At 71.6% G+C, this 53038-nt stretch carries 57 protein-coding genes; 50 read left to right on the top strand and 7 right to left on the bottom strand.

What is annotated here, in order from left to right; all coding sequences use genetic code 11:
• Positions 1-395 precede the first annotated feature (395 nt).
• The 24 genes from ABTZ99_RS32360 (at position 396) to ABTZ99_RS32245 (ending at position 21689) form a co-directional block, all read left to right on the top strand.
• Positions 396-1739, top strand: coding sequence for an ammonium transporter (locus ABTZ99_RS32360; protein ID WP_498784888.1), 1344 nt, complete (start codon positions 396-398; stop codon positions 1737-1739).
• Complete coding sequence (locus ABTZ99_RS32355; RefSeq protein ID WP_230567690.1) at positions 1736-2074, top strand: P-II family nitrogen regulator; 339 nt, start codon at positions 1736-1738, stop codon at positions 2072-2074. The genes ABTZ99_RS32360 and ABTZ99_RS32355 overlap by 4 nt, the downstream gene beginning before the upstream one ends.
• A gap of 30 nt (positions 2075-2104) precedes the next feature.
• Positions 2105-4459, top strand: a complete 2355-nt coding sequence (locus ABTZ99_RS32350) for a [protein-PII] uridylyltransferase (protein WP_498784886.1) — start codon at positions 2105-2107, stop codon at positions 4457-4459.
• 222 nt (positions 4460-4681) lie between these two features.
• Positions 4682-5224, top strand: a complete 543-nt coding sequence (locus ABTZ99_RS32345) for an AAA family ATPase (protein ID WP_498784884.1) — start codon at positions 4682-4684, stop codon at positions 5222-5224.
• 55 nt (positions 5225-5279) lie between these two features.
• Positions 5280-6815, top strand: a complete 1536-nt coding sequence (gene ffh, locus ABTZ99_RS32340; protein ID WP_498784882.1) for a signal recognition particle protein — start codon at positions 5280-5282, stop codon at positions 6813-6815.
• Positions 6812-7888 carry an amidohydrolase family protein gene (locus tag ABTZ99_RS32335; RefSeq protein ID WP_498784880.1) on the top strand — a complete coding sequence of 359 codons (1077 nt, stop codon included), beginning with the start codon at positions 6812-6814 and terminating at the stop codon, positions 7886-7888. The genes ffh and ABTZ99_RS32335 overlap by 4 nt, the downstream gene beginning before the upstream one ends.
• Before the next feature lie 155 nt (positions 7889-8043).
• Positions 8044-8754, top strand: coding sequence for a CPBP family intramembrane glutamic endopeptidase (locus ABTZ99_RS32330; protein WP_498784878.1), 711 nt, complete (start codon positions 8044-8046; stop codon positions 8752-8754).
• A 9-nt stretch (positions 8755-8763) separates the two neighbouring features.
• Entirely contained in the window at positions 8764-9546 is a 783-nt protein-coding gene (locus tag ABTZ99_RS32325; RefSeq protein WP_498784876.1) for a CPBP family intramembrane glutamic endopeptidase, read from the top strand.
• Positions 9543-10310, top strand: coding sequence for a LamB/YcsF family protein (locus tag ABTZ99_RS32320; protein ID WP_498784874.1), 768 nt, complete (start codon positions 9543-9545; stop codon positions 10308-10310). Before ABTZ99_RS32325 ends, ABTZ99_RS32320 begins: the two co-directional genes overlap by 4 nt.
• A gap of 153 nt (positions 10311-10463) precedes the next feature.
• Entirely contained in the window at positions 10464-10916 is a 453-nt protein-coding gene (gene rpsP / locus ABTZ99_RS32315) for a 30S ribosomal protein S16 (protein WP_123745950.1), read from the top strand.
• A complete protein-coding gene (locus ABTZ99_RS32310; RefSeq protein WP_015104447.1) occupies positions 10913-11152 on the top strand; it encodes an RNA-binding protein in 240 nt (79 codons plus the stop codon). Before rpsP ends, ABTZ99_RS32310 begins: the two co-directional genes overlap by 4 nt.
• Before the next feature lie 8 nt (positions 11153-11160).
• Positions 11161-11679: a ribosome maturation factor RimM gene (rimM, locus tag ABTZ99_RS32305; protein WP_499616653.1), complete on the top strand. Its 519-nt coding sequence runs from the start codon at positions 11161-11163 to the stop codon at positions 11677-11679.
• Complete coding sequence (gene trmD / locus ABTZ99_RS32300; RefSeq protein ID WP_499616650.1) at positions 11669-12415, top strand: tRNA (guanosine(37)-N1)-methyltransferase TrmD; 747 nt, start codon at positions 11669-11671, stop codon at positions 12413-12415. Before rimM ends, trmD begins: the two co-directional genes overlap by 11 nt.
• A gap of 165 nt (positions 12416-12580) precedes the next feature.
• Positions 12581-12940: a 50S ribosomal protein L19 gene (gene rplS, locus ABTZ99_RS32295; protein WP_498784868.1), complete on the top strand. Its 360-nt coding sequence runs from the start codon at positions 12581-12583 to the stop codon at positions 12938-12940.
• Between the two features lie 34 nt (positions 12941-12974).
• Complete coding sequence (gene lepB, locus ABTZ99_RS32290; protein ID WP_498784866.1) at positions 12975-13877, top strand: signal peptidase I; 903 nt, start codon at positions 12975-12977, stop codon at positions 13875-13877.
• 16 nt (positions 13878-13893) lie between these two features.
• The gene (lepB, locus tag ABTZ99_RS32285) at positions 13894-14796 is read left to right on the top strand and encodes a signal peptidase I (protein ID WP_498784864.1); all 903 of its coding nucleotides are present in this window, start codon (positions 13894-13896) and stop codon (positions 14794-14796) included.
• Between the two features lie 9 nt (positions 14797-14805).
• The gene (locus ABTZ99_RS32280; RefSeq protein ID WP_498784862.1) at positions 14806-15600 is read left to right on the top strand and encodes a ribonuclease HII; all 795 of its coding nucleotides are present in this window, start codon (positions 14806-14808) and stop codon (positions 15598-15600) included.
• Positions 15600-15923 carry a DUF2469 domain-containing protein gene (locus ABTZ99_RS32275; protein WP_015104440.1) on the top strand — a complete coding sequence of 108 codons (324 nt, stop codon included), beginning with the start codon at positions 15600-15602 and terminating at the stop codon, positions 15921-15923. The genes ABTZ99_RS32280 and ABTZ99_RS32275 overlap by 1 nt, the downstream gene beginning before the upstream one ends.
• Positions 15924-16117: 194 nt before the next feature.
• On the top strand, positions 16118-16471 hold the full coding sequence (locus tag ABTZ99_RS32270) for a YraN family protein (protein ID WP_498784860.1): 354 nt from the start codon (positions 16118-16120) through the stop codon (positions 16469-16471).
• Positions 16471-17982: a YifB family Mg chelatase-like AAA ATPase gene (locus tag ABTZ99_RS32265; RefSeq protein ID WP_499616644.1), complete on the top strand. Its 1512-nt coding sequence runs from the start codon at positions 16471-16473 to the stop codon at positions 17980-17982. The genes ABTZ99_RS32270 and ABTZ99_RS32265 overlap by 1 nt, the downstream gene beginning before the upstream one ends.
• A 299-nt stretch (positions 17983-18281) precedes the next feature.
• On the top strand, positions 18282-18557 hold the full coding sequence (locus tag ABTZ99_RS32260; RefSeq protein WP_499616641.1) for a hypothetical protein: 276 nt from the start codon (positions 18282-18284) through the stop codon (positions 18555-18557).
• Positions 18554-19702, top strand: coding sequence for a DNA-processing protein DprA (gene dprA / locus ABTZ99_RS32255; protein ID WP_499616638.1), 1149 nt, complete (start codon positions 18554-18556; stop codon positions 19700-19702). Before ABTZ99_RS32260 ends, dprA begins: the two co-directional genes overlap by 4 nt.
• Before the next feature lie 33 nt (positions 19703-19735).
• Positions 19736-20713: a tyrosine recombinase XerC gene (locus tag ABTZ99_RS32250; protein ID WP_499616635.1), complete on the top strand. Its 978-nt coding sequence runs from the start codon at positions 19736-19738 to the stop codon at positions 20711-20713.
• Positions 20688-21689 (top strand): FliA/WhiG family RNA polymerase sigma factor, encoded by a 1002-nt coding sequence (locus tag ABTZ99_RS32245; RefSeq protein ID WP_498784850.1) that lies wholly within the window; start codon positions 20688-20690, stop codon positions 21687-21689. The genes ABTZ99_RS32250 and ABTZ99_RS32245 overlap by 26 nt, the downstream gene beginning before the upstream one ends.
• Positions 21690-22368: 679 nt before the next feature.
• On the opposite strand, the gene ABTZ99_RS32240 is transcribed toward ABTZ99_RS32245, so the two are convergent.
• Positions 22369-22926: a M23 family metallopeptidase gene (locus ABTZ99_RS32240; RefSeq protein ID WP_499616632.1), complete on the bottom strand. Its 558-nt coding sequence runs from the start codon at positions 22924-22926 to the stop codon at positions 22369-22371.
• Between the two features lie 352 nt (positions 22927-23278).
• On the opposite strand from ABTZ99_RS32240, the gene rpsB reads away from it, so the two are divergent.
• The 5 genes from rpsB (at position 23279) to ABTZ99_RS32215 (ending at position 27500) form a co-directional block, all read left to right on the top strand.
• Entirely contained in the window at positions 23279-24142 is an 864-nt protein-coding gene (rpsB, locus tag ABTZ99_RS32235; RefSeq protein ID WP_498784846.1) for a 30S ribosomal protein S2, read from the top strand.
• Positions 24143-24296: 154 nt separating this feature from the next.
• A complete protein-coding gene (tsf, locus tag ABTZ99_RS32230) occupies positions 24297-25112 on the top strand; it encodes a translation elongation factor Ts (RefSeq protein ID WP_498784844.1) in 816 nt (271 codons plus the stop codon).
• A 139-nt stretch (positions 25113-25251) separates the two neighbouring features.
• On the top strand, positions 25252-25962 hold the full coding sequence (pyrH, locus tag ABTZ99_RS32225; protein WP_141984185.1) for a UMP kinase: 711 nt from the start codon (positions 25252-25254) through the stop codon (positions 25960-25962).
• Between the two features lie 46 nt (positions 25963-26008).
• Positions 26009-26566, top strand: coding sequence for a ribosome recycling factor (frr, locus tag ABTZ99_RS32220; protein WP_498784842.1), 558 nt, complete (start codon positions 26009-26011; stop codon positions 26564-26566).
• Positions 26567-26648: 82 nt separating this feature from the next.
• The gene (locus tag ABTZ99_RS32215; RefSeq protein WP_498784840.1) at positions 26649-27500 is read left to right on the top strand and encodes a phosphatidate cytidylyltransferase; all 852 of its coding nucleotides are present in this window, start codon (positions 26649-26651) and stop codon (positions 27498-27500) included.
• Between the two features lie 3 nt (positions 27501-27503).
• On the opposite strand, the gene ABTZ99_RS32210 is transcribed toward ABTZ99_RS32215, so the two are convergent.
• Positions 27504-28322 carry a VOC family protein gene (locus ABTZ99_RS32210; protein WP_498784838.1) on the bottom strand — a complete coding sequence of 273 codons (819 nt, stop codon included), beginning with the start codon at positions 28320-28322 and terminating at the stop codon, positions 27504-27506.
• Between the two features lie 55 nt (positions 28323-28377).
• Here ABTZ99_RS32210 and ABTZ99_RS32205 point away from each other — a divergent pair, with 55 nt between their 5' ends.
• Positions 28378-29124, top strand: a complete 747-nt coding sequence (locus tag ABTZ99_RS32205; protein WP_498784836.1) for a class I SAM-dependent methyltransferase — start codon at positions 28378-28380, stop codon at positions 29122-29124.
• 24 nt (positions 29125-29148) lie between these two features.
• On the top strand, positions 29149-30132 hold the full coding sequence (locus ABTZ99_RS32200) for an aldo/keto reductase (protein WP_498784834.1): 984 nt from the start codon (positions 29149-29151) through the stop codon (positions 30130-30132).
• A 1-nt stretch (position 30133) separates the two neighbouring features.
• On the opposite strand, the gene ABTZ99_RS32195 is transcribed toward ABTZ99_RS32200, so the two are convergent.
• On the bottom strand, positions 30134-30820 hold the full coding sequence (locus ABTZ99_RS32195) for a PadR family transcriptional regulator (RefSeq protein ID WP_499616626.1): 687 nt from the start codon (positions 30818-30820) through the stop codon (positions 30134-30136).
• A 132-nt stretch (positions 30821-30952) separates the two neighbouring features.
• Here ABTZ99_RS32195 and rlmN point away from each other — a divergent pair, with 132 nt between their 5' ends.
• The 4 genes from rlmN to ABTZ99_RS32175 all read left to right on the top strand — a co-directional run bounded on the left by rlmN (position 30953) and on the right by ABTZ99_RS32175 (position 33757).
• Complete coding sequence (rlmN, locus tag ABTZ99_RS32190) at positions 30953-32059, top strand: dual-specificity RNA methyltransferase RlmN (RefSeq protein WP_498784830.1); 1107 nt, start codon at positions 30953-30955, stop codon at positions 32057-32059.
• A 41-nt stretch (positions 32060-32100) separates the two neighbouring features.
• A complete protein-coding gene (locus ABTZ99_RS32185) occupies positions 32101-32373 on the top strand; it encodes a type II toxin-antitoxin system Phd/YefM family antitoxin (protein WP_498784828.1) in 273 nt (90 codons plus the stop codon).
• Positions 32370-32645 (top strand): type II toxin-antitoxin system RelE family toxin, encoded by a 276-nt coding sequence (locus tag ABTZ99_RS32180; protein ID WP_498784826.1) that lies wholly within the window; start codon positions 32370-32372, stop codon positions 32643-32645. Before ABTZ99_RS32185 ends, ABTZ99_RS32180 begins: the two co-directional genes overlap by 4 nt.
• A 164-nt stretch (positions 32646-32809) precedes the next feature.
• A complete protein-coding gene (locus ABTZ99_RS32175) occupies positions 32810-33757 on the top strand; it encodes a hypothetical protein (protein ID WP_499616622.1) in 948 nt (315 codons plus the stop codon).
• A gap of 132 nt (positions 33758-33889) precedes the next feature.
• Here ABTZ99_RS32175 and ABTZ99_RS32170 read toward each other — a convergent pair whose 3' ends face one another.
• Positions 33890-34147, bottom strand: a complete 258-nt coding sequence (locus tag ABTZ99_RS32170; RefSeq protein ID WP_498784822.1) for a DUF2631 domain-containing protein — start codon at positions 34145-34147, stop codon at positions 33890-33892.
• Positions 34148-34340: 193 nt separating this feature from the next.
• Between ABTZ99_RS32170 and ABTZ99_RS32165 the strand changes: the two genes are divergently transcribed.
• From ABTZ99_RS32165 to ABTZ99_RS32140, 6 genes are read left to right on the top strand one after another with little or no spacing between them, the layout of a single operon-like run.
• Positions 34341-35489, top strand: a complete 1149-nt coding sequence (locus ABTZ99_RS32165; protein ID WP_499616619.1) for an ABC transporter ATP-binding protein — start codon at positions 34341-34343, stop codon at positions 35487-35489.
• On the top strand, positions 35482-36633 hold the full coding sequence (locus tag ABTZ99_RS32160; protein ID WP_498784818.1) for a polyamine ABC transporter substrate-binding protein: 1152 nt from the start codon (positions 35482-35484) through the stop codon (positions 36631-36633). The genes ABTZ99_RS32165 and ABTZ99_RS32160 overlap by 8 nt, the downstream gene beginning before the upstream one ends.
• A complete protein-coding gene (locus ABTZ99_RS32155) occupies positions 36609-37475 on the top strand; it encodes an ABC transporter permease (RefSeq protein WP_498784816.1) in 867 nt (288 codons plus the stop codon). The genes ABTZ99_RS32160 and ABTZ99_RS32155 overlap by 25 nt, the downstream gene beginning before the upstream one ends.
• A complete protein-coding gene (locus tag ABTZ99_RS32150; protein ID WP_498784814.1) occupies positions 37472-38296 on the top strand; it encodes an ABC transporter permease in 825 nt (274 codons plus the stop codon). Before ABTZ99_RS32155 ends, ABTZ99_RS32150 begins: the two co-directional genes overlap by 4 nt.
• A gap of 40 nt (positions 38297-38336) precedes the next feature.
• The gene (locus tag ABTZ99_RS32145) at positions 38337-39995 is read left to right on the top strand and encodes a sensor histidine kinase (RefSeq protein WP_498784812.1); all 1659 of its coding nucleotides are present in this window, start codon (positions 38337-38339) and stop codon (positions 39993-39995) included.
• A 2-nt stretch (positions 39996-39997) separates the two neighbouring features.
• Positions 39998-40648 carry a response regulator gene (locus ABTZ99_RS32140; RefSeq protein WP_498784810.1) on the top strand — a complete coding sequence of 217 codons (651 nt, stop codon included), beginning with the start codon at positions 39998-40000 and terminating at the stop codon, positions 40646-40648.
• A 72-nt stretch (positions 40649-40720) separates the two neighbouring features.
• Here ABTZ99_RS32140 and ABTZ99_RS32135 read toward each other — a convergent pair whose 3' ends face one another.
• On the bottom strand, positions 40721-40987 hold the full coding sequence (locus tag ABTZ99_RS32135) for a GlsB/YeaQ/YmgE family stress response membrane protein (RefSeq protein WP_498780590.1): 267 nt from the start codon (positions 40985-40987) through the stop codon (positions 40721-40723).
• Positions 40988-41142: 155 nt separating this feature from the next.
• Here ABTZ99_RS32135 and dxr point away from each other — a divergent pair, with 155 nt between their 5' ends.
• From dxr to map, 8 genes are all read left to right on the top strand, one after another.
• Complete coding sequence (gene dxr, locus ABTZ99_RS32130; RefSeq protein ID WP_499616614.1) at positions 41143-42363, top strand: 1-deoxy-D-xylulose-5-phosphate reductoisomerase; 1221 nt, start codon at positions 41143-41145, stop codon at positions 42361-42363.
• Between the two features lies 1 nt (position 42364).
• Complete coding sequence (locus tag ABTZ99_RS32125) at positions 42365-43561, top strand: M50 family metallopeptidase (protein ID WP_498780593.1); 1197 nt, start codon at positions 42365-42367, stop codon at positions 43559-43561.
• A 23-nt stretch (positions 43562-43584) separates the two neighbouring features.
• Complete coding sequence (gene ispG, locus ABTZ99_RS32120; protein ID WP_230567648.1) at positions 43585-44742, top strand: flavodoxin-dependent (E)-4-hydroxy-3-methylbut-2-enyl-diphosphate synthase; 1158 nt, start codon at positions 43585-43587, stop codon at positions 44740-44742.
• 82 nt (positions 44743-44824) lie between these two features.
• Positions 44825-45679, top strand: coding sequence for a GNAT family N-acetyltransferase (locus tag ABTZ99_RS32115; RefSeq protein WP_498780595.1), 855 nt, complete (start codon positions 44825-44827; stop codon positions 45677-45679).
• A gap of 45 nt (positions 45680-45724) precedes the next feature.
• Positions 45725-47539, top strand: coding sequence for a penicillin-binding transpeptidase domain-containing protein (locus ABTZ99_RS32110; protein WP_499616609.1), 1815 nt, complete (start codon positions 45725-45727; stop codon positions 47537-47539).
• Positions 47540-47572: 33 nt separating this feature from the next.
• Complete coding sequence (locus ABTZ99_RS32105; protein ID WP_498780598.1) at positions 47573-47848, top strand: type II toxin-antitoxin system Phd/YefM family antitoxin; 276 nt, start codon at positions 47573-47575, stop codon at positions 47846-47848.
• Positions 47845-48252 carry a type II toxin-antitoxin system VapC family toxin gene (locus ABTZ99_RS32100; RefSeq protein ID WP_498780599.1) on the top strand — a complete coding sequence of 136 codons (408 nt, stop codon included), beginning with the start codon at positions 47845-47847 and terminating at the stop codon, positions 48250-48252. The genes ABTZ99_RS32105 and ABTZ99_RS32100 overlap by 4 nt, the downstream gene beginning before the upstream one ends.
• Before the next feature lie 48 nt (positions 48253-48300).
• Positions 48301-49158 (top strand): type I methionyl aminopeptidase, encoded by an 858-nt coding sequence (map, locus tag ABTZ99_RS32095; RefSeq protein WP_498780601.1) that lies wholly within the window; start codon positions 48301-48303, stop codon positions 49156-49158.
• On the opposite strand, the gene ABTZ99_RS32090 is transcribed toward map, so the two are convergent.
• Positions 49145-49843: an alpha/beta fold hydrolase gene (locus ABTZ99_RS32090; protein WP_499616605.1), complete on the bottom strand. Its 699-nt coding sequence runs from the start codon at positions 49841-49843 to the stop codon at positions 49145-49147. The genes map and ABTZ99_RS32090 overlap by 14 nt on opposite strands.
• 41 nt (positions 49844-49884) lie before the next feature.
• Here ABTZ99_RS32090 and ABTZ99_RS32085 point away from each other — a divergent pair, with 41 nt between their 5' ends.
• Positions 49885-51408: a cobyric acid synthase gene (locus ABTZ99_RS32085; protein ID WP_499616602.1), complete on the top strand. Its 1524-nt coding sequence runs from the start codon at positions 49885-49887 to the stop codon at positions 51406-51408.
• A gap of 325 nt (positions 51409-51733) precedes the next feature.
• On the opposite strand, the gene ABTZ99_RS32080 is transcribed toward ABTZ99_RS32085, so the two are convergent.
• The gene (locus ABTZ99_RS32080) at positions 51734-52714 is read right to left on the bottom strand and encodes a pentapeptide repeat-containing protein (RefSeq protein ID WP_498780606.1); all 981 of its coding nucleotides are present in this window, start codon (positions 52712-52714) and stop codon (positions 51734-51736) included.
• Between the last annotated feature and the right edge of the window lie 324 nt (positions 52715-53038).

The following is a 53038-nucleotide window of genomic DNA, read 5'->3' as shown; positions in this document are numbered from 1 at the left end:
TGCGCGTGATGGTGCACGCGGCCCTGGCCGCCCTGGCCTGACCCGGTCCCGGCGCGGGGCCGCCCCCCCCGCGGGGGGGGGGGCGGCGCCGGCCGGTCTGGCAGGCTCGGTCGCGACCACGTGGCCCGGCGTCTCACCGCTGGTGACCCAGCGTCGTCAGGGCTTGGCGCGGGATCACACGAACCACCGCAAAGTCGAGTCGTGCTCGCACGGTCCGTCACCGGAAATTCCGCGGCGACCCGGACTGATCGCGGGCGGAACTGCTTGCTTCAAGCCCGCGAAACCTGCCCGTAACACCAGGGGCGGGACAGTTCACCTGCCCGAAACCTGAGGCGCAACCGCGTGAAACAGGACATACCGATGCTCCCTGCAACCGACGTGCAGTGGAGGTCGACGTGGATACAGGGGACACCGCCTGGGTGCTCACCAGTGCCGCACTGGTGCTGTTGATGACGCCGGGACTTGCCTTCTTCTACGGGGGCATGGTCCGGTCGAAGAGTGTGCTCAACATGATGATGATGAGCCTGGGCGCAATCGCCGTGGTCGGTGTGCTCTGGGTGTTGGTCGGCTATTCGATGGCGTTCGGCACCGACGTCGGCGCCGGTCTGCTCGGCAAGCCGTTCGAGTTCTTCGGCCTCGACGGCCTGCTCGGCAAGGAGTCGTTGTCGGGGACCATCCCGAGCACCGTCTTCGTCGCGTTCCAGGCGATGTTCGCCATCATCACGGTGGCGCTGATCTCCGGCGCGATCGCCGACCGGGCGCGCTTCGGGCCGTGGCTGCTGTTCGCCGGCCTGTGGGCCGTGCTCGTGTACTTCCCGGTCGCGCACTGGGTGTTCGACTTCGACGGCAAGGACGCTGACGGCAACGTCGTCGACGCGGGCGGCTGGATCGCCAACAAGCTGCTCGCCATCGACTTCGCGGGCGGCACGGCGGTCCACATCAACGCCGGTGCGGCGGGTCTCGCGCTGGCGCTCGTCCTCGGCAAGCGCGTCGGTTGGCCGAAGGACCGGATGAAGCCGCACAGCCTGCCGCTGGTCGTGCTGGGCGCGGGTCTGCTGTGGTTCGGCTGGTTCGGCTTCAACGCGGGCTCCGCCCTCGGCGCGAACGCCACCGCCGGCGTCACCTTCGTCAACACCCTGGTCGCCACCGCCGCCGCGATGCTCGGCTGGCTGCTCGTGGAGCGGGTCCGCGACGGCAACGCCACCACGCTCGGCGCCGCGTCCGGCGTCGTCGCGGGTCTGGTCGCGATCACCCCGGCCTGCTCGGCGGTCACCCCGCTCGGCGCCATCGCGATCGGCGCGATCACCGGCGCCCTGTGCGCCCTGGCGGTCAGCCTGAAGTACCGATTCGGCTTCGACGACTCGCTCGACGTCGTGGGCGTGCACCTGGTCGGTGGCCTCTCGGGCACCATTCTCATCGGCTTCTTCGCCAGCTCCGCCGCCCCGGCGGGCATCGACGGCCTCTTCTACGGCGGCGGCGTCGACCAGCTGTGGCGGCAGGCCGTCGGCGCGCTGGCCGTGCTCGCGTACTCGTTCGTGCTGAGCCTCGTCCTCGGCTACCTGGTCAAGCTCACCGTCGGCTTCCGCGCCGACGAGGAGGCCGAGGTCGCCGGCATCGACGAGGCCGAGCACGCGGAGACCGCGTACGAGTTCGGCAGCGGCATCGGCGCCCGTGGCGGCAGCAAGCCCAGTGTCGCCGCCGGCGCCACTGCGGTCCTCGAGGGGAGCAACAAGTCATGAAGTTGGTCACCGCGATCATCAAGCCCTTCACCCTGGACGACGTGAAGGCGTCCCTGGAGCAGCTGGGCGTGCTGGGCATGACCGTCAGCGAGGTCCAGGGGTACGGCAGGCAGAAGGGCCACACCGAGGTCTACCGCGGCGCCGAGTACGCCGTGGACTTCGTGCCCAAGCTGCGCATCGAGGTCCTGGTGGACGACACCGCCGTGGAGAAGGTCCTCGACGCCGTCGTGGAGGCCGCGCGCACCGGCAAGATCGGTGACGGGAAGGTCTGGGTGACGCCGGTCGACACCGTCATCCGGGTCCGCACCGGGGAGCGCGGCTCGGATGCCCTATAGGGATCCGAAGTAGGAATGGGAGACGGCCGTATGGATAACGCCGAGGCGGCCGTCGTCACGGCTGACGACCTGGTGCGAGCACGCGATCGGCTGCTCGCGCCAGGTCGGCGCCGTTTGACGGGGGAGTCGCTGCGCGAGGCGCTGGTGGACCTGCACGAGTTCTGGCTCACCGCGCACGCCTCGCTGGCGGGCGTCGGCGGACCGGGCGGTGGGGTCGCACTGGTCGCCGTGGGGGGTCTGGGCAGGCGGGAGCTGGTGCCCTATTCCGATCTCGACCTGCTCCTGGTGCACAACGGGCACAAGGGCGTGGACGGGATCGCCGAGAAGCTCTGGTACCCGCTGTGGAACTCCGGCATCGGCCTGGACCACTCGGTGCGCACGGTCGGCGAGGCGCTGCGCGTCGCCGCCGGCGACCTGCGCACCGCGCTGGGGCTGCTGGACATCCGCCACATCGCGGGCGACCAGGAGATCAGCCAACGGCTGACCGACAGCGCCCGGCAGGCGTGGCGCACGGGGGTGCGCACGAGGCTGGACGAGATGGCCGAGTCGGCGTCGCGGCGGTGGGCGCGCAGCGGCGAGATCGCGCACCGCGTCGAGCCGGACCTCAAGCACGGCCGCGGCGGGCTGCGCGACGTGACGCTGCTGGACGCGTTGAGCGCGGCGCAGCTGACCGACCGGCCGTCCGCCGAGGTCAACGAGGCCCGCAAGCTGCTGCTGGACGTGCGCACCGAGCTGCGCCGGGTGGCGGGCAGGCCGCGCGACGTGCTCCGCGCGCAGGACGGCGACGAGGTCGCCACCGCGCTGGGCCTGCAGGACCGCTTCACGCTGGCCCGTTCGATGTCGTCCGCCGCGCGCACGATCGTCTACGCCGTGGACGTGGCCATGCGCACAGCGCGCGCCGCGGTGCCCAAGCGCGGACTGGGCGTGTTCGCCCGTTCCCCGCTCAGGCGGGCACCGGCCAGACGTCCGCTGGACGAGGGCGTCGTGCTGCACGGCTCCGAGGTGGCGTTGGCGCGTGACGCGGTACCCAGCCGTGACCCGGCACTACTACTACGGGTCGCCACGGCCGCCGCACGCAGCAAGCACCCGATCGCCCCGGGCACGTTGGCCAAGCTCGCCGACTCGGCCCCGGAGCTGCGCCAACCGTGGCCGAGGGAGGCGCGCGAGGAGCTGCTGGCCCTGCTCGGCACCGGCGTCGGCCTGATCGACGTGGTCGAGGCGCTGGACCGCACCGGCCTGTGGGGCAGGCTGTTCCCCGAGTGGGGCGCGGTGCGGGACCTGCCGCCGCGCGACGCCGCGCACACGTGGACCGTCGACCGGCACCTGGTGCAGGCCACCGCGCACGCCGCGCGCCTGGTGACCAGGGTGTCCCGGCCGGACCTGCTGCTGCTCGGCACCCTGGTGCACGACATCGGCAAGGGCAGGCAGGCCGACCACTCCGAGGTCGGCGCGGCGATCACCACGCAGATCGCCGAACGGCTCGGCCTGTGGCCGCAGGACGTGGCCACGCTCACCGCGCTGGTGCGCCACCACCTCCTGCTGCCGCACACGGCCACCCGCCGTGACGTGGAGGACGAGGCCACCGTGCGCCGCGTGGTGGACACGCTCGGCGGCGACCCCGTGCTGCTGGAGCTGCTCTACGCGCTGGCCGAGGCCGACGCCGTGGCCACCGGGCCGGGCGTCTGGTCGGACTGGAAGGCCTCGCTGATCAGCGACCTGGTCGCGCGCTGCCGCACGGCGATGGCGGGCGACCCGCTGCCCAAGCCGGAGCCGCTGGACCAGCGCCAGCAGGACCTCGCCCGGGCCGTGCTGGACAGCGGGAAACCGGACGTGCTGGTCGACCCGGGCGACCACGCGGCCACCGTGACGGTCGTCGCGCCCGACCGGCCGGGGCTGCTGTCGCGCGCGGCGGGCGTGCTCGCGCTGAACTCCCTGGAAGTGCACGCCGCGACCCTGCGCTCGCACGAGGGCGCGGCCGTGGACGTGTTCACCGTGTCGCCCAGGTTCGGCTCCCTGCCGGACGTGACCCTGCTGCGCGAGCAGCTCACCAGGGCGCTGGACGGCTCCCTCGCGCTGGCCGACAAGCTCGCCGCGAAGGAACGCGACTACGGCGGCCCGCCGCAGGACCCGCCACCGCCGAGGGTGCTCTGGTTCGACGACGAGTCGACCGGCGCGGTGGTGCTGGAACTGCGCGCGGCGGACCGGATCGGGCTGCTGCACCACGTCGCGGACGCGTTGGAGCAGTCCGGAGTGGACATCGTCTGGTCGCGGGTGTCCACATTGGGCTCCACGGTGGTGGACTCGTTCGCCATCACGCTGCCCGACGGCGGCGACGCCGACCAGCGGCGGCGGATCGAGCGGGCCGTGCTGCTGGCCGCGCGCTGAGGTTGCGTAGGTCTACGCACAACCGACCGAGGGGGCTCACGCTGCCGGTGGACCCCGTGCCGGGGGAGGCTTCTCCCGTGGCACGGGGGACCGCGCGGACCGGGGGGCGCCGGCGGGGTCAGCGCCACCGCGTGGTCGGGAGCGGCCTGTCGAGGGGTTGGGCCGCTCTCGATCACGCCCGGAACTCGTGGGCGTCCGAAACGTCTCTTTAGTATGGATGCGATGACCGCTGTCGCCGTGAGGCCGCGCTCGCTGGTCGTGCTGGCCGGACTGCCGGGAGCGGGTAAGTCGACGCTGCTCGCCGCCGCCGACACGGACGGCGCGCCCGCCGTCGTGCTCGACTCCGACCAGGTGCGGACCAGCCTCCGCGCCTTCTTCCCCGAGTCCCTGCCCTACCGGCTCTACCGGCCGTTGGTGCACTTCGTGCACCGCGCCCGGATCGTGTGGTTCGCGATCACCACGAGCGGCCTGCTGCTCGTGCACGAGCCGTCCACCCGCCCGACCACCCGCGCCGGCCTCGTCGCCGTCGGCGTGCTGACCAACCGGCCCAGGCACTTCCTGTGGCTGGACGCGAGCCCGGAGCAGGCCCTGTCCGGCCAGGTGGCGCGGGGCAGGCTGATCCGGTCGCGGTCGTTCGCCCGGCACGTGCGCCGCGCGGCCAAGCTGCGCGCCCGCTTCGCCGAGGGCGTGCCGCCGCGCGGCTGGCAGGGCCTGACCCTGCTGACCCGTCGTGACCACCTGCGCCTGTCGGTGACGCCGGCGTGAACGGCTACCCTGAGTACGAGGAACCCACCGACGACGTGCGAGGTCTGGCGGCATCGTGTTCAACACCCTTTCCGACCGGCTCACCTCGGTCCTGCAGAACCTGCGGGGCAAGGGGCGGCTGTCCGAGGCCGACATCGACGCGACCGCGCGCGAGATCCGGGTCGCGCTGCTGGAGGCCGACGTCGCGCTGCCCGTGGTGCGCACGTTCATCGCGAAGGTCAAGGAGCGCGCCAAGGGCGCCGAGGTCAGCCAGGCCCTGAACCCGGCCCAGCAGGTCGTCAAGATCGTCAACGAGGAGCTGGTCGGCATCCTCGGCGGGGAGACCCGCAGGCTCAACCTGGCCAAGAACCCGCCGAGCGTGATCATGCTCGCGGGTCTGCAGGGCGCCGGCAAGACGACCCTGGCGGGCAAGCTCGCCAAGTGGCTCAAGGGCCAGGGCCACACCCCGATGCTGGTGGCGTGCGACCTCCAGCGCCCCAACGCGGTGACCCAGCTCCAGGTGGTCGGCGAGCGCGCGGGAGTGCCCGTGTTCGCCCCCGAGCCGGGCAACGGCGTGGGCGACCCGGTCGACGTGGCCCGCAAGGGCATCGAGGAGGCCAAGCGGGCGCAGCACGACATCGTGCTGGTCGACACCGCGGGCCGCCTCGGCGTCGACGAGGAGATGATGCGCCAGGCCGTCGACATCCGCGCCGCCGTGCAGCCCGACGAGGTGCTGTTCGTGGTCGACGCGATGATCGGCCAGGACGCGGTGAACACCGCCACGGCGTTCCGCGACGGCGTCGGCTTCACCGGCGTGGTGCTCACCAAGCTCGACGGCGACGCCCGCGGTGGCGCCGCGCTCAGCGTCCGCGAGGTCACCGGCCAGCCCATCCTGTTCGCCTCGAACGGCGAGAAGCTGGAGGACTTCGACGTCTTCCACCCGGACCGGATGGCGAGCCGGATCCTGGGCATGGGCGACATGCTCACCCTCATCGAGCAGGCCGAACAGGCGTTCGACGCCGACCAGGCCGAGGCCGCCGCGGTCAAGATGGGCTCCGGCCAGCTCACGCTCGAGGACTTCCTGGAGCAGATGCTGGCCCTGCGCAAGATGGGCCCGATCGCGAACCTGCTCGGCATGCTGCCCGGCGCGGGCCAGATGAAGGACCAGCTGGCCAACCTGGACGAGCGGCACCTGGACCGGGTGCAGGCGATCATCCGGGGCATGACCCCGGCCGAGCGCGACGACCCGAAGATCATCAACGCGTCCCGCCGGCTGCGCATCGCCAACGGCTCGGGCGTCCGGGTCAGCGACGTGAACGACCTGGTCAACCGCTTCTTCGAAGCGCGCAAGATGATGAGCCAGATGGCCGGCCGCTTCGGCCTGCCCGGCGGTGGCGGCAAGAACAACCGCAAGGGCAAGGGCAAGAAGGGGAAGAAGGGCAAGGGCCGCGGCCCCACGCCGCCGAAGGTGCGCGGCGGGTTCCCGGGGATGCCCGGGATGATGCCCGGCATGCCCCCCCAGGGCGGCGGCCCCGCGCTGCCCCCCGGCCTCGGCGGCTTCGACCAGCTCCCACCCGGCTTCGACCCGTCGAAGCTGAAGTTCGACAAGTGAGCGGCCTGCACCTGCGGGGCGTCGTCCTCCCCGAGGGCGGCGACCCGCAGGACCTGTGGGTGGTCAACGGGCGGATCCGCACCCGGCCGGTGCCCGGCGCGACCACCGTCAGCAGCGGTGGCTACCTGGTGCCCGGCCTGGTCGACGCGCACTGCCACGTCGGCCTGGGCGCCAAGGGCGCGGTCGACCTGCCCGAGGCGGTCGACCAGGCCCTCGCCGACCGGCGGGCGGGCACGCTGCTCATCCGCGACTGCGGCTCGCCGCTGGACACGCGACCGCTGCAGGAGCGCCTCGACCTGCCCCGGATCATCCGCGCGGGCAGGCACCTGGCCAGGCCCAAGCGGTACATCAAGTACCTGGGCGTCGAGATCGAGGACCCGGCCGACCTGCCGGCCGCGGTGGCCGAGCAGGTCGCCGCCGGCGACGGCTGGGTGAAGCTGGTCGGCGACTGGATCGACCGCTCCACCGGCGACCTCGCGCCCCTGTGGACCGAGGACGTGCTCACCGAGGCGATCAAGGTCGCGCACGAGAACAAGGCCAGGGTCACCGCGCACGTCTTCGGCGAGGAAGCCCTGCCCGCCCTGCTCAACGCGGGCATCGACTGCATCGAGCACGGCACGGGCCTGACCGACGACACGATCGCGCAGATGGCCCGCAACGGGACCGCGCTGGTGCCGACGTTGATCAACATCGAGAACTTCCCGGACATCGCGGCCGGCGCGGACAAGTACCCGGTCTACCAGGGCCACATGCGGCACCTGTACGAGCGCAACGCCGGGACCATCGCGAAGGCGGTCGAGGCGGGCGTGCCGGTGTTCGCGGGCACGGACGCGGGCGGCGGCATCGAGCACGGCCGGATCGTTGACGAGATCAAGGCGCTGCACGGGGTCGGCCTGAGCACCACCCAGGCCCTCGGCGCGGCGTCCTGGGCCGCCCGCGAGTGGCTCGGCTTCCCGTCGCTGACCGAGGGCGCCGCGGCCGACGTCGTGGTCTACGAGGACGACCCGCGCGCGGACCTCGACGCCCTGCGGCGCCCGAAGCTGGTCATGCTGCGCGGCCGGATCCACGCCTGACCTCGCGGCACCCGTCCGGCGGCGGTAGGAAATCCGCGATCGGGCCTGGTGGCGAGGAGTTCTTCCGCCACCCGAAGTGACTGCTGCCGCCGTCAGGGTGATCTTGAACGGCCTCGGGCAGCACTCCGCCCCACCGGACCACTACGTTCGGACGAGTGGAGGAACAGCAGGACCGGGACACCGGCCGGGCGCACTGGGGCTTCCTGGCGTTCTTCACCGGGCTCGGCGGCTACCACCTCGCCATCCTCGCCTTCACCGCCGCCACCGCCGACCGGTTCGCCGAGGTGGACGTCACCGACCCGCCGGTGCTCGGCCCGCTCCTGCTGCTGGTGTTCCTGCCCAACGTCCTGCTCGGCCTCGGCCCGGTCGTCATCTCCTGGTACCGGGGCAACGGGCCCAACAAGGACTTCGGCCTGGTGCCCACCCTCCGGGACCTGAAAGTGGGCCTGGCCGCCGGCGGCGCGGCGCTGCTGGCCGCCTGGCTCATCGGCGCGCTGCTGCTGCGCATCAACCCGGACCGGTCCAGCTCGCTGGACGAGATCGAAGCGCTCTCCGGCGGCCGGACGGTCTGGCTGGCCGCCGCGGCGCTGTTCGTCTTCCTCGGCGCGCCGCTGACCGAGGAACTGCTCACCAGGGGCGCGCTGTGGCAGGCGCTGGCCCACTACCGGATACCCAGGATCGCGATCCTGGCGCTGACCGCCGTCGTCTTCGCGTTCCTGCACGAGGAGAGCTGGCGCGTGCTCAGCCTGTTCGCGCAGGGGCTGGCCATCGGCGCGGCCCGCATGATCACCGGCCGGGTGGCCTCCAGCGTGGTGGCCCACGCGACGAACAACCTGCTGCCCGCCGTCTACCTCTACACCGGCTGACTAGGGTGGATGGCTGTGACACGACCGGATGAACCGCCCCCGGGGCTGATCGCCAGCGTCCGCGCGGTGGGACGGGAGCCCGAAGCGGTGCACGCGGGCCAGCGGTGGGGCTTCGGCGCGTTCCTGCTCGTCGAAGCGGTCTTCGTGCTCAGCGCGGTGTTCATCACGGCGGTGGCCCGCACGTCGGGCACGGACATCGGCTCGTCGGTGACCTTCGTCCTGGTCGGGTCCATCGTGCCGACGGTGCTGGCGGCGGCGGTCGCGGTCACCATCACCTACCTGCGCGGCAACGGCCCGTTCCAGGACCTCCGGCTCGCCTGGGACTGGGCGGACGTCAAGGTCGGGCTCAAGCTGGGCGCGCTCGGCCTCGTGCTGACCTACGTGGCCGCGGTGATCTGGTCGAGGGTGGTCGGCGACAAGAACGCCACCTCCGCGATCGGCGAGCTCGTGGACGGCGCGGGGCTGCCCCTGGCCGCCGCCGTCGCGATGTTCGTCTACGTGTGCTTCCTGGGCCCGGTGTGCGAGGAAGTGATCTACCGAGGCCTGCTGTGGGGCGCGATCGAGCGGCAGCGCTGGAGCCGGTGGGCGGCGTTCGTGCTGACCACGCTGATCTTCGCGGCCAGCCACCTCGAACCGCTGCGGACGTCGTTGCTCATCGTCATCGCGCTGCCCATCGGCATCGCCCGCCTCATCACCCGCCGGCTCACCGCGAGCGTGGTGGCGCACGTGATCAACAACTTCCTGCCCGGCCTGACCCTCCTCCTCGTCTCCATCGGGGTGATGCCCGCGTGAGCACCCGCGCGATCGACCTCAACAGCGACCTCGGCGAGGGCTTCGGCATCTGGCGCCTCGGCGACGACGAAGCCCTGCTCGGCATCGTGACCAGCGCGAACGTGGCCTGCGGCTTCCACGCGGGCGACCCGTCGACCATGCGCCGGGTGTGCCGCCAGGCGGCGGGCGCGGGCGTGGCGGTCGGCGCGCAGGTCTCCTACCGCGACCTCGCGGGCTTCGGCCGCCGGTTCATCGACGCGGACCCGGCCGAGCTGGCCGACGAGGTGCTGTACCAGATCGGGGCGCTGGACGCGTGCGCCAAGGCGGCCGGGACGTCGGTCGAGTACGTCAAGCCGCACGGCGCGCTCTACAACGCCACCGTGCACCACGACCGGCAGGCGCAGGCCGTGGTCGACGGCGTGAAGGCGTTCGGAGACCTGCCCGTCCTCGGGCTGCCCGGCTCGCGCCTGCTCCACCACGCCGAACGGGCGGGCCTGCGCCCGGTGCGGGAGGCGTTCGCCGACCGCGCGTACACGCCCGAGGCCACCCTGGTGCCCCGCACCGCGCCGAACGCCGTCCTGACCAGCACGGACGCCGTGCTGGCGCAGGTGCTCCGGCTCGCCGAGCGGGGCGAGCTGATCGCCGCGGACGGCGCCGTGCTCAAGGTGGAGGTCGACTCCATCTGCCTGCACGGCGACACGCCGGGCGCGGTCGAGCACGCGACGAAGATCCGGGCCGCGCTGGCGGACGCGGGCGTCCCCGTGGCCCGATTCGTCCTCCGGTAGACCCGTCTGGCAGAATGGTCGGTTGTTCGCCGAGGTCGGTCCCTCTCACCGTGCCATGGCGCCCCAGACACCTGGGCTTTCACCACCCGTGCCCCACTCGGGTGAGGACTGCCCGCACCTGAGCACACGAGAGCACGAGGAGCACCCACACCCGTGGCCGTCAAGATCAAGCTTCAGCGGCTTGGCAAGATCCGTCAGCCGTACTACCGGATCGTCGTCGCCGATGCCCGCACCCGCCGCAACGGCAAGGCCATCGAGACGATCGGCAAGTACCACCCGAAGGAAGAGCCGTCGTTCATCGCGGTGGACAGCGACCGCGCGCAGTACTGGCTGGGCGTCGGCGCGCAGCCGACCGAGTCGGTCCAGCGCCTGCTCGAGATCACCGGTGACTGGCAGAAGTTCAAGGGCCTCCCGGGCGCCGAGGGCACGCTGAAGGTCAAGGAGCCCAAGACCAGCAAGGCGGACCTGTTCGCCGCCGCGCTGGCCGCCGCGGGCGACGCGCCGTCCACCGAGGCGACCACCCCGAAGAAGAAGTCGGCCAAGAAGGACGACGCCAAGAAGGCTGACGCCGAGGCCGCTCCCGAGGCTGCCAAGGACGAGGCGTGAGCTTGTTGGCTGACGCTCTCGAACACCTCGTTCGGGGCATCGTCGACCACCCGGACGACGTCCGGGTGAACCTGGTCACGACCCGCCGCGGTCGCACGCTCGAGGTCCACGTCCACCCGGACGACCTCGGCAAGGTGATCGGCCGCAGCGGTCGCACCGCGACCGCCCTGCGCACCGTGATGGCCGGTATCGGTGGTCGTGGCGTGCGCGTCGACGTGGTCGACACCGACCGCTGAACGCGCACATGGACGTCGTCGTCGGCCGAGTGGCCAAGGCGCACGGGATCAGCGGCGAGCTCGCGGTCGACGTGCGCACGGACTCGCCCGAGACCCGGTTCGCGCCGGGCTCGGTGGTGGCCGCCAAACTGCGCGACGGCACCTCCCGCAACCTCACCGTCGCAGCCGCCCGGAACCACTCCGGGCGGCTGCTGGTGCGTTTCGAGGAAGTGCTGACCCGGGACGTCGCCGAGACGCTGCGCGGCACCTTGCTGCTCGCGAGCACCGAGGACCTGCCGCCGACCGGCGACCCGGACGAGTTCTACGACCACGAGCTCGAAGGGCTGACCGCCGAGCTCGTGGACGGCACGAGGATCGGCACCGTGCTGGAGGTCGTGCACGGGCCCGGCGGCGAGCTGCTGGTGGTCAAGCGCGAGAACGGCGACGAGGCCCTGATCCCGTTCGTGCGCGAGATCGTGCCCACGGTGGACCTCGCGGGCAAGCGCGTGCTGCTGGACCCGCCCGAGGGCCTCCTCGATGCGGATTGACGTCGTCACGATCTTCCCGGAGTACCTCGACCCGCTCCGCGCCGCCCTGCTCGGCAAGGCGATCGACAAGGGTCTGATCAGCGTCGGCGTGCACGACCTGCGCAACTGGACGCACGACGTGCACAAGGCCGTCGACGACAGCCCGTACGGCGGCGGTCCGGGCATGGTGATGAAGCCCCAGGTGTGGGGCGAGGCGCTGGACGACGTCGTCACCCCGGCCACCCGCCTGATCGTGCCGACGCCGGCCGGTCGGCCGTTCACCCAGCGGTTGGCGCACGACCTGTCCGCGGAGGAGCACCTGGTGTTCGCCTGCGGCCGGTACGAGGGCATCGACCAGCGGGTCGCGGACGACGCGTCGCGCCGGATGCGCGTGGACGAGGTCTCCATCGGCGACTACGTGCTCGTCGGCGGCGAGGTGGCGGTGCTGGTGATGGTCGAGGCCGTCGTCCGCCTCCTGCCCGGCGTGCTCGGCAACCCGAAGTCGGCCGCCGAGGACTCGTTCTCCGACGGCCTGCTGGAGGGACCCAGCTACACCCGGCCCGAGGTGTGGCGCGACCTCGCCGTGCCGGAGGTCCTGCGCTCGGGCAACCACAAGGCGATCGACCGCTGGCGGCGCGACCAGTCGCTGCGCCGCACCCGCGAACGCCGCCCCGAACTGCTCGACGCCCTGCCCGAGGGCGCGCTCGACAAGCACGACCGCAAGCTGCTCGACGAGCTCGACCGAGGGCCGGACTAGGGGCGATTTCGTGCCGCCGCCCCTCGTCTGGCACACTGGACAGGTTGCTGCACCCGGGTCGACTCATCCGGCGTGCGCCAGGCCCGCCCCCGCGCGTGTGTGACATGAGTTCGGCCGCGCCCTGGGGGAGTACGCAATACACGTGAGGACGAGGACGGACCACCGATGAACACCCTGGACGCTCTTGACGCCCAGTCGCTGCGCTCCGACATCCCCAGCTTCCGGCCGGGCGACACGTTGAAGGTCCACGTCCGCGTCATCGAGGGCTCCCGCGAGCGGGTCCAGGTGTTCCAGGGCGTCGTGATCCGCCGCCAGGGTGGCGGCATCCGTGAGACCTTCACCGTCCGCAAGGTCTCGTTCGGTGTCGGCGTCGAGCGCACCTTCCCGGTGCACTCCCCGAACATCGCCGAGATCGAGGTCGCCACCCGCGGCGACGTCCGCCGGGCGAAGCTGTACTACCTGCGCGACCTGCGCGGCAAGGCCGCCAAGATCAAGGAGAAGCGCGAGGCTCGCCCGGCCTCCTGACGCCGGGCACACGCGGAACCAGTAGCCTGCCCACGTGGCAGATCCCGTGCACCGCTCCGCTGACGAAGACGGTCAGGATCCCGCAGTCGAGTCCACTCCGGACTCGGCTGCGGGCGGCAAGTCGAAGAAGGACAAGAAGAAGCCGCCGCTCTGGCGCGAGCTCCTCGTGCTCGGCGCCACGGCGCTGGTCCTCACCATCCTGATCCAGACGTTCCTGGCGCGGGTGTACGTGATCCCGTCGCAGTCGATGGAGGAGACCCTCCACGGCTGCCCCGGGTGCAACAACGACCGGGTGCTGGTCGACAAGCTGGTCTACGACTTCACCGAGATCGAACCGGGCGAGGTCGTGGTCTTCCGCGGCCCCGAGACCTGGGGCAACAACGACTTCAACTCCGGCCGGTCGGACAACCCGATCGTGGCCGGCATCCAGTCGGTGGCCTCGCTGGTCGGCCTCGCGCCGCCGGACGAGCGCGACTTCGTGAAGCGGGTCATCGCGGTCGGCGGGCAGACCGTCGAGTGCTGTGACGAGCAGCACCGCGTCAAGGTCGACGGCAAGCCGCTGGACGAGCCGTACATCTACTGGCAGCCCGGCACCTCGCCGGAGAACCACGACCCGTTCGAGCCGGTCAAGGTCCCCGAAGGCCACCTTTGGGTGATGGGTGACAACCGCACGAACTCCACCGACTCCCGCAAGCAGGGCGGTGGTGGCGTGGCGGGCACCGTGCCGGAGGACAACGTCATCGGCAAGGCTCGGGTCATCGTGCTGCCGCCGTCGCGCTGGCAGGGCATCGGCGACCACAACCCGCAGGCCGTCGCGCTCGGCGCGCCCGCGTGGCAGAGCGCCGTCCCGGCGGGCGCCGGCCTGGCCGCGGCGTGGCCGCTGGTGTTCTTCGGCCGCAAGCTCCGCAGGCGGTTGACCAGGGCCACACAGCCCTGATCGGTAGGCTGACCGGGTGGTGGACGTCGCATCGTCCCGGGGCTCCTCCGACGAGGGGGAACCGGAGCACGAGGAAAAGGTCGAGCAGTGGCGTGCCCGCGCGCGCAAAACGGCCAAGCGCAAGGGCTCGTTCTGGAAAGAGCTGCCGATCCTGATCGGTGTCGCGGTGGTGCTCGCGGTGCTGATCCAGTCGTTCCTGGCGAAGGTCTACATGATCCCGTCGGAGTCGATGGAGCAGACGCTGCACGGCTGCTCCGGCGGCTGCTTCGGCGACCGGGTGCTGGTGGACAAGCTGGTCTACGACTTCGCCGAGATCGAACCGGGCGAGGTCGTGGTCTTCCACGGCCCCGACAGCTGGATCAACCAGGACTTCGTCGCGCCCGAGCCGGCGAACCCGCTGGTCAAGGCGTTGCAAGGGCTCGGGTCGCTGATGGGGTTCCCGGCGGCGAACGAGGAGGACTTCGTCAAGCGGGTCATCGCGGTCGGCGGGCAGACCGTGCAGTGCTGCGACGACCGCAACCGGGTCGTGGTGGACGGCAAGCCGCTGGACGAGCCGTACGTGTACTGGGCGCCGGGCCGCAGCACGGTGCAGGAGTCGTTCGCCGAGCTGAAGATCCCCGAGGGCTACCTGTTCGTGATGGGCGACAACCGCAACGACTCGTGCGACTCGCGGTGCCAGGGCGACGGCCGCGAGGGCGGTCTCGTGCCGGTGGACAACGTCGTGGGCAAGGCGCGGGTGATCGTGCTGCCGCCGGCGCGCTGGCAGGGCGTGGGCGACCACAACCCGCAGGTCGTGGCCATCGGGGCGCCCGCGTGGCAGGACGCGCTGCCGGCCGGTGTCGGCCTCGCGGCGGCGTGGCCGGTGCTGCTGCTGGGCAAGCGGGTGAGGTCGCGTTTCCGGGGTTCACGACTGGGATAGGGTCGAGGGGTGATCCGCAAGCCGCCTCGCGTCCAGGTCCGGCAGACCGCGGGAATCTGGGCCTTCGAGGCCGCGTTGGACCGGCGCGGGTTCGGCCCCGTGGCCGGCGTGGACGAGGCCGGTCGTGGCGCCTGCGCGGGCCCGCTCGTCGTGGCGTCGTGCGTGCTCAAGCCGGGTGACGCGGCGAAGTTCGACGGGCTCACCGACTCGAAGCTGCTCACCGCCGCCGCGCGCGACCGGATGTACGACCTGGTGCTCAAGCGCGCGCTGGACTACGCGGTGATCGTGATCCCGGCCGCCGAGGTCGACCTGATCGGCGTGCACGTGGCGAACATCGAGGGCATGCGGCGCGCGGTCGCGCGGTTGGAGGCACATCCCGGGTACGTCCTGACGGACGGCTTCCCGGTGCCCGGTCTCACCGCGCCCAACATGCCGGTGGTCAAGGGCGACCGGGTGGCGGCGTGCGTCGCGGCGGCGTCCGTGCTGGCCAAGGTCACGCGGGACCGGATCATGACCGGTCTGCACGAGGAGCTGCCCGTCTACGGGTTCGACGTGCACAAGGGCTACAGCACCCCCGAGCACTCGGCGGCGCTGGTGGAGCACGGCCCGAGCGCGCAACACCGCTGGTCGTATGCGAACGTGGCCGCCGCGGCGCTCCGGCACGGGATGGCGGCGCCGCACCGGGTGGCGCGCGGCGTGGTCGCGGCCGCCGTGGTCCAGAATGGGACAACCCCGCAGACCAGCGGTGGCAGGCTCGCGACGAGGAGGGGCGCGGATTCGATGATTACCCGCGCGGAGGCGTAATGAGTGCAGAGGATCTCGAGAAGTACGAGACCGAGATGGAGTTGTCGCTGTACAAGGAGTACCGCGACATCGTCAGCCAGTTCTCGTTCGTCGTGGAGACCGAGCGGCGGTTCTACCTGGCCAACTCGGTGGACGTGCAGGTCCGCAACGCGGACGGCGAGGTCTACTTCGAGGTGCGGATGTCCGACGCGTGGGTGTGGGACATGTACCGCCCCGCCCGATTCGTGAAGAACGTCCGCGTCATCACCTTCAAGGACGTCAACGTCGAGGAGCTGGACAAACCCGACCTCAGGCTGCCCGAGGACGGCCCGTTCAACTCCTGATACCCGCAAAGTCGCAGGGGCCTGCCCGTGGGGGTGGGCCCCTTTGCGCGTTCCGGCCGTTACCACGCGCCACCGACATTTCCCCGGCGGCCGTCCACAGCCCTTGAAGTTGTCCACAGCCGGCGAACTGCCCATCGCCACCCCGCCACCACCCCGGCATGGTCGAACCAGGACCGATTCCGGAGGAGTGGGACATGAACACGGCGACCGACCTGGGCAGGCGTGGCGAGGACGCGGCGTGCCGGTACCTGGAGCACCAGGGCCTGTCGATCCTGGCGCGCAACTGGCGGTGCGACGACGGTGAGCTGGACGTCATAGCCACCGACGGCGCCCGGTTGGTGGTCGTCGAGGTGAAGTGCCGTTCGGGCACCAGCAGGGGCACGCCCCTGGAAGCCGTGACGCCGGACAAGCTGGAGCGCGTCCGCAAGTCGGCCCTGCGCTGGCTGAGCGCCAACCGGGTCGGGCGCGTGGAGATCCGGTTCGACGTGATCGCGATCGAGTGGCCGCCCGAGGGCAAGGTCCGCCTGCACCACCTGCGAGGTGTGTGATGGCGCTCGCGCGAACGTGGTCGGTGGCGTTGTTCGGCGTGGACGGCGTGCCGGTGGAGATCGAGGCCGACGTCGGTGTCGGCACGGTGAGGACCCAGCTCCTCGGCCTGCCGGACGCCGCCCTGCACGAGTCGAAGGACCGCGTGAAGGCGGCGGTGCGCAACAGCGGGCACGACTGGCCGTCCCAACGCGTGACGCTGGGCCTGTCCCCGGCCACGCTGCCCAAGAACGGCTCCGGCTACGACCTGGCCATCGCCTGCGTCGTCCTGGCCGCCGCCAAGGCGATCCCGGGCGAGCGCCTGGCCGACACCGTGCTGCTGGGCGAGCTGGCCCTGGACGGCCGGGTCCGCACCGTCCGGGGTGTGCTGCCCGCGCTGGTGGCGGCCAAGCGGTCGGGCCTGACCGAGGCGGTGGTCCCGGTGGACGTGCTGCCCGAAGCCGCCTTGGTGGACGGCATGACCGTGCACGGCGCCACGACCCTGACCGACGTCCTGTCCTGGCTGGGCGGCGAGCACACCCTCCACCACACCGCCCCGCCCGCCATCGCCCCACCGCCGGACGGCCCGGACCTGGCGGACGTGGTGGGCCAGCCGGAGGCGAGGTGGGCCCTCGAAGTGGCCGCCGCCGGCGGTCACCACATCCTGCTGACCGGGCCGCCGGGGACCGGCAAGACCATGCTGGCCCAACGCCTGGCCGGCCTCCTGCCGCCGTTGTCGCCGGAGGAGGCGCTCGGCGTCACGGCGGTGCACTCCATCGCGGGTCTGCTGTCCCCGGAGAGCCCGCTGGTCGCCACGCCGCCGTTCGTCTCGCTGCACCCGACCACGTCGACGGTGGCGCTGATCGGCGGCGGCACCGGCATGGCGAAGCCGGGTGCGATGAGCCGGGCCCACCGGGGCGTGCTGTTCCTGGACGAGGCCCGGGAGTTCGGCGCGGCGAAGCTGGACGCGCTGCGCACGGCGTTGGAGGAGGGCGAGGTCCGGTTGGCGAGGCGTGACGGCATCACCCGCTACCCGGCCAGGTTCCAACTCGTGCTGGCCACCAACCCGTGCCCCTGCGCACCGCCGAAGGACATCGACTGCGTCTGCCTGCCCGCCGCGCGGAGGCGCTACCAGAGCAAGCTCTCCGGCCCACTCCTGGACCGGGTGGACCTGCGGGTGGTGATGCGCCCCCTGACCGCCATGAGCAACGCGGAGATCGCCCCACCGGAACCGACCGCCGCCGTCCGCGAGCGGGTCCAGAAGGCCAGGACGCGGGCGACGGAACGCTGGGCGGCGCACGGCTGGCTGACCAACGCCGAGGTGCCGGGCCCCGCGCTCAGGCGGGAGTACGCCCTGCCAAGAAACGCGACCACCGTCCTGGACCGAGCGCTGACCACGGGAGCCCTGACGGGCCGTGGCGCGGACCGGTGCCTACGAGTCGCCTGGACCCTCGCCGACCTGGCCGAGGTCGACCAACCGACAGCGGACCACGTAGCCGCCGCCCTGGAGTTCCGAGAGCGCAGGAAGTCATGACCGACCCAACCCCCACCCAGCCGATCCCTGCCGACCAGCCCTTCGCCGCCCAGTCCCTCGCCGCCCAGTCCCAACCCGCCCTCGCCGCCCCGATCCTCGCCGACCCTGACCCGGCTCCCGCCGACCCGAACCGCGCCAAGGGCCCACCCGTCCACCCACCGATCGCCCGCCCGCCGGCTGAGCCCTCAACCCCGCCATCCGCACCACCACCGTCTGCACCGCCACCCTCCGCACCACCGACCCCAGCCCCGCCCCCGCCCCCTCCCTCGAACGTGACCCCGAGGGCCTCACCGCCGGCCGTGTCGACCGACGTCAGCCCTACCGCGGCGGCGCGGACCGTGGTCGCGTCCGGGCGGGTCGCGGGCAGCCACCACGCGGGCAGTGGGCTCATGGGCCGGTCGGTCGAGTCGGGTCCGCAGGTCGAGCAGGCCTCCGGCGTGCGGAGCGGGATCGAATCGGCGCCGGCCGGGTCGAAGGCGGTTCGGGCGGCGGACATGTCGCGTGACCCGGAGCCCGGCGAGGGGTTCGCGCCGGTCACCCGCCCCGGGCCCGACGAGTGGTGGCGGTCGCCGTGAGCACCGATGAGATCCGGCTGGCCCGGGCCTACCTGTCGCGGGTGGCCGAGCCGCCCGCCGCTGCTCTGGTCCGGTTCGTCGCCGAAGTCGGGCCGGTGCGGGCCGCGGAGTCGGTCAGGGCCGGGGAGGTGCCGTCCGGGGTCGACAGCCAGACATCGGCGCGTCGAGGGTTGGACCAGGCCGAGCAGGACCTGGAGGCGGCCGCGAAGGTCGGCGGGCGGCTCCTGGTCCCCGAGGACGACGAGTGGCCCCGCTGGCCCTTCAACGCCCTCGCCCTCGCCGCCGCCAACGGCCTGCGGTGCGGTGTGGAGCCCTTGGCGTTGTGGGTCCGGGGCGAGGCCGACCTCTCCTCCATCACCGAGCGGGCCGTCGCGGTGGTCGGCAGTCGGGCCGCCTCCGGCTACGGGCAGCACGTCGCGGGCGAGTTCGGCTTCGGGTTGGCCGAGGCCGGTGTCACCGTGGTGTCCGGCGCGGCCTACGGCATCGACGGCGCGGCGCACCGGGGCGCGATCACGGCGGGCGGGCCGACGATCGCCGTGCTGGCCTGCGGGATCGACGTCGCCTACCCGTCCGGCCACCGCCCCTTGCTGGAGCGAATCCCCGGCCAAGGGCTGCTGGTGAGCGAGTACCCGCCGACCCACACGCCCGCGCGCCACCGGTTCCTGACGCGAAATCGGCTCATAGCCGCTCTGGCCGAAGGCACCGTGGTCGTCGAAGCGGGACGGCGCAGCGGGGCCAAGAACACCGCCGCGTCTACGGCGGCACTCGGCCGGGTGCTCATGGCGGTTCCCGGGCCGATCACGTCGGTCAGCTCGTCGGGCTGCCACGAGCTGCTGCGTTCGGGGCTCGCGGTGCCGGTGACCAGCGTCGCCGAGATCATCGAGTCGACCGGACGGCTCGGTGTCGACCTCGTCGAAGCCACCAGGAACACCGACACCGGACCACCGCAGGGCGAGGCGATGCGGGTCTTCGAAGCGCTGGGCCTGGCGTTCGGGCACAGCCCGGAGGCGATCTCCGTCGAATCCGGCGTCGAGCTGGCTCGGGTGCGCGCCTTGTTGCCGCAATTGGAACTGGCCAGTCTCGCCGAACGCACGGAGAGCGGTTGGAAGCGCTCCCAGGACGGGAGTTGGCGTGGCGATACTTGACCAAGAGCGCTTGAGGGCGCAGCGTCAGGGGCTATGTCCCCGCCGCCGCCCGCTCGGACACGTCGTGTCGACCTGGTTCGCCTGCGTCGCGCGCTGCCCGCGGACGTGGCGACGGCCCTGGACCGCTACGAACGCCACCTCGCGATGGAACGCGGTCTGTCACCGCACACGGTGCGCGCGTACCTCGGCGACGTGGTCGCCCTGCTGGTCCACTTAGCCGAGGGCACACCCGACAACGCCACCGTGGAAGCGATCGACCTGCCGGGCCTGCGGTCGTGGTTGGCTTCCCAGCACTCCGCCGGCGCGAGCCGGACGACGATGGCCCGACGCGCCGCCTCCGCCCGCACGTTCACCGCCTGGGCCTCCCGCAACGACCTGCTCGCCGCCGACCCCGGCCCGCGGCTCAGCGCGCCCCGCCCCCACCGGACCCTCCCCGCCGTGCTCCGGCCGGACCAGGCCGACGCCGCCATGGCAGTTGCCGAAGTAGGCGCGGAACACGGCGATCCGGTTGCGCTGCGTGACCAAGCCGTGGTGGAGTTGCTGTACGCAACGGGTGTCCGGGTCGCCGAGTTGTGCGGTCTCGACCTCGACGACGTGGACTACTCCCAAAGGGTGATTCGGGTTCTGGGCAAGGGTGGTCGCGAACGCACCGTGCCGTTCGGCGTTCCGGCCGAACGGGCTGTACGGCGCTGGGTGGAACATGGTCGATCCGCCCTGGTCAGCGACCGTTCACACCGTGCGCTGCTACTCGGCGCGCGAGGTGGGCGGCTAGACCCGCGTACCGCCAGGAGGGTTGTCCACGATGTAGTGGGTGCGGTACCTGACACGGCCGACACCGGGCCGCACGGCCTGCGCCACTCCGCGGCCACGCACCTGTTGGAAGGGGGAGCGGACCTGCGCACCGTCCAAGAGCTTCTTGGTCACGCTACGCTCGCAACGACTCAGCTCTACACACACGTCACCGTCGAACGGCTGAAGGCGATCCATGACCGAACCCACCCCCGCTCCTGACGTCGCAGGGGGAGGTTCGCGGACCGCAACCGTGACCTCTCCCTCCGCCGCGCACGTCGGGACCTCGTCGGCGGCGCGCACCCCGACTGGGACGTACGGTCACCACGTCGACGGCGAGCCGCAGCGCACGAACGGGCACGCCGCCCCTGCGGTGGTCCCCGGCAGGCCCGCGCACGCGGCGTCGGAGTCGCGCACCGCCGATGACGTGGAAGCCGGGATCATCGCGCTGTGGCACACCTACGGCGAGTCACGTCGGCAGGCCCTGCGGGACCGCCTGGTGCTGCACTACGCGCCGCTGGTGAAGTACGTCGCCGGTCGGGTCGGCACCGGTCTGCCCGCGCACGTCGACGTGGCGGACCTGATCCAGTCCGGCATCTTCGGCCTGGTCGACGCGATCGAGAAGTTCGAGCCCGAGCGCGGCCTGAAGTTCGAGACGTACGCGATGCAGCGCATCAGAGGCGCGATCCTCGACGACCTGCGCTCACAGGACTGGGTGCCGCGCTCGGTCCGCAGCCGGGCACGTGACGTCGAGCGCGCCTTGGAACGCCTGGGTGGCCGCCTCCAGCGCACCCCGACCGACCGCGAGCTCGCCGCCGAGCTGAAGATCGGCCTCGGTGAGCTGCGCGAGCTCTACGCCCAGCTCCAGCTCACCAGCGTGGTCGCCCTGGACGAGCTGATCGCCGCCGGCCGCAACACCGGTGGCGCGGGCTCGTCACTGGCCGAGTCCCTGCCCGACGAGGGCGCGGAGGACCCGATCGCCACCCTGGTCGACCAGGACAGCCGCCGCCAACTCGCCGACGCGATCGCCCAGCTCGCCGAACGGGACCGCGTCGTGGTCACCCTGTACTACTTCGAGAACCTGACGCTGGCCGAGATCGGCAAGGTCCTGGGCGTCACGGAGTCCCGCGTGTGCCAGCTGCACACCCGGGCGGTGCTGCGCCTGCGCACCAAGCTGAACGAGCAGCTGGAGGCCTAGCCCAGCTCCGCCGATGCCCATCGGCATCAGTCGCCCATCGGCAGCAGACCCCAACCGCCACCCGGCGAACGCACTTGCCGGACGCACCTGCCGAACCCACCGCCGGACGCACCCGCCAAGTGCCGTCGGCGAATCACACGCACGCCTTCAACGGGCGCCGTGCTCGACGGACACCCGGTTTCGCCGAATCGAGGTCGGCCCGGAGGCCACGAGCCCGCCGCGACCACTGCACGGAGACATCCCCCGATCGCGCCGCCCTGTCCGCTAGGCGGCGGCGCTGCGAGGTGAGGCGCTGGTGGGCGCACGTGGGCGCGGGTGGGGAGGTCGCGCGGTGGGGAGGTCGCGCGGTGGAGTGCGCGGTCGGGGTGGCGCTGGCTTTGGGTGAGGTTGCGGGAAGGGCGTGGTTGGGGGGCACTCGGCGGGTGCGGCGGGTGCGGCGGGTGCGGCGGGTGCGGCCGGTGCGGCCGGTGCGGCGGGCGAGGCGGTGGCTCGGGCGAGGCGGTGGCTCGGGCGAGGCGGTGGCTCGGGCGAGGCGGTGGCTCGGGCGAGGCGGTGGGGCGAGCTTCGGTGCGGTGGTGCGGTGGTGCGGTGGTGCGGCAGGGAGGGCGAGATGGCGAGGCAGGTGAGTCAGAGGGGCTGGCCGGGTCAGCGGGGCTGGCCGGTAAGCGGGTTGGGCTGGTCAGAAGGGGTGGGCGCGTTGAGGGCCGCTGCCGTCCGCCCTCGGGAGGAGGCGGACACGGCCGTTGGACAACAGGTGCAGTGGGTTCAGGTAGGTGCGGGAGCGCGGTGGGGTGGTTCGCAGTGCGCCCCAGTGGAGGCACGCCTCGGTGGGGCAGCCCTCGTGGCCCGGGTTCAGGGTGCCGATCCGGTCGCCTCGCCGTACCGGTTGACCTCGGCGGACGGTGGGGGTGACCGGTTCGTAGGTGGTTCGCAGGCCGCCGGTGTGCAGCAGTGAGACGACCGCACGGTCGGCGACCGGGCCCGCGTGCACGACGACGGCATCGGCGGCGGCCAGGACGGTGGCGCCCGCGGTGGCGGCCAGGTCCACGCCGCGGTGGCCGGGCCCGTACTCCGTCGCCGGCGCTGCGAAGGCGCGGACGACCTGGTGCGGTGGTGCGAGCGGCCAGGCGAAGCGCGGTGGGCGGTCGGCCCTCGCGGGCGCCGGCGACGCGGTCAGGGGTAGCGTCACCACCGTTGTCAAGGTCAGGACCAGCAGTGTTCGCATCGTGGGAGTCATGGGTCCAGCGTTCCGGCGGGGACCGGGGGCTACCAGTGGCTTCGGCTCACCTGTGGATAACTCATGGGGCTGTGGACAACCTCAGGCCCGGTTCGTGGTTCTCCGGCTCACCGGCGTACACTCGGACCGCGGCCCGTGTGAGTGCGGGACGACTTCGCGTGCCAATGCAGATCCGACCAGTTTTCGGTGTGGTCGAGTCACGGCGTCCAGCGGTCCTGAGGCGAGACGTCCTCCGGTTCGGACGGCGGCAGGGGCACCAGGGCGGCGGTCCGACCCCGGTCCGCCGCGACCAACCGGAACGCGCGCCGGCTCACCGCCAGGCGCGCCTGAACGAAGAGGTGCGAACCCGGCCATGGCCGTCGTCACCATGAAGCAGCTGCTCGACAGCGGCGTGCACTTCGGGCACCAGACCCGTCGCTGGAACCCGAAGATGAAGCGCTACATCTTCACCGAGCGCAACGGCATCTACATCATCGACCTGCAGCAGACGCTGACCTACATCGACCGGGCTTACGAGTTCGTCCGGGAAACGGTCGCGCACGGCGGTTCGATCCTGTTCATCGGCACGAAGAAGCAGGCGCAGGAGGCCATCGCCAACGAGGCCCTCCGCGTCGGCATGCCCTTCGTGAACCAGCGCTGGCTGGGCGGCATGCTCACCAACTTCTCCACGGTCCACAAGCGCCTCCAGCGGCTCAAGGAGCTGGAGTCGATGGAGCAGACCGGCGGTTTCCAGGGTTTCACCAAGAAGGAAATCCTGATGATGAACCGCGAGAAGGACAAGCTGGAGCGCACGCTCGGCGGTATCCGCGACATGTCCAAGGTGCCCAGCGCCGTGTGGATCGTGGACACCAAGAAGGAGCACATCGCCGTCGGCGAGGCGCGCAAGCTGAACATCCCGATCGTGGCGATCCTCGACACGAACTGCGACCCGGACGAGGTCGACTACCCGATCCCGGGCAACGACGACGCGATCCGGTCCGCCGCGCTGCTGACCAAGGTGGTGGCCGAGGCCGCCGCCGCCGGTCTGATGGCGCGCTCCGGCGCCCGCACCAAGGCCGCCGACGGCGCGGACAAGCCCGAGCCGGGCGTCGACGAGCCGCTGGCCGAGTGGGAGCAGGAGCTGCTGGTCGGCGCCGACGCGCCCGCCGCACCGGCGGCCGCCGAGGCCCCCGCCGGCGAGGCGCCCGCCGAGGGCACCGAGTCCGTCCAGTCCTGAGCTGTCCGCACGCCGCGCCTGCCCTGATCACGGTGGGCGCGGCGTGCGCACAGCGACCAGCGCCCGACCGGCTGGTACCGCACCACCCCCAAGCGCGTAAACGCGTCGGCGAGCGAGCCGACGACCAGACCGCAGAAGGAACGGAAATCGCACGATGGCGAACTACACCGCCGCTGACGTGAAGCGCCTCCGCGAGCTGACCGCCGCAGGCATGATGGCCTGCAAGAAGGCGCTCGAGGAGACCGACGGCGACTTCGACAAGGCGGTCGAGCTCCTGCGCATCAAGGGCGCCAAGGACGTCGACAAGCGCGCCGAGCGCACGACCGCGAACGGCCTGGTCATGGCCGAGGGCGGCGTGATGATCGAGCTGCGCTGCGAGACGGACTTCGTCGCCAAGAACGCCGACTTCCAGGAGCTGGCGGCGCGGATCGTCGCGGTCGCCAAGGCCACCCGCCCGGCTGACGTCGAGGTGCTCAAGGCCGCCGACCTCGACGGCAAGGCCGTCGACGCCGTCGTCCAGGAGTTCTCGGCCAAGATCGGCGAGAAGCTGGAGCTGGCCAAGGTCGCCATCTTCGACGGCGCCGTGACCACCTACCTGCACCGCCGTGCCGCCGACCTGCCGCCCGCCGTCGGCGTGGTGGTCGAGTACACCGGCGACAACGAGGACGCCGCCCGCGGCGCCGCGATGCAGATCGCCGCGATGCGTCCCCGCTACCTCACCCGCGACGAGGTCCCCGCGGACGTGGTGGCCAACGAGCGCCGCATCGCCGAGGAGACCGCTCGCGAGGAGGGCAAGCCGGAAGCGGCGCTGTCCAAGATCGTCGAGGGTCGCGTGAACGGCTTCTTCAAGGACGTCGTGCTCCTGGAGCAGTCGTCCGTGACCGAGTCCAAGAAGACCGTCAAGGCCGTGCTGGACGAGGCCGGTGTCACCGTGACCCGCTTCGCCCGGTTCGAGGTCGGCCAGGCCTGATTCGCGTGAGGGCGGGGTTGCGCGCAGACGTCGCGACCCCGCCCTTGCCGTGTCCAGAGGAGTACCTGTGAGCGCAGAGGTAGACCACGCGAAAGCCGATCACGCCGACGACGAGCCGATCCAGGGCTACCGCCGGGTGATGCTCAAGCTCGGCGGCGAGATGTTCGGCGGTGGCGGTGTCGGCGTCGACCCCGACGTCGTGCAGACCGTCTCACGCCAGATCGCCGCGGTCGTCCGAACAGGGGTCCAGGTCGCGGTCGTCATCGGCGGCGGCAACTTCTTCCGCGGCGCCGAACTGCAGCAGCGCGGCATGGACCGCAGCCGCGCCGACTACATGGGCATGCTCGGCACCGTGATGAACTGCCTCGCCCTGCAGGACTTCCTGGAGCGCGAGCACGGCATCGAGACCCGCGTGCAGACCGCCATCACGATGGGCCAGATCGCCGAGTCCTACATCCCCCGGCGGGCCATGCGGCACCTCGACAAGGGGCGCGTGGTGATCTTCGGCGGCGGCGCGGGCATGCCGTACTTCTCCACCGACACCACCGCCGCGCAGCGCGCGCTGGAGATCGGGTGCGAGGTCGTGCTGATGGCCAAGGCCGTGGACGGCGTCTACACGGCGGATCCCAAGATCGACCCGGACGCGTTGATGTTCGACAACATCACCCACCGCGAAGTGCTCGAACGCGGCCTGAACGTCGCCGACGCGACCGCGTTCAGCCTGTGCATGGACAACAACATGCCGATCATGGTCTTCAACCTGCTCACCGAGGGGAACATCGCGCGAGCCGTGCGTGGTGAGAAGATCGGCACACTGGTGAGCACCCCCGGTGGTCGCCCGTCCTTCTAGACCTGCTGGGATTCGAGCCGAACTGCGCACACCAAGGGAGTCAGTCGTGATTGACGAGACCCTCCTCGACGCCGAGGAGAAGATGGAAAAAGCGGTGTCCGTGGCGAAGGAGGACCTGGCCTCGGTGCGCACGGGCCGCGCCAACCCCTCGATGTTCTCCCGCATCGTGGTCGAGTACTACGGTTCGCCCACCCCGCTGAACCAGCTCGCCAGCGTCGCCATCCCGGAGGCGCGCATGGCGGTGATCAAGCCTTACGACGCCACCCAGCTCAACGCGGTCGAGAAGGCCATCCGCGACTCCGACCTGGGCGTGAACCCGAGCAACGACGGCTCGATCATCCGCGTGGTGATCCCGCAGCTGTCCGAGGAACGCCGCCGCGAGATGGTCAAGGTCGCCAAGGGCAAGGGCGAGGACGCCAAGGTCTCCATCCGCAACATCCGCCGCAAGGCCAAGGAAGAGCTGGACCGCCTGGTCAAGGACGGCGAGGTCGGCGAGGACGACGGCACCAGGGCCGAGAAGGAACTGGAGAACGTCACCCACCGCTACGTCGCCCAGATCGACGAGCTGGTCAAGCACAAGGAAGCCGAACTGCTCGAGGTCTAGTGGTCACGTCGGTTCGGCGGGTCGGGCGAGGAGCCCGCGCGCTTGGCTCGGCCGGTGCACGGCCGTGATAGGAGCACAGCAGGTGTCAGGCGGCGGTGACCAGGACGCGCCGGAGAAGGGCGCGTCACGCGCGGGGCGCAACCTGCCCGCGGCCATCGCCGTGGGCGTCGGCTTGGGCGCCGTCATCCTCGTCGCGCTGTTCACGGTGCGCGAGCTGTTCGTCGGCGTCGTCGCCGTCGCCGTCGCCGTGTCGGTGTACGAGCTGACGGGCGCGTTGCGGCGTGGCGCGGGCATCCGGGTGGCCCTGCTGCCCGTGCTGGTCGGCGGGCAGGCCGTGGTGTGGCTGGCCTGGCCGTACGAGCGCGGCGGCGTCCTCGCCGCGTTCGTGGTGACGATCCTGGCGTGCCTGCTCTGGCGGCTCAAGGACGGCGCGGACGGCTACCTGCGCGACGTCACCGCGTCCATCTTCACGGTCGCCTACGTGGCCGTGTTCGCGTCGTTCGCGGTCATGCTGGTCGTGCCGGAGGACGGCGTCTTCCGCGTCCTGGCGTTCCTGATCGGCGTCGTGCTGTCCGACACCGGCGGCTACGTGGCCGGCGTGCTGTTCGGCAAGCACCCGATGGCCCCCACCATCAGCCCGAAGAAGTCCTGGGAGGGTTTCGCGGGCTCGATGGTGGCGGGCATGGTCGGCGGCGCGCTCACGGTCGGCCTGATGCTGGACGGCCAGTGGTGGCAGGGCGTGCTGTTCGGCGCGGCCCTGGTCGTCACCGCGACCGCGGGCGACCTGGTCGAGTCGCTCATCAAGCGCGACCTCGGGATCAAGGACATGGGCACGCTGCTGCCCGGTCACGGCGGCCTGATGGACCGGATGGACTCGCTGCTGCCGTCCGCCGTGGTCGCCTGGCTGCTGCTGCACGTGTTCGTGCCGGGCTAGCTCTCAGTCGTCGTAGGGGTCGTCCACCCGCGTCTCGGTGGCCTCCTCCTCCGACAGCGGCGTGGTGCGGGACGGGTCGATCACCGAGAACACCGCGCCCGTGTGGTCGGCGACGACCGTGATCCGGCCGAACGGCGTGTCGTACGGCTCCACGGTGACGCGCCCGCCCAGCTCGAGCACCCTGGACGCGGCCGAGTCCGTGCCGATCTCCGGCGCGGCCGTGAAGTACACCATCCAGTGCGCGGGGGTGTCCGGCGCGAACGCCCGGCCCATCCGCTGCCGGCCGAGCACGGTGTGCCCCTGCACGGCCCAGAGCGTGTAGTCGACCGCCTGGCCGTCACCGATCTGGGTGATTTCGTACCCGCACAGCTCGCGGAAGAACTCGTCTGCGGCGTGCCCGTCACGCGTGTTCAGCTCGGCCCAGGCGTACGCGCCGTGCCCGTCCGCGCCGAACACCCAGTCGGGTGGGACGTGCCGGAACCCGACCACCGCGCCGCTCGGGTCGGCGAGCACGGTGACGGTGTCCGACGGCTCGCCGAGCACGTGGCCGCCCAACGCCTGCGCCTTCTCGGCGGTCGCGCGGGCGTGCGGCGTGTTCAGGTAGAGCGTCCACGCGCTCGGCGCGTCGGCGACGACCAGCTCGGCCACCGGCATCCCGTCCACCAGGGCGATCGCGTTGCCGCCCGAGTCGGAGAAGTACCAGCCGAACAGCCCGGAGTAGAAGTCGATCGTGGCCTGGAGGTCCGTCGTGGCGATGTCGACCCAGCACGGCGCGCCGTGGTGCAACTCGGCCAAAGCGGGAGAATTGGGGACGATCGACACCGCGTACCTCCTGCAAGCCGCCTATTCGATCACGCTACGGCTCTAGAGTCGTCCCGTGAAGGGATTCGTCCGCGCCGCGTTGGCCGCCGTCCGGCCTGTCGACGTCCTGCCGAGCCCGAACATCTGGCACTGGCCCGAGCTCTACGAGGTCGAGAACCGCGCCCAGGACGTGGACGGGGCCATCTGGCGCGTGCTGCGCGAGGAGTGCGACTGGGTCGGGCGGGACGTGGTCGACGTCGGCTGCGGTGACGGGTTCCACCTGCCGGTGTTCGCACGGGAGGCGCGCTCGGTCATCGGTGTCGAGCCGCACGCCCCGCTGGTGCGGCGCGCCCGGGCCCGGGTGGCGGACGTGCCGAACGCCGAGGCGGTGGCCGGTCCCGCGCAACGCCTGCCGCTGCGGGACGCGACGGCGGACCTGGTGCACGCGCGCACGGCGTACTTCTTCGGCCCCGGCTGCGAGCCGGGCCTGCGCGAGGCCGATCGGGTGCTGCGGCCGGGCGGCGCGCTGGCGATCGTGGACCTCGACGGCCTGGCCGAGCCCTACGGGCCCTGGCTGTGCTCCGACGAGCCGCGCTACAACCCCGTGGACGTGGAGCGGTTCTTCGCCGATCAGGGGTTCTCGTTGCGCCGCGTGCGCGCGCTGTGGCGGTTCGACCGCCGTGAGGACCTGGAGGCGGTGTTGCGCATCGAGTTCTCCGCGGCGGTCGCGGAGAAGGCCATCGCGCGCACGCCCGGCCTGTCGTTCGAGGTCGGCTACCGCGTCCACGTGAGGCGCAAGCCGGCCGGGATTGTGCTGCCCTGAGAACGCTCACCTAGGATTCGGGACGTGGAGAACAGGAACGCGGGCAGGTTGGGTCGGCAGGTCGGCGTCATCGGTCTCGGCTGCTGGCAGCTCGGCGCCGACTGGGGCCAGGTCGAGGAGTCCGACGCGCTGGCGGTGCTGCACGCCGCCGCCGACACCGGCGTGAACTTCTTCGACACCGCCGACGTCTACGGCGACGGCCGCAGCGAGACGCTGATCGGCAAGTTCCTCCGCGAGCGCGGCGACGCGGGCATCACGGTGGCCACCAAGATGGGCCGCCGCGTCGACCAGACGCCGGAGAACTACAACCGCGAGAACTTCCTGGCCTGGAACGACCGCTCGCGCGCCAACCTCGGCGTCGACACGCTCGACCTGGTCCAGCTGCACTGCCCGCCGACGCCGGTCTTCTCGACCGACGAGGTGTTCGACACGCTCGACGAGCTGGTCGAGGCCAAGCGGATCGCCGCGTACGGCGTGAGCGTGGAGACCGTCGACGAGGCGCTGACCGCGATCGCGCGGCCGGGTGTCGCGAGCGTCCAGATCATCCTGAACGCGCTGCGGCTCAAGCCGCTGGAGCGGGTGCTGCCCGCGGCGGCGGAAGCGGGCGTGGCGATCATCGCCCGCGTTCCGCTCGCCTCGGGGCTGCTGTCCGGCAAGTACAGCGCGTCGACCACGTTCGGGGCCGACGACCACCGCAACTACAACCGCAACGGTGACGCGTTCGACGTCGGCGAGACGTTCTCCGGCGTGCCGTTCGAGGTCGGGCTGGAGGCGGTGGAGCGGCTGCGCGCCCTCGTGCCGCCCGGCGCGACCATGGCGCAGTTCGCGCTGCGGTGGGTCGTGGACCAGCCGGGCGTCACCGTGGTCATCCCCGGCGCGCGCAACGCCGAGCAGGCTCGGGCCAACTCGGCCGCCGCGGACCTCGCGCCGTTGTCGGCGCAGGCCCAGGACGAGGTGCGGGCCGTGTACGACTCGCTGGTCCGGCCGCTGGTCCACGACCGCTGGTAGGTCACTCCTCCGCGTTGTCCTCCTCGACGTCGAGCTCGCCGAGGATCGCGTACAGCTTGCGGCGGGCCTCGCCGAGGACTTCGACGGCCCGCGCCTGCTGCTCGCGCGTGCCCGCGTGCGCCATCTGCTGCATGGCCGCGCCGAGGTGCCGTGCCGCCGTGCGCAGCTTCGCCGCGTGCTGGTCGAGGTCGTCGTTGACCTGCTGCCACGGCGGCGCGCCGTCGAGCTTCGCGGCCGTCTCCCGACCGGTCTCGGTCAGCGTGAACAGCTTCTTGCCGCCCGCCTCCTCGGTGGAGGCGACGAGGCCCTCGTCGGCCAGCATCTGCAGGGTCGGGTAGACCGAGCCGGGGCTGGGCCGCCAGAGGCCGTCCGTGCGGCCGCTGATCTCCTGGATCATCTCGTAGCCGTGCATGGGGCGTTCGGCGAGCAGCGCGAGGACCGCCGTGCGGACGTTGCCCTTGCGCTGCCTCCCGCTGCGACCCCGTCCCCGGCCGTGCCCGCCGAAGCCGGGCGGCTCGGGCGGGATCGGGGGGCCGCCGAACGGGTCGGGCGGTGGCGGGGGACCGCCGAAGGGGCCGCGGCCGAAGCCGCCGCCGAACCCTCCGCCGCCGAACCCCTGTCGTGGGTCGCCGAAGCCGTGCTCGCGGTGGTGCCGGTGTTCGTGGTGCCTGTGTCCGTGGAAGTGCATCTTCCTGCTCCTCGTATCGATCGGTTGCGACGTGTCGACGATATATCGGAACGTATCGCGATGCAACGGTGATGGCGATCGCAGTCGGCGTGGTCATGGGTGCGGCGCGCGCGTGGGACACTGGAGGGCGCTATGACTGCCCTCCCCCTCGTCTTCGACGCGCCCAAGCGCGGGCTGCCGCCGCGCCACCTCGCCGACCTCTCCGCCGACCAGCGTCGAGAGGCCGTCACCGCACTCGGTGAGAAGCCCTTCCGCGCCGCGCAGCTGTCGAACCACTACTTCGGCCGGCTGACCGTCGACCCCGACGCGATGACCGACATCCCCGCCGCCGCGCGGGAACGCCTGGTGACCGACCTGATGCCGCCGTTGTGGACGGAGCTGCGCAGCGTCGAGGCCGACGGCGGCACGACGCGCAAGACGTTGCTGCGCGCCCACGACGGCACGTTGGTCGAGAGCGTCCTGATGCGCTACCCGGACCGCGCCACGCTGTGCATCTCGTCGCAGGCGGGCTGCGGCATGGCGTGCCCGTTCTGCGCGACGGGGCAGGGCGGCCTGACCCGGAACCTGTCCACGGCGGAGATCGTGGACCAGGTGCGGCGCGGTGCGGCGGCCATGCGTGACGGCGAGCTGCCCGGCGGGCCGGGACGGCTGTCGAACATCGTGTTCATGGGCATGGGCGAGCCGCTGGCCAACTACAAGCGCGTGGTCGAGGCGGTGCACCGCATCTGCGACCCGGCTCCGGAGGGTCTGGGGATCTCGCAGCGCTCGGTGACGGTGTCGACCGTGGGCCTGGTGCCGGCGATCCGGAAGCTGACCGAGGAGAACCTCCAGGTCCGGCTGGCGGTGTCGCTGCACACGCCGGACGACGAGCTGCGCGACACGTTGGTGCCGGTCAACACCCGGTGGAAGGTGGCCGAGGTGCTGGAGGCGGCTCGCGGCTACGCCGACCGCACCGGCCGCCGCGTGTCGATCGAGTACGCCCTGATCCGCGACATCAACGACCAGCCGTGGCGTGCGGACATGCTGGGCAAGCTGCTGCGCCGGCACTTGGGCCAGCTCGTCCACGTCAACGTCATCCCGCTGAACCCCACGCCGGGCTCGAAGTGGGACGCGTCGCCGAAGCCGGTGGAGCGCGAGTTCGTCCGGAGGGTCAACGACCAGGGCGTCGCGTGCACCGTGCGTGACACCCGGGGTCAGGAAATCGCCGCCGCCTGCGGCCAGCTCGCCGCCGAGGGCTGAGCGCTGGAAGGTCTGCGGTCAGTTGTGCCACAATTGTGGCCATGACCATCGAGCCGCTGCGATCGGTGCGCGACCACCTGTCGGACTTCATCGACCGGGCCGAGCGCGAGCACGAGCGCGTCGTGGTCACCCGGAACGGGCGACCTGCGGCCGTGCTGATCGGGTACGAGGACTTGGCGGCGCTTGAGGAGACGCTGGAGATCCTCAGTGACCCCAACGCGGTGGCGGCGATCAGGCAGTCCCGCGACGAGGTGGCCCGTGGCGACGTGGTGAGCGGTGTGGAGGCGGTTCGAGCACTGCGGCCACGTTCGTGACCGAGCCGTACGAGCTTCACGTGGCGACCAGTGCTGCGCGAACCATCCAGGACAAGTTGCCCGAGGGCGTGGCGTCGGCCGTGATCGAGTTCATCACCCGCACATTGCTGGAAAACCCCCACAGGGTCGGCAAACCGCTGCGGTACGAACTGGAAGGTGTCCACTCGGCTCGGCGTGGCGCCTTCCGGGTGCTGTACGAGATCGACGACGAACGACGTGAGGTCACCGTGCTCCGCGTCGAACACCGTGCCGACGTGTACCGACCGCGTTGAGGCGGCGTTGGGGGCGCCGAGGTCCGCCGGTCGTCGTAGCGTGACGTGATCGGCTCCCTGCGGAGTCGCTAGAGTGCGTCGCGAGCGGCGTGCGAGCCGACCCTGCGCACGAACGGTGTCTCTGCCGAATGTTGACCGTGAGGAATCCACCCCCTGATTTCCGGGTGCCCTTCCGTGCGTTCGCGTTCCCCGCCGGCGTGGTTCCGCATCGGGATTTCCTGCAGTTCTCGGCGAACGATCTCGCGCATGCGCTCTTCATGACGGGTCGCGCCCCCGGTGACGAGTTCGCTCACGGTAAGTCATCGGTATATGAATGGTTGCACCGGGCGTCGCTCATTCCGGCTTATGTCCGTCGGACCTACGGGGCGGAATTGGTGCGCTCGGATTTGGCGTTGACCTTGGATCGGTCGGAGTCGGCTGCGGTTTCGTATGCGTTGGGTCAAGCGATGACCGCCATCTTCTGTCGGACCCAGTTGGGTGTGAGTCATCTGCTCCACGTCGACCGGTACTCCGCGGAATACGGCGTTCGCTTCGGCGCAGCACGGCGCCGAGCTGACCTGTTCGGGATCTCGCCACGAGGCTGGGTGGTCGCCGAGGCCAAGGGTCGTTCCGGCAGGGTCCCCCTTGAGGTGCGGCGTGCGCTGGAGGCCCAAAAGCGCTCGGTCTCAGCAGTGGAGGGTAAGCCGCCATGGGTGGCTCTGGGGTGTGTCGCACACTTTCCCCGGCGGAACGGGCCCCTGCACTTGGAGGCCTTCGACCCGGACGCCGACGACGTCGAGGCGGTCGCCTTGGACGTGACCAGGGACCGCTTCATGCTCGCCTATTATTCGCCGTTCCTCCGGGCGCTCGAAATCGGCACTCCAGGGCAGGACGAGGATTACCAATTCGCCGAAATCGCCAGTCTGGGCATCCGGGTCGGCCTGCCGATTTCCCTCGTGGTGCGGCTTCGACGTGCGGAGTCCGATGAACTCGACGGTTTGTCCGTCGATGTCGAGGACCTGCTCGAGGAGTTGCGGAGCCGCCGGGTCGGAGTCCTGCCCGACGGCAGCCTCGTGGAGACCGATTGGCAAGGGTCGCTCGACCGGCGGGATCGGGACCGGTTCGAAGGCTGACTCGCCGACATCGCGCTGTCCTCACCCGCGGTGCAGCGGTGGAGCCGGTCAGCCGATCAGTGAGCCGTCGACAACTCGTCCGCGGCCGGTGAGGGCGCTGCGCGGCAAGGCAGTTGACCTACCGCCGAGGGTCTAGCGGCGCCAGGAGGTGCGGCTGCGGACCTGGTCCCAGATCAGCAGGGCGGCCATGGTGAGGCCCGTCAGGATCACCCAGATGTTCTCGGTCTGGCCGTGGTGGTTGCCGATCAGCAGGGAGAACACCGCGAGGGTGGAGAGCCAGCCCGCGATCTTGATGCCCTTGGGGAAGGTGCCGTGCCAACCCCACTCGGCCGACGGCTCTTCGTGGGTGTCGACCGCCGGACGCTTGTCCAGTTCCGAGGACGAAGACACAGCCGCACGACCTTCCTGCCCGATCACGTTCACCAACGGCGTCATCGTCGCACACCCGCGCGCCAGGCGAGACGTGAGGTGCGCGGCACCGCCGTGACGTCTACCCTCGGCCCTCGCGCGTACCCGCCGCGTGTTCGCACCGCACCCCGCCAGGCCGGAACGGGCGCCGCAACCGCCCAGAAGGGCGACGAGGTTGACCGAACGGTTCCACCCGGCCGAGGGCCGCACGCCGGACACCTTCGCACCGGTCGAAGTCGGCGTCCACGGCGTCACCAAGCGCTTCGCCGACCAGACCGCGGTCGACGACGTCACGTTGCGGATCCACGAAGGCGAATTCTTCTCCGTCCTCGGCCCCTCCGGCTGCGGCAAGACCACGTTGCTGCGCATGATCGCCGGGTTCGAGGACCCGACCGCGGGCCGGATCGAGCTCGACGGCGTGGACGTGGTCGGCGTGCCGCCCTACCGGCGTGACGTGAACACGGTCTTCCAGTCCTACGCCCTGTTCCCGCACCTGTCGGTGTGGGACAACGTCGCCTACGGCGTCAAGCGCAAGGGCGTGCGCGGCGCGCGGCTGAAGCAGGTCGTCGGGGAGCACCTGGAACTGGTCCGACTGGAGCGGTACGCGAAGCGGCGGCCCGCGCAGCTCTCCGGCGGCCAGCAGCAACGCGTCGCCATCGCCCGCGCGCTCGCCGCCGGCCCCCGGCTGTTATTGCTGGACGAGCCCCTCGGCGCGTTGGACGCGGTGCTGCGCAAGGAGTTGCAGATCGAGCTGATGCGCATCCAGCGCGAGGTCGGCACCACCTTCCTCTACGTCACGCACGACCAGGAGGAGGCGCTGGTGCTGTCGCACCGCGTCGCCGTGATGAACGCGGGCCGGGTGGCGCAGGTCGGCTACCCGGAGGACGTCTACGAGCGCCCGGCCACCCGGTTCGTCGCCGGTTTCATCGGCACCTCCAACATCCTCGACGCCCGGGTGTCCGGTGTGGACGGTCGCTGGGCGGTGCTCGACGCGCCGGGCGTCACCGGCCTCAGGGCGCCGCTGAACGGCCACGAGGTCCGCCACGGGCAACGGGTCGCGGCGACCGTGCGCCCGGAGAAGGTGCACCTGCACGACCTCGCCGACGAACCGCCGACGGGCTGGTGCGTGCTCACCGGCACGGTCCGCGACGTCGTGTACGCGGGCGTGTCCACGCAGTACGTGGTGGACGTGCCGGGCGGCGCGGAGCTGGTCGCGTTCGCGCAGAACACCCACCGCGTCGCCGACGCGGGCTCGCCGGGGCAACCCGTGCGGATGGCCTGGGATCCCGACTTCACCGTGTTGCTGGGGAGCGCCGATGACTGAGCGGACACTGCGGATCGCCCGACTCTGGGACCCGGAGGACGCGAAGGTGACCCGCCGGACCGTGCTGCGCTCGACGGCGTTCTTCGCCCTCGCCGCGACCGGGGCGTGCGGCGTCGGCGACGCGCCACCGACCGGCACGAGCAGCGCGCCCGCGTCGGCCGCGAGGGCGAGCAACGCGGTCGCCGAGCCGAAGCTCAACTTCTACAACTGGACCGACTACATCGCGCCCGACACGCTGCCCGGCTTCAAGGACGCCTCGGGCATCGAGGTCACCTACGACAACTTCAGCTCCAACGACGAGATGGAGGCCAAGATCGCCTCCGGCGCGGCCGGGTACGACCTGGTGGTGCCCAGCGACAACTTCCTGCGCCGGTTCCTGCGCTCCGGGCTGCTCACGCCGCTGGACCACGACCTGCTGCCGAACCTGGGCAACCTCGGCAAGCGGTTCACCGAGGCCGACTACGACCCGGGCAACGCCTACTCCGTGCCGTGGGCCTGGGGCACGACCGGCCTGGCGTACTCGAAGTCGCAGCTCGGCGACGTGACCGGGTTCTCGGCCTACGACCTGGCCGCCGCGCAGGGCCGCGCCACGATCCTGGACGAGGCGCGCGACGCGCTGGCGCTCGGCCTGCTCAAGCTCGGGCACGACCCGAACACCACCGACGCCGGGCAGATCGCCGAGGCGGTCGAGGTGCTGCTGGAGCTGAAGGGGAAGCTCGGCCAGATCACCTCGGACGTGATCGAGCCGCTGACCTCGGGCCAGACGCCGCTGGCGCAGGCGTACTCCGGTGACGCGTTCCAGGCCCGTGACGCGAACGACGACCTGGCCTACGCGATCCCGGTCGAGGGCGGCCTGTCCTACGTCGACCTGCTGTGCGTGCCCAAGGACGCGCCGCACGCGGAGAACGCGCACCGGTTCATCGACTACGTGCTGGAGCCGTCGGTCGGCGCGGCGCTGGCCAACGCCATCCGCTACGGCAGCCCGAACGAGGCCGCCAAGCCCATGATCGAGCCGGAGCTGCTGAACGACCCGCTGGTGTACCCGTCGGACGAGCAACTGGCCAAGCTGCCGTTCACCAAGGACCTCGGCGCGGACGTGGAGGCCCGCTACGCCGACGCGTGGACCAGGGTCAAGACCGGCTGATGGCCCGGCCGCGGTGGCTGGTCGCCACCGGTCTGCTCGCGCCGACCGGTGCGTGGCTCGGCCTGTTCCTGGTCGCGCCGCTGGCGCTGGTGGTGCAGTTCAGCTTCGCCACCCGCGACACGGGGGTGGCGCGGGCCGTGCTGCCGTGGACGCTGCGGGCCTACGCGACCGCGCTGGACCCGGCGTTCCTGCCGATCTTCGGCCGCACGCTGGCGTACGCGGGCGTGACGACGGCGTTGTGCCTGCTCCTGGGCTTCCCGCTGGCCTGGTTCATCGCCCGGCACGCCGGCCGGCACCGGACCGCGCTGCTGGTGGCGGTGCTGGTGCCGTTCTGGTCGAGCTACCTGGCCCGGATCTACGCGTGGAAGGCGCTGCTGGACGGCGAAGGGCTGGTCAACCGGCTGCTGGGCGCCGTGGGCCTGGGCCGTGACGGCGGGTTCCTGCTGACGCACGGCGCGGTGGTGGTGGGGCTGACGTACGGGTTCCTGCCGTTCATGGTGCTGCCCTTGTACGTGGCGTGCGCGCGGTTCGACCACCGGCTGGTGGAGGCGTCCTACGACTTGGGGCACGCGCGGGCCTCGACGTTCTTCCGCGTGGTGCTGCCGGGCGTGTTCCCGGGCGTGCTGGCCGGGTCGTTGCTGGTCTTCGTGCCGTCGGCCGGTGATTTCGTCACGCCGAAGCTGCTCGGCGGCGTGGAGCAGTCGACGTTCGGCAGCGTGATCGACGACCAGTTCCGCGGCGGCAACAACTGGCCGCTCGGGTCGGCGATGGCGGTGTTGCTGCTGGTCCTGGTGGTGGTCGTGCTGGTGGCGCGCGGCCGGCGCGGCGAGGACGTGCTGTGAACCGCCGCCCGTGGGCGCTGGGCGCGGTCGCCGCCCTGGTGTTCCTGTTCCTCTACGCGCCGATCGGGTGGCTGGCGCTGGTGTCGTTCAACGACTCGCGGTCGCTGAGCCGCCTCACCGGGCTGTCGGTCCGCTGGTACGCGGCGCTGTTCCGCGACGCGCGGGTGCTCGACGCGCTCGGGCTGAGCCTGCGGCTGGCGGCGACGAGCGCCGTCGTCGCCACGGCGGTCGGCACGCTGGCGGCGTTCGGCCTGCGGCGCGCGTTCCCCGGCCGGGGCGTGTGGACGGTCCTGCTGAGCCTGCCGCTGGTGGTGCCCGAGGTGGTGCTGGGCGTGGCGCTGCTCGGGTTCTGCGTGAAGCTCGCGGGCATCCCGCTCGGGTTCGGCGCGCTGCTGGCCGCGCACGTCGCGTTCTCGTTGAGCTTCGTGGTGGTCGTGGTGCGGTCCCGGGTGGCGGGCGTGGACCACCGGCTCGAAGAGGCCGCCGCCGACCTCGGCGCGAGCCCGCTGGTGGCGTTCCGCACGGTCACGTTGCCGCTGGTCGCGCCCGCGGTGGCGGCGGGTGCGGCGTTCGCGTTCCTGCTGTCGTTCGACGACGTGGTGACGTCCAGCTACCTGACCGGGGTGGGCTCGACCACGCTGCCGGTGTTCGTGTACGCCCAGGCCGGCCGCCGCGGCGTGTCGCCGGAGATCGTCGCGCTGTCGACGGTGATGGTGGCGGTGAGCGCGGCGCTGCTGATCGCCGGCGTGCTCGTGGTGGCCTGGCGGGCGCGCCGCGCGTCACCTGCGTCAACTTTCGTCGGAGGCGGTCGAGACCAATGAACGCGGCCGTCCGGCGGCTGGTTCTTTACCGTGGTCCCCCGTGACGTCTGTCGTTCAGCGGCTCCGGCCCGCCCTGCCGGATCTCCGGGAGGCGCCCTCCGCGTTCCTGCGCGCCCACGCCGAGCGCCTCGGCCAGGTGACGCCCCTGCGCGTGGGGCGCGAGGTGCTGGCGGTCGTCGTGTTCCTCGGCCTGGACGTGTTCCCCGGCTGGGTCTCGGGCAACTCGCGGCTCTCCGGCTGGACGCTGATCCTGCTGGGCGCCGGGTACGTGGTGATCTACCTGTCCCGGCTGCTGTTCCCCGCGCTGGCCCTGCTGGCGGCCACGTGGGTCGTCTTCAGCTCCGAGCACGGCGGCGTCGCGCTGGTGGTGATGCTCTCCTACGCCGCCGGCTACCGGATCGCGCCGTGGCAGCGCTCGCTGCTCACCGCCGTCCTCGCGCTCGCCCTGCACATGTTCGCCTGGGGCCTGTCCGCGCCCGGCCTGTCCGGGCCGTTCGGCCAGTGGGTGATGCTGACCGTCTACTGCATGGTCGTGGCGCTGCCGTTCCTGGTCGGCCGGTACGTCGCGCAGCGCAACGCGCTGGTCGCGGCCTTGCAGGAACGCGAGGAGCGCGTGGTGCGGGAGCGGCGGATGGTGTCGCGCCAGGTGCGGCTGCGCGAGCGCAACCGGATCGCGCAGGACATGCACGACAGCCTCGGCCACCGGCTCAGCCTCATCTCCGTGCACGCGGGCGCGCTGGCCCTGGACACCGGCCTCGGCGAACGCCAGCGCGAGGCCGTGCAGGTGCTGCGCAGCGCGGCCCTCACCGCGATGGAGGAGCTGCGCGGCGTCATCGGCGTGCTGCGGCGCGACGAGGAACCGGACGAGGACCAGGTGCGGGGGAGCACCGTCGGCCGGGACAACCGGACCGTCGACGCGATCGACGAGCTGGTCGACGGCGCGCGCCGGGCGGGGGTGCGGGTCAGCCTGGTCCGCGGCGGCCTGGCCGTGCCGCTGCCCGCGAAGGTCAGCCACGCCGCGTACCGCATCGCCCAGGAGGGCCTGACCAACGCCAACAAGCACGCGCCGGGTGCGAGCGTGCAGGTGACCGTGAAGTACGAACCGGACGCGCTGGTGGTGGAGGTGCGCAACAACCCGCCGCGGACGAAGCTGCCCGGCGGCGCCGGGTTCGGCCTGATCGGGCTCGGCGAGCGGGTGCGGCTGGCGGGCGGCATGCTGCACGTGGGCGAGCTGCCGACCGGCGGGTTCCGCATCGCGGCCGTGCTGCCGTACGAGGACACCGCCGCGGCGGGCGACGAGCCGTCCGACGAGGAGCAGCCCGAACCCGCCAAGCCCACCGGCATCCGCAAGTGGGCGGGCGTCGGCTCGATCGTGCTGGCCGGGATCGTCGTGCTGGTGGTCGTCGGCGGCTACACGTGGATCGGGTCGCAACCCGTCACCAAGGTGGTGTCCGAGGAGTTGTACGACTCGGTGTCGGTCGGGCAGGCGGAGGCGGAGGTGATGGCCAAGCTGCCGGGCGGCGCCGAGCCGCCGCTGGGCGACCTCAACTCCGACGCCGATGCCGAGCCCGCCGGCGCGCGGTGCGAGTACCGCGTCGCCGACGTGCAGACCTACTCCTCGCGAGCGACCAAGATCGTGCGGTTCTGCTTCGCCGACGGCACGCTGGTCGAGAAGAACACCCACTTGCAGGGGATGTGACAGTGATCCGGGTCCTCATCGCCGACGACGAGCCGCTGATGCGCGCGGGCATCAAGGCCATCCTCGGCACCGCCGACGACATCGAACTGGTCGCCGAGGCCGGTGACGGGCGGGAAGCGGTCCGCATCGCCCTGGAGCGGCGGGTGGACGTCGCCGTGCTCGACATCCGCATGCCCCGCCTGGACGGCCTGGCCGCCGCACGCGAGCTGCGGACCGTCGCACCCTCGGTGCGGGTGGTGATGCTCACCACGTTCGGCGAGGACGACAACATCGTCCGGGCGCTGTCCGACGGCGCGGCCGGGTTCCTGCTCAAGGACTCCGCCCCGGAGGAACTGCTGCGCGCCGTGCGCGCCGTTCACTCGGGCGAGGCTTATCTGTCACCCATGGTGACGAGCCGGGTGGTGGGCATGGTGGCCCAGGTGGGTCAGCCCCGCCGGCAGGCGGCGATGCGCCAGGTCGAGGGGTTGACCGAACGCGAGGTCGAGGTGCTGGCCCTGCTCGGGCTGGGGATGTCCAACGCCGACGTCGGGCAGCGGCTGCACATGAGCGAGGCGACCGTGAAGACCTACGTGAGCAGGCTGCTGGCCAAGCTCGGGCTCACGAACCGGGTGCAGGCGGCGTTGCTGGCGCGCGACGCGGGGCTGGCGAACTGAGTGCGCGCAGGGGTGTGCCCCGTCGGCTTCCCGACGGGGCACACCCCGAGTGGTCAGTTGTTCCGGACGACGTCATGCCCTGGCTCGGGAACCGGTCACCATGCGGTAGACGCCAAGCACGATCAGCGAGCCGAGGATGGCGAGCAGCCAGGTGCTCAGGTCGAAGAACGTGTTGATGTTGGTCCCGAAAATCGCCTGGCCGACGAAACCGCCGATGATGGCGCCGACGATGCCGAGCAGCATCGTGATGATGATGCCGCCGGGGTCCCGACCTGGCATGATGGCCTTGGCGATGGCACCCGCGATGAGGCCGAGGACGATCCAACCCAAGATGCCCACGGGGGCTCTCCTTCCTGATGGCCGCGACGGGGGATCCGTCGGGGCGCTTGATCGAGGAATGCCCACGTTCGAGTGATACCACGCCCTCGTTACCGTTCCGTTATCCAAGTACCGCTGTGCGGGCTATCAGGTCGGCTCGGGAACAATGGGCGGTGATGAGCACACCACGCACGGTCCTGGTACTCGGGTCGACCGGGTCGGTCGGCACCCAGGCCCTCGACGTCATCGCCGCCAACCGCGACCGGTTCACCGTGGTCGGACTGGCCGCCGGCGGCGCGGACCCGGCCGCCCTCGCCGCGCAGGCCGTCGAGTTCGGGGTCCAGGCCGTGGCCGTGGCCCGGGCCACCGCGGTCGAGGACGTCACGCTCGCCCTCTACGCCGAGGCGCAGAAGCGCGGCTACGCGCGGGGCGCGTTCAAGCTGCCGCGCATCCTCGCCGGCCCGACCGCGATGACCGACCTGGTCGACTCCACCCCGGCCGACGTGGTGCTCAACGGCATCACCGGCTCGATCGGCCTGGCGCCCACGCTGCACGCCCTCAAGGCGGGCGCGACACTCGCCCTGGCCAACAAGGAATCGCTGATCGCGGGCGGTCCGCTCGTGCTCAAGGCGGCCAAGCCGGGCCAGATCGTGCCGGTCGACTCCGAGCACTCCGCGCTGGCCCAGTGCCTGCGCGGCGGCCGGCCCGACGAGGTGGCCAAGCTCGTCCTCACCGCCTCCGGCGGCCCGTTCCGCGGTCGCACCCGCGCGGACCTCGCCGACGTCACCGCGCGTGAGGCCATGGCGCACCCCACGTGGTCGATGGGGCCGGTCATCACCGTCAACTCGTCCACCCTCGTCAACAAGGGGCTGGAGCTGATCGAGGCGCAGCTGCTGTTCGGCGTGCCCTACGACCGCATCGACGTGGTCGTGCACCCGCAGTCGATCGTGCACTCGATGGTCACCTTCACCGACGGCTCCACGCTCGCCCAGGCCAGCCCGCCGGACATGAAGCTGCCGATCGCGCTGGCGCTGGGCTGGCCAGACCGGATCCCCGGCGCCGCCGCCGCGTGTACCTTCGACGTGGCGACGGCGTGGACGTTCGAGCCGCTGGACGACGAGACGTTCCCGGCGGTGAGGCTCGCCAGGCAGGCCGGCTCCGGCGGCGGCTGCCTGCCGGCGGTCTACAACGCGGCGAACGAGGAAGCGGTCGCGGTCTTCCTCGGCGGCGGCACGTCGTTCACCTCCATCGTGGACACTGTGGCAGGAGTGCTCGCGGAGGCGGACGGCTGGGCGCACGAGCCGGTCGACGTCGACGAAGTCCTCGCGGCGGAGCAATGGGCCCGGGCGCGGGCGCGGGAACTCGTGGCCACTTCGGTGGGGTCTGGAAGGGACTGACGTGCTCGTTTTCCTGGGCATTCTGCTGTTCGCCCTGCTCATCGGCATCTCGATCGCGCTGCACGAGCTCGGCCACCTGGCCACCGCGAAGATGTTCGGGATGAAGGTGACCCGGTACTTCATCGGGTTCGGGCCGAAGATCTGGTCCTTCCGCCGCGGCGAGACCGAGTACGGCCTCAAGGCCATCCCGGCGGGTGGCTTCTGCGAGATCACGGGCATGACCGCGCTGGAGGAGGTCGCGCCGGAGGACCGGCACCGCGCGTTCAACCGGCAGAAGACCTGGAAGCGGGTGGTGGTCCTGTCCGCGGGCTCCATCACCCACTTCATCGTGGGCTTCATCATCTTGTACTTCATGGCCTTCACCATGGGCATCCCGAACCTGCGCGACAGCGCGATGATCGCCGAGGTCGCGCCGTGCGTGCAGAACAGCACCGACGCCGAGTGCGCGCCCGGTGCGCCGTCGCCGGCCAAGGACGCGGGCTTCCAGGCGGGCGACGAGATCGTGGCGGTGGCCGGCGCGGCCACGCCCACGTGGGCCGACGTGCTGACGAAGACCCGCGAGCGGACCGGCACCACGGAGTTCAAGGTGCTGCGCGACGGCCGTGAGCTGACCCTCACCGCCGACGTCGCCCGCGTCGAGCGCGAGATGGAGCGCAAGGACGGCACGCGCTACAAGGAAGAGGTCGGCGCGATCGGCGTCATCCAGCAGCGCAACTTCGAGTACAACGCGTTCACCGCGATCGGCGGCGCGACCCAGTTCACCGGCACGATGTTCGAGAACACCTGGCGCGGCCTGATCAACTTCCCGAAGAAGATCCCGGCCGTGATCGAGGCCATCGGCGGCGCCGAGCGCGACATCGACAGCCCGGTCAGCGTGGTCGGCGCGAGCAGGCTCGGCGGCGAGGCGGTCGACCGGGGCCTGTGGCAGCTGTTCTGGCTGATGCTGGCGGGCCTGAACTTCTTCGTGGGTGTGTTCAACCTCCTGCCGCTGCTGCCGCTTGACGGTGGTCACATCGCCGTCAACCTGTACGAACGGGTGCGAAACTGGATCCGGAAGCTCCGCGGTCTTCCGGACGGCGCACCGGTCAACTACCTGCGACTGCTGCCGCTGACCTACTTCGTGATCTTCGTCGGCGGATCGGTCACGCTGTTGACGATCACCGCGGACATCGTCAACCCGATCAAGCTCTTCCAGTGATCACAGTGAGAGGTGCGTAGTCCATGAGTGACGGCGTCATGCTCGGCCTGCCGGCGATGCCTCCTCCGGTGTTGTCGGAACGGCGCAAGACCCGCCAGCTCATGGTGGGCTCGGTGGGCGTCGGCAGTGAGTTCCCCGTGTCCGTGCAGTCCATGACGACGACGGTGACGGCGGACGTGAACGCCACGCTCCAGCAGATCGCCGAGCTGACGGCGGCGGGCTGCGACATCGTGCGCGTGGCGTGCCCGTCCCAGGACGACGCGGACGCGCTGGCGGCGATCGCGAAGAAGTCGCAGATCCCGGTGATCGCGGACATCCACTTCCAGCCGAAGTACGTGTTCGCGGCGATCGAGGCCGGGTGCGCGGCGGTCCGCGTGAACCCGGGCAACATCAAGAAGTTCGACGACAAGGTCAAGGAGATCGCGGCGGCGGCCCGCGACCACGGCACGCCGATCCGGATCGGCGTGAACGCGGGGTCGTTGGACCCGCGGCTGATGGCCAAGTACGGCAAGGCGACGCCGGAGGCGCTGGCCGAATCGGCGCTGTGGGAGGCGTCGCTGTTCGCCGAGCACGACTTCCACGACCTGAAGATCTCGGTCAAGCACAACGACCCGGTGGTGATGATCCGGGCCTACGAGCTGCTGGCCGAGCAGTGCGACTACCCGCTGCACCTGGGTGTGACGGAGGCGGGCCCGGCGTTCCAGGGCACGATCAAGTCGGCGGTGGCGTTCGGCGCGCTGCTGCGGCAGGGCATCGGGGACACGATCCGCGTCTCGCTGTCGGCTCCCCCGGTCGAGGAGGTGAAGGTCGGGCACCAGATCCTCCAGTCGCTCAACCTGCGCCCGCGCAAGCTGGAGATCGTGTCGTGCCCGTCCTGTGGCCGCGCCCAGGTCGACGTCTACACGTTGGCGGAGCAGGTCACGGCCGGTCTGGAGGGCATGGAGGTGCCGCTGCGGGTCGCCGTGATGGGCTGCGTGGTGAACGGGCCCGGTGAGGCGCGCGAGGCCGACCTCGGGGTCGCCTCCGGCAACGGCAAGGGTCAGATCTTCGTGAAGGGCAAGGTCGTCAAGACCGTGCCGGAGCACCAGATCGTGGAGACCCTGATCGAAGAGGCGATGCGGATCGCCGAGGAGATGGGCGAGACCGCCGAGGGCGGCGAACCGGTCGTCACGGTCGGCTGAGGGCAGTCGGGAGTGGGCCGGCAGTCGGCTGAGCGGGTGGCGGACGCGCGGGTAACGCGGTGGATCTGGCAGGCTTGACGGCGTGCTGAGGTTGGCTGGCGCGCGCTTGCTCGACGAGCGGGACCTGACCGAGGTCCTCGCCGTGCTCGCGGCCGACCCGGTGGCGTCCTGCATGGTCGCCGCACGGGTCGAGGTCGCGGGTCTGGACCCGTGGCGGCTCGGCGGCGAGGTGTGGGCGTACGACCACCGGTCGCTGCGCGGCGGCCGGGTCGACGCGCTGTGCTTCGCCGGCCCGAACCTCATCCCGCTGCGCGGCAACGCGCAGGCGCTGCGCGGCTTCGCCGACCGGGCCCGCCGCCGCGGCCGCATGTGCTCGTCGCTGGTCGGGCCCGCCGAGCAGGTGCTCGGCCTGTGGGAGGAGCTGTCCCCGGACTGGGGACCGGCCCGCGAGGTGCGCGCCGACCAGCCGTTGATGGCGCTGGGCGGCAGCCCGGCGATCCCGCTGGACCCGCTCGTGCGGCCGGTCCGGCCCGACGAGCTCGACCGGTACCTGCCCGCCGCGATCGCCATGTTCATCGAGGAGGTCGGCGTCGACCCGTGCGCCGAGGACGGCGGCGTGTCCTACCGGGCGCGGGTGGCCGAGCTGATCGCGAGCGGGCGGGCGTTCGCCCGGTTCGAGGGCGGCGACGTGGTGTTCAAGGCCGAGATCGGGGCCATGTCGGCGCAGGTCGGCCAGATCCAGGGCGTGTGGGTGCGGCCGGACCGCCGCGGGCACGGCATCGGCGCGGCGGGCACCGCGGCGGTGGCCGAACGCCTGGTCAGGACTCTGGGCCGGACCGCGTCGCTGTACGTGAACTCCTACAACGACGTGGCCAAGGCGGCGTACCGCAAGATCGGGTTCTCCCAGGTCGGCCAGTACGCGACCGTGCTGTTCTGAGACCGTCGCGGCGTGCGGCCGGTCACACCGGGCATACTCGGCGCCGTGATCGCGCGCAAGCCGTCCCTGTCCCGCTTGGTCCTTCCCGGGGTGGTCCTGCTGCTCGTCAGCGGCTGCGGCCTGTTCTCGTCCCGTCCCGGCCCGGACCAGGTGGCGGGCGACTTCCTGGCCAAGCTCGCCGCGGGCGACGTCGACGGCGCGGCCGGCCTGACCGACGACCCGGGCGGCGCGAAGGACGTGCTGGGCAAGGTCCACGAGGTGCTCAAGCCCAAGGGGCTGACCACCAAGGTCGAGCAGGTGCGCTCGGCGGGCGAGTCGACCACCGCCGACGCGACCGCGCAGCTGGACTGGGACCTCGGGCACGACCACGCGTGGAGCTACCAGACGAAGTTCGACCTGCGGCGCGAGGAGGACGACTGGAAGGTGCACTGGGCGCCTTCGGTCGTGCACCCGAAGCTCGCCGTGCAGCAGTCGCTCGGGGTGGCCGAGGTGAAGCCCGCGCTGGCGCCCGTGCTGGACCGCGACGGCACGCCGCTGCTCGCGCCGGAGCAGGTCGTGTCGATCCTGCTCAACGCCCAGGAGGCCGGTGACGTGGGCGCGGTGGCCGGCGCGCTGGCCGCGGCGCTGACGCCGATCGACCCGGCGATCACCCAGTTGGCGATCATGGACGGGGTGTCGAAGGTCCCCGCCGGGCAGGTCTACCAGGTGGCCGCGCTGCGTGACGCGGACTACCGGACCGTGAAGCCCGCGATCTACGAGCTGCCGGGGGTCCGGTTCACCACGCAGACGAGCCTGCTGGCGCCGTCGCGCACGTTCGGCTCGCAGGTGCTGCCCGCCGTGCGCAAGGCGGTGGAGGAGGAGATCGCGGGCAAGGCCGGGCTGCGCGTCTACACGGTGAACGCGGCCGGTGACGAGGTGGAGACGCTGCACGAGCAGGCGCCGGAGCCCGCGCAGGCGATCTCGACCGCGTTGAGCCGGGGCGTGCAGGTGGCGGCGGAGGACGCGCTGGAGCCCGTACCGCAGGCCGCGATGCTGGTGGCGTTGCAGGCGTCGACCGGCGACATCCTGGCGGTGGCGCAGAACGAGGCGGCCGACGCCGAGGGCCCGATGGCGCTGAGCGGCCGTTACCCGCCGGGGTCGACGTTCAAGATCGTGACGGCGGCGGCGGCCCTGTCGTCCGGGCAGGCGACGGCGGACAGCCCGCTGCCGTGCCCGGGCAAGGCGGTCATCGACGGTCGCCGGATCGTGCCGAACGACCACGAGTTCGACAAGGGCACGATCCCGCTGCACTCGGCGTTCGCGTTCTCGTGCAACACGACGTTCGCGCAGCTCGCGGCGGGGATGGCGCCGGACGCGCTGACCAAGGCAGCGGACTCGTTCGGCCTCGGTGTCGACTTCGAGATCCCGGCGATCACCACGATCACCGGCTCCGTGCCGCCCGCCACCGACGTGGTGGAGCGGGCGGAGGACGGCTTCGGCCAGGGCAAGCTGCTGGCGAGCCCGTTCGGCATGGCCCTGGTGGCGGCGACGACGGCGACGGGCAAGATGCCGGTGCCCACGCTGCTGAAGGGCCGGGAGACGAAGGTGGACCACACCCCGACCCCACCGGCGCCCGCCGTGCTGGAGCCGTTGCGGGCGATGATGCGGGAAGTGGTCGAAACCGGCACCGCGCCGCAGCTCAAGCCGTACGGGGACGTGCGGGGCAAGACGGGCACGGCGCAGTTCGGCGACGGCACGAACTCGCACGGCTGGTTCGTCGGCTACCGCGGCGACATCGCGTTCGCGACCCTGCTCCTGGGCACGAACAGCTCCGCGCCGGCGGTCGACGCCTCGGCCCGCTTCCTGGCCGCGTTGGGCTGAACGGTCCAACATCAATGTGATACCGTGTTTCACATGGATCAGGTCGGACTTCGTGAACTCCGCCACCACGCGAGTGAGTACGTGCGGCGGGCCGAGGCCGGGGAACGGATCGCGGTGACCGATCACGGTCGGGTGGTCGCCGAGATCGTTCCTCCTCAGCACGGGGCGTCGAGTCTGCGGGACCAGCTCGTCGCCAACGGTGAGCTGCTCCGCGGCCGAGGTGGGCGGTTGCCCGAACCGTTGCCCGCCACGTCCGGCACGCCGATCTCGGAAGTGCTGCGCCAGATGCGGGACGAGGAGCGTTGGTGATCTACCTCGACACCTCGGCACTGGCCAAACTGGTGCGAACCGAGGCCGAGACCTCCGCGCTGCGCACCTGGCTGGACGACCGAGCCGGTGCCCGGCTGGTCAGCAGCTCGCTCGCCAGGGTCGAGCTGATCCGCGCCGTGCGCGCCGAGGGCGACGAGGCGATCAGGCAAGCCACGTTGATCCTGGTCGAGCTCGACCAGATGACCATGACCATGGACCTGTTGGACGCGGCCGGCGCGTTGCCGCTGCCGCTCAAGTCGCTCGACGCGATCCACCTCGCGTCGGCCTTGCGCCTGCGCGTGGACCTGGACGCGTTCGTGGCCTACGACAAGCGACTCCTGACCGCCGCCGACGAGATGGGGCTGCCGATCGCCTCGCCCGGAACGGTTGAACCGACCGCGTAACGGACACGTGGCGCATGCCCCGTCACGCTGAGCCGTAATCTGGAGGGCATGTCCGTGCGTGCCGTCCTCCAGCCAGGTGTGCTGTCCCCGCGCCGTCCGGTGCCCGCCCAGATCGAGCGGCCCGAGTACGTCGACCGACCCGAACCCAAGCGCAACACCGATCCCTGGGTGCAGCCGCCCGAGGTGATCGAGGCGATGCGCGTCGCGGGCAGACTGGCGGCGCAGGCGTTGCAGGAGGCGGGCAAGGTGATCGTGCCCGGCGTGACCACCGACGAGATCGACGCGGTCGCGCACGAGTTCCTGTGCGACAACGGGGCGTACCCGTCCACGCTCGGCTACCGCGGCTTCCCCAAGTCCTGCTGCACCTCGCTGAACGAGGTCATCTGCCACGGCATCCCCGACACGACCGTGGTCGAGGACGGTGACATCGTCAACGTCGACGTCACCGCCTACATCGGCGGCGTGCACGGCGACACGAACGCCACCTTCCTGGCCGGCGACGTGAGCGAGGAAGCCCGCCTCCTGGTCGAGCGCACGCACGAGGCCACCATGCGCGCCATCAAGGCGGTCAAGCCGGGACGGCAGCTCAACGTGGTCGGCCGCGTCATCGAGTCCTACGCCAACCGCTTCGGCTACGGCGTGGTGCGCGACTTCACCGGCCACGGCATCGGCCGCACCTTCCACAGCGGCCTCGTCGTGCTGCACTACGACGCGCCGCACGTGCCCACGGTGATCGAAGAGGGCATGACGTTCACCATCGAGCCGATGATCACCCTCGGCGGCATCGAGCACGACCTGTGGGACGACGGCTGGACGGTCACCACCCGCGACAAGAGCTGGACCGCCCAGTTCGAGCACACGATCGTGGTCACCGCGGACGGCGCGGAGATCCTCACCGTCTGCTGAGCAGCGGCACCAGGGTTTGCGCCACCTCGTCGGGCGAGGTCACCGCGCCCAGGTGGTGGCTGTCCAGCTCCACCACGGGCCAGCCGAGCCCGCGTGCCGCCGAGGCGGCGGCGTCGTAGGCGGGGCTGAGCTTCACGTACGAGCACGGCCCGGTCCACGCCACGGTGGGCCGGGGCTCCTTCAGGAACGCCAGCGGCACCTCGGGCGCCTCGGCCACGATCTCCTCCAGCAGCCGCACGTCCGGCACCATCGCCGACAGCGCCTCGGGCGCGAACCACAGGTCCCAGCGCGGCATCAGCCCGTCCCGCGAGATGGCCTTCAGGTGCGCCATCCGCTCGGCGGGCGCGTCGTCGCGCCAGCTCCGGCCCGGCGTGGGCAGGTCGGAGTCGAGGAACACCAGCCCGCGCACGGGCGTCTCCAGGGCGTCGGCGAACGCGGGCAGCAGCGGACCGGCGCCGCTGTGCCCCACGAGCACCAGGTCGCCCTCGACCAGGGAGTCCTCCACCGCGTCGGCGAACACGCCGAGCAGCCGCTGGTGGACGGGCGCGGCGTTGACCGTCACCCGCAGGTCGAGCAGCACCACGGGGTGACCGAGTCGGGCCAGCGCGTCGGCGAGCGGGCGCATGCTCGCGGGCCCGAGGTAGGGGCTGTGCACCAGGACCGCGGTGGGGGGGACGTCGACCATGCCGTGGATGATGTCAGTCGGGACCGACACGAGGGGACATTGTGCGCAGTGCGTTGCTGGTGGCCGGCACCACGTCGGACGCGGGGAAGAGCGTGCTGGTGGCCGGTCTGTGCAGGTGGCTCGCGCGGCAAGGGGTGAAGACGGCCCCGTTCAAGGCCCAGAACATGTCCAACAACTCGGTCGTGACGGCCGACGGCGGCGAGATCGGCCGCGCGCAGGCGGTGCAGGCCGCCGCGTGCGGGCTGGCGCCGAGCGTGCGGTTCAACCCGGTGCTGCTCAAGCCGGGCGGCGACCGCAGCTCGCAGGTCGTGGTGCTGGGTCGGGCGGTCGGCGAGGTGTCCGCGCTGTCCTACCGCGAGCGCAAGGCCGAGCTGTTCGCCACGGTTCTGACCACGCTGGACGGCCTGCGCGACGATTTCGACGTGGTCGTCTGCGAGGGCGCGGGCTCGCCCGCCGAGATCAACCTCAGGGCGAACGACATCGCGAACATGGGCTTGGCGCGGGCGGCGGACCTGCCGGTGCTCGTGGTCGGCGACATCGACCGGGGCGGGGTGTTCGCGCACCTGTTCGGCACGCTGGCCCTGCTCGACCCGGCCGACCAGGCGCTGGTCGCCGGGTTCGTGGTGAACAAGTTCCGCGGCGACCCGGCGTTGCTCGAACCGGGACTGCGGCAGCTGAACGCCCTCACCGGGCGTCCGGTGCTCGGCGTGCTGCCGTGGCGGGAGGAGCTGTGGCTGGACGCGGAGGACTCCCTGTCCTACGCGGCGGACGGCGTGATCGGCCGGCCGGAGCCGCCGTGCGGCGACCAGTGGCTGCGGGTGGCCGTGGTGCGGTTGCCGCGGATCTCCAACGCCACGGACGTGGAGGCGCTGGCGTGCGAGCCGGGTGTGTCCGTGCGGTTCGTCACCGAGCCGTCCCGGCTGGCCGACGCGGACCTCGTGGTGGTGCCCGGCTCGAAGGCGACGGTGGACGATCTGCGGTGGTTGCGCACCACCGGCCTGGCCGACGCGATCGCCGCGCACGACGGTCCGGTGCTCGGCATCTGCGGCGGTTTCCAGATGCTCGGCCGGACGATCGAGGACGCGGTGGAGTCGCGCGCGGGCGCGGTGGCGGGGTTGGGCCTGCTCGACGTGGACGTGCGGTTCGAGCCGGACAAGACGCTGGGCACGCCACGGGGCGACGCGTTCGGCGAGCCCGTCACGGGCTACGAGATCCACCACGGCGTGGTCACCCGCAACGCCGAGGAAGGGCTGGTCACCCTGCCGGACGGCACGCCGGAGGGCGCCCTGCGCGGCCGGGTCGCCGGCACGCACTGGCACGGGTTGCTGGAGAACGACGGCTTCCGCCGCGCGCTCCTGCGCTGGGCCGCCCGCCACGCGGGCCGGCAAGGATTCACCCCCGCGCCGGACGTGGACTTCGCCGGACGGCGGTCCGCGCAGCTCGACCTGCTCGGCGACCTGGTCGCCGACCACCTCGACACCGACGCGGTGTGGGCGTTGCTGGAGCGGGGCGCGCCACCGGGACTTCCGGTGATCCCTCCCGCGGGTGCGCCACCCGTCGCCTGACGGCGTCCGACCGCGGTGCGCGCGACCGACAAGTCGCGCGGTTGTGCCACCGGTGGGCGGAGTCGCGTGGACGACCGGCTCGGCGACGGCGGCGGGCGGCTGCCCGACCGGCAAGCCGGGCGGACCTACCCGCGTGGACCCGTCGTGGGCCGTGCGGTCACATCGCTGAGTGAGGAATCACGTGGTCCGAGTGGACGCTCGCTTAGATGCCCGCGGTCAGGCGGGGGGACATGCGGAAGACGGCGCACACGTCACACCTCCGCTCACGGGTAGTCACACAGTGAAGGTACCGGTGGTTCGCCGGAGGATACGTCGCCCGTTCGGGTCAAGCGGGTTTGTCGACGGGCACGAGCTCGGCCCAGCCGGGCTCGGCGGCCCGCTCCACCCACCCCGCCGGCCACTTCCGCCGCACGTCACCGGTCCGCGTCCGGGCGTCGGTCAGCTTGGCCGTCGTGTGCACGCCGAAGTCCGTGCGGCCCTCGAACACCGCGCCCCGGAACACCGAGTCGCCGAACGCGACCCGCCGGAAGTCGGCCAGGTCGCGGAAGCACGTGTCGCGGAAGTCGGCCGTGCCGGAGAACTCCGTGCCGCGGAACGCCGCCGGGCCGACGAACGTGGTGCCGGCGAACGACGCGGACCTGACCCTGGCGCGGGTCAGGGTGGGCTTGACCAGCGTGGCGTTGGACAGGTCGAGCGCGATGCCCGCCCAGAACGCCTCGGGCTCGTCCGGGCGCAGGTGGGCGGCCAGCAGCGCGGTCGCGGTCTGCCGGACCTCCAGCTCCTGGAACCGGTGCGCGTCGCGCGGCCCGATCCGCGTCCTGGCCCGCACCTCCGGCGGCGGCGTGAACGGCATCCGCAGGTAGGCGCAGATCAGGTTCACGATCGTCTGCCGGTGCGCGGGGTTGCCCTGCGCCAACCGCTCCAGCGCGTACAGCCCGGCCAACCGGACCGGCGCCTTGTCGCTGCCGAGCTGGTCGGCGGCCTTGCCGTACAGCTCGGTGACGCGGCGCTCGGTCGCGTCGTGGTCCTTCTGCACGAGGTCCAGCTCCGCGTAGCGCTGGCGGCGCGCCGTGAGCAGCAACGCCGCCGCACCGCCCGTGCCGAGCACGATGCTGGACGCCGTGCGGACGACGTCCAGCCGCACACCGTCCTGCGGCTCGCCGGACCCCAGCGTGACCAGCAGGAGCACCACGGACCCCACCGCCACCACCCCGAGCCCGACCGCCCAGAGCACGATCGTCCTGGCCGACAGCACGCGGTGCTCCACACCTCCAGCCCAGCGGAACGCCGGCGGGCCGTCAATCACCGATGCGGGCGGTAGAAAGGCCAGCTTCCTGCTGTACCGCCCGCATCGGGACGACCGCCGGGTGCTGTACGAGCTCGCGCCGGGTGTGGCGAACCGGATCGGCGATCGGGCGCGGAGGCGCACTACGACGAGGCGTTGGCGCCGTACCGGAAGCTCGGCGACTGGCACAACCGAGCACGACGGACCCGCACCGCACCCACCGAAGTCCACTCACCCCACCCGCCCACAACGGACCCGCAACTCACCCACCTAGGCCCGATTTGACATGGGTTCGGGTGCCATAGGCTGGTCGAAGCCGGGCAGGCCTGGCGGACGCTTTTCCCG

This window comes from Actinosynnema sp. NPDC002837 (genome assembly GCF_040295345.1).
Lineage (GTDB): Bacteria > Actinomycetota > Actinomycetes > Mycobacteriales > Pseudonocardiaceae > Actinosynnema.
This window is presented reverse-complemented; position numbering and strand designations above follow the sequence as displayed.

Bases quoted from the DNA above. Each gene is read 5' to 3' on its own strand.
- ABTZ99_RS32355 (WP_230567690.1), top strand. From the start codon at position 1,736: ATGAAGTTGGTCACCGCGATCATCAAGCCCTTCACCCTGGACGACGTG.
- ABTZ99_RS32350 (WP_498784886.1), top strand. From the start codon at position 2,105: ATGGATAACGCCGAGGCGGCCGTCGTCACGGCTGACGACCTGGTGCGA.
- ABTZ99_RS32345 (WP_498784884.1), top strand. From the start codon at position 4,682: ATGACCGCTGTCGCCGTGAGGCCGCGCTCGCTGGTCGTGCTGGCCGGA.
- ABTZ99_RS32325 (WP_498784876.1), top strand. From the start codon at position 8,764: ATGGCTGTGACACGACCGGATGAACCGCCCCCGGGGCTGATCGCCAGC.
- rimM (WP_499616653.1), top strand. From the start codon at position 11,161: ATGGACGTCGTCGTCGGCCGAGTGGCCAAGGCGCACGGGATCAGCGGC.
- trmD (WP_499616650.1), top strand. From the start codon at position 11,669: ATGCGGATTGACGTCGTCACGATCTTCCCGGAGTACCTCGACCCGCTC.
- rplS (WP_498784868.1), top strand. From the start codon at position 12,581: ATGAACACCCTGGACGCTCTTGACGCCCAGTCGCTGCGCTCCGACATC.
- ABTZ99_RS32275 (WP_015104440.1), top strand. From the start codon at position 15,600: ATGAGTGCAGAGGATCTCGAGAAGTACGAGACCGAGATGGAGTTGTCG.
- ABTZ99_RS32270 (WP_498784860.1), top strand. From the start codon at position 16,118: ATGAACACGGCGACCGACCTGGGCAGGCGTGGCGAGGACGCGGCGTGC.
- ABTZ99_RS32265 (WP_499616644.1), top strand. From the start codon at position 16,471: ATGGCGCTCGCGCGAACGTGGTCGGTGGCGTTGTTCGGCGTGGACGGC.
- ABTZ99_RS32250 (WP_499616635.1), top strand. From the start codon at position 19,736: ATGTCCCCGCCGCCGCCCGCTCGGACACGTCGTGTCGACCTGGTTCGC.
- ABTZ99_RS32245 (WP_498784850.1), top strand. From the start codon at position 20,688: ATGACCGAACCCACCCCCGCTCCTGACGTCGCAGGGGGAGGTTCGCGG.
- ABTZ99_RS32240 (WP_499616632.1), bottom strand. From the start codon at position 22,926: ATGACTCCCACGATGCGAACACTGCTGGTCCTGACCTTGACAACGGTG.
- rpsB (WP_498784846.1), top strand. From the start codon at position 23,279: ATGGCCGTCGTCACCATGAAGCAGCTGCTCGACAGCGGCGTGCACTTC.
- tsf (WP_498784844.1), top strand. From the start codon at position 24,297: ATGGCGAACTACACCGCCGCTGACGTGAAGCGCCTCCGCGAGCTGACC.
- pyrH (WP_141984185.1), top strand. From the start codon at position 25,252: ATGCTCAAGCTCGGCGGCGAGATGTTCGGCGGTGGCGGTGTCGGCGTC.
- ABTZ99_RS32195 (WP_499616626.1), bottom strand. From the start codon at position 30,820: ATGCACTTCCACGGACACAGGCACCACGAACACCGGCACCACCGCGAG.
- rlmN (WP_498784830.1), top strand. From the start codon at position 30,953: ATGACTGCCCTCCCCCTCGTCTTCGACGCGCCCAAGCGCGGGCTGCCG.
- ABTZ99_RS32185 (WP_498784828.1), top strand. From the start codon at position 32,101: ATGACCATCGAGCCGCTGCGATCGGTGCGCGACCACCTGTCGGACTTC.
- ABTZ99_RS32160 (WP_498784818.1), top strand. From the start codon at position 35,482: ATGACTGAGCGGACACTGCGGATCGCCCGACTCTGGGACCCGGAGGAC.
- dxr (WP_499616614.1), top strand. From the start codon at position 41,143: ATGAGCACACCACGCACGGTCCTGGTACTCGGGTCGACCGGGTCGGTC.
- ispG (WP_230567648.1), top strand. From the start codon at position 43,585: ATGAGTGACGGCGTCATGCTCGGCCTGCCGGCGATGCCTCCTCCGGTG.
- ABTZ99_RS32105 (WP_498780598.1), top strand. From the start codon at position 47,573: ATGGATCAGGTCGGACTTCGTGAACTCCGCCACCACGCGAGTGAGTAC.
- map (WP_498780601.1), top strand. From the start codon at position 48,301: ATGTCCGTGCGTGCCGTCCTCCAGCCAGGTGTGCTGTCCCCGCGCCGT.
- ABTZ99_RS32090 (WP_499616605.1), bottom strand. From the start codon at position 49,843: ATGGTCGACGTCCCCCCCACCGCGGTCCTGGTGCACAGCCCCTACCTC.